The 57264-nt window shown below is 64.4% G+C and carries 52 protein-coding genes (1 of these 52 only partly in view); 20 read left to right on the forward strand and 32 right to left on the reverse strand.

Annotated features, from left to right (window positions below; genetic code table 11):
- Positions 1-144: 144 nt before the first annotated feature.
- Together NKJ04_RS29265 and NKJ04_RS29270 are read right to left on the reverse strand one after the other, a co-directional pair.
- Positions 145-1086: an LLM class flavin-dependent oxidoreductase gene (locus NKJ04_RS29265; RefSeq protein WP_127414918.1), complete on the reverse strand. Its 942-nt coding sequence runs from the start codon at positions 1084-1086 to the stop codon at positions 145-147.
- A 111-nt stretch (positions 1087-1197) separates the two neighbouring features.
- Positions 1198-1353, reverse strand: coding sequence for a hypothetical protein (locus NKJ04_RS29270; protein ID WP_023811179.1), 156 nt, complete (start codon positions 1351-1353; stop codon positions 1198-1200).
- Between the two features lie 291 nt (positions 1354-1644).
- On the opposite strand from NKJ04_RS29270, the gene NKJ04_RS29275 reads away from it, so the two are divergent.
- The gene (locus NKJ04_RS29275) at positions 1645-2412 is read left to right on the forward strand and encodes an SDR family NAD(P)-dependent oxidoreductase (RefSeq protein WP_023811180.1); all 768 of its coding nucleotides are present in this window, start codon (positions 1645-1647) and stop codon (positions 2410-2412) included.
- Positions 2413-2619: 207 nt separating this feature from the next.
- Here the strand turns inward: NKJ04_RS29275 and NKJ04_RS29280 are convergent, their stop codons facing one another.
- The 7 genes from NKJ04_RS29280 to NKJ04_RS29310 form a co-directional block, all read right to left on the reverse strand.
- Positions 2620-3564 (reverse strand): ABC transporter permease, encoded by a 945-nt coding sequence (locus tag NKJ04_RS29280; protein WP_128304109.1) that lies wholly within the window; start codon positions 3562-3564, stop codon positions 2620-2622.
- Entirely contained in the window at positions 3561-4616 is a 1056-nt protein-coding gene (locus NKJ04_RS29285) for an ABC transporter permease (protein ID WP_023811182.1), read from the reverse strand. Before NKJ04_RS29285 ends, NKJ04_RS29280 begins: the two co-directional genes overlap by 4 nt.
- 224 nt (positions 4617-4840) lie before the next feature.
- Positions 4841-6352, reverse strand: a complete 1512-nt coding sequence (locus NKJ04_RS29290; protein WP_502895943.1) for an ABC transporter ATP-binding protein — start codon at positions 6350-6352, stop codon at positions 4841-4843.
- Positions 6353-6524: 172 nt separating this feature from the next.
- Positions 6525-7556 (reverse strand): BMP family protein, encoded by a 1032-nt coding sequence (locus tag NKJ04_RS29295; RefSeq protein ID WP_352678892.1) that lies wholly within the window; start codon positions 7554-7556, stop codon positions 6525-6527.
- A gap of 154 nt (positions 7557-7710) precedes the next feature.
- A complete protein-coding gene (gene pcaF, locus NKJ04_RS29300; protein ID WP_352678986.1) occupies positions 7711-8916 on the reverse strand; it encodes a 3-oxoadipyl-CoA thiolase in 1206 nt (401 codons plus the stop codon).
- Position 8917: 1 nt separating this feature from the next.
- A complete protein-coding gene (locus tag NKJ04_RS29305) occupies positions 8918-9715 on the reverse strand; it encodes a CoA-transferase subunit beta (RefSeq protein WP_352678895.1) in 798 nt (265 codons plus the stop codon).
- A complete protein-coding gene (locus NKJ04_RS29310; protein ID WP_023811186.1) occupies positions 9712-10569 on the reverse strand; it encodes a CoA transferase subunit A in 858 nt (285 codons plus the stop codon). The genes NKJ04_RS29305 and NKJ04_RS29310 overlap by 4 nt, the downstream gene beginning before the upstream one ends.
- A 120-nt stretch (positions 10570-10689) precedes the next feature.
- Here NKJ04_RS29310 and NKJ04_RS29315 point away from each other — a divergent pair, with 120 nt between their 5' ends.
- Positions 10690-11460 carry an IclR family transcriptional regulator domain-containing protein gene (locus tag NKJ04_RS29315; protein ID WP_352678898.1) on the forward strand — a complete coding sequence of 257 codons (771 nt, stop codon included), beginning with the start codon at positions 10690-10692 and terminating at the stop codon, positions 11458-11460.
- Between the two features lie 246 nt (positions 11461-11706).
- Here NKJ04_RS29315 and NKJ04_RS29320 read toward each other — a convergent pair whose 3' ends face one another.
- From NKJ04_RS29320 to NKJ04_RS29335, 4 genes are read right to left on the reverse strand one after another with little or no spacing between them, the layout of a single operon-like run.
- Positions 11707-13008, reverse strand: coding sequence for an NAD(P)/FAD-dependent oxidoreductase (locus NKJ04_RS29320; protein ID WP_352678901.1), 1302 nt, complete (start codon positions 13006-13008; stop codon positions 11707-11709).
- 2 nt (positions 13009-13010) lie between these two features.
- Positions 13011-14390, reverse strand: a complete 1380-nt coding sequence (locus NKJ04_RS29325) for a glutamine synthetase family protein (protein ID WP_352678903.1) — start codon at positions 14388-14390, stop codon at positions 13011-13013.
- A gap of 5 nt (positions 14391-14395) precedes the next feature.
- Entirely contained in the window at positions 14396-15679 is a 1284-nt protein-coding gene (locus NKJ04_RS29330; RefSeq protein WP_352678906.1) for a glycosyltransferase, read from the reverse strand.
- Between the two features lie 10 nt (positions 15680-15689).
- On the reverse strand, positions 15690-16628 hold the full coding sequence (locus NKJ04_RS29335) for a GntR family transcriptional regulator (protein WP_352678909.1): 939 nt from the start codon (positions 16626-16628) through the stop codon (positions 15690-15692).
- 238 nt (positions 16629-16866) lie between these two features.
- Here NKJ04_RS29335 and NKJ04_RS29340 point away from each other — a divergent pair, with 238 nt between their 5' ends.
- The 9 genes from NKJ04_RS29340 to NKJ04_RS29380 all read left to right on the forward strand — a co-directional run bounded on the left by NKJ04_RS29340 (position 16867) and on the right by NKJ04_RS29380 (position 25069).
- The gene (locus tag NKJ04_RS29340; protein ID WP_023811192.1) at positions 16867-17931 is read left to right on the forward strand and encodes a polyamine ABC transporter substrate-binding protein; all 1065 of its coding nucleotides are present in this window, start codon (positions 16867-16869) and stop codon (positions 17929-17931) included.
- Positions 17932-18249: 318 nt separating this feature from the next.
- Entirely contained in the window at positions 18250-19092 is an 843-nt protein-coding gene (locus NKJ04_RS29345) for an ABC transporter permease (protein WP_352678989.1), read from the forward strand.
- Positions 19085-19879 carry an ABC transporter permease gene (locus NKJ04_RS29350; RefSeq protein WP_352678911.1) on the forward strand — a complete coding sequence of 265 codons (795 nt, stop codon included), beginning with the start codon at positions 19085-19087 and terminating at the stop codon, positions 19877-19879. Before NKJ04_RS29345 ends, NKJ04_RS29350 begins: the two co-directional genes overlap by 8 nt.
- Entirely contained in the window at positions 19876-20949 is a 1074-nt protein-coding gene (locus tag NKJ04_RS29355; RefSeq protein ID WP_352678914.1) for an ABC transporter ATP-binding protein, read from the forward strand. The genes NKJ04_RS29350 and NKJ04_RS29355 overlap by 4 nt, the downstream gene beginning before the upstream one ends.
- Positions 20950-20961: 12 nt before the next feature.
- The gene (locus NKJ04_RS29360) at positions 20962-22236 is read left to right on the forward strand and encodes a glycosyltransferase (protein ID WP_023811196.1); all 1275 of its coding nucleotides are present in this window, start codon (positions 20962-20964) and stop codon (positions 22234-22236) included.
- Between the two features lie 232 nt (positions 22237-22468).
- A complete protein-coding gene (locus tag NKJ04_RS29365) occupies positions 22469-22819 on the forward strand; it encodes a cupin domain-containing protein (protein ID WP_352678917.1) in 351 nt (116 codons plus the stop codon).
- Positions 22820-22836: 17 nt separating this feature from the next.
- Entirely contained in the window at positions 22837-23178 is a 342-nt protein-coding gene (locus NKJ04_RS29370) for a cupin domain-containing protein (RefSeq protein WP_352678919.1), read from the forward strand.
- 17 nt (positions 23179-23195) lie between these two features.
- Entirely contained in the window at positions 23196-23540 is a 345-nt protein-coding gene (locus NKJ04_RS29375; RefSeq protein ID WP_352555550.1) for a cupin domain-containing protein, read from the forward strand.
- 20 nt (positions 23541-23560) lie between these two features.
- Positions 23561-25069 carry an aldehyde dehydrogenase family protein gene (locus NKJ04_RS29380; RefSeq protein ID WP_352678921.1) on the forward strand — a complete coding sequence of 503 codons (1509 nt, stop codon included), beginning with the start codon at positions 23561-23563 and terminating at the stop codon, positions 25067-25069.
- Between the two features lie 120 nt (positions 25070-25189).
- Here NKJ04_RS29380 and NKJ04_RS29385 read toward each other — a convergent pair whose 3' ends face one another.
- The 6 genes from NKJ04_RS29385 to NKJ04_RS29410 form a co-directional block, all read right to left on the reverse strand.
- Positions 25190-25960, reverse strand: a complete 771-nt coding sequence (locus tag NKJ04_RS29385; protein ID WP_023811201.1) for a hypothetical protein — start codon at positions 25958-25960, stop codon at positions 25190-25192.
- Between the two features lie 303 nt (positions 25961-26263).
- Positions 26264-27025 (reverse strand): SDR family NAD(P)-dependent oxidoreductase, encoded by a 762-nt coding sequence (locus tag NKJ04_RS29390; RefSeq protein ID WP_023811202.1) that lies wholly within the window; start codon positions 27023-27025, stop codon positions 26264-26266.
- A 10-nt stretch (positions 27026-27035) separates the two neighbouring features.
- Positions 27036-27848 (reverse strand): ABC transporter permease, encoded by an 813-nt coding sequence (locus NKJ04_RS29395; protein ID WP_023811203.1) that lies wholly within the window; start codon positions 27846-27848, stop codon positions 27036-27038.
- Positions 27848-28711, reverse strand: coding sequence for an ABC transporter permease (locus NKJ04_RS29400; protein WP_352678924.1), 864 nt, complete (start codon positions 28709-28711; stop codon positions 27848-27850). Before NKJ04_RS29400 ends, NKJ04_RS29395 begins: the two co-directional genes overlap by 1 nt.
- 68 nt (positions 28712-28779) lie before the next feature.
- Positions 28780-29943 (reverse strand): ABC transporter substrate-binding protein, encoded by a 1164-nt coding sequence (locus tag NKJ04_RS29405; RefSeq protein WP_352678927.1) that lies wholly within the window; start codon positions 29941-29943, stop codon positions 28780-28782.
- Entirely contained in the window at positions 29924-31060 is a 1137-nt protein-coding gene (locus NKJ04_RS29410; protein WP_352678929.1) for an ABC transporter ATP-binding protein, read from the reverse strand. The genes NKJ04_RS29405 and NKJ04_RS29410 overlap by 20 nt, the downstream gene beginning before the upstream one ends.
- 114 nt (positions 31061-31174) lie before the next feature.
- On the opposite strand from NKJ04_RS29410, the gene NKJ04_RS29415 reads away from it, so the two are divergent.
- On the forward strand, positions 31175-31990 hold the full coding sequence (locus NKJ04_RS29415) for a response regulator transcription factor (RefSeq protein ID WP_352678932.1): 816 nt from the start codon (positions 31175-31177) through the stop codon (positions 31988-31990).
- Here NKJ04_RS29415 and NKJ04_RS29420 read toward each other — a convergent pair.
- The 9 genes from NKJ04_RS29420 to NKJ04_RS29460 form a co-directional block, all read right to left on the reverse strand.
- Complete coding sequence (locus NKJ04_RS29420) at positions 31987-34053, reverse strand: 3-hydroxyacyl-CoA dehydrogenase NAD-binding domain-containing protein (protein ID WP_352678934.1); 2067 nt, start codon at positions 34051-34053, stop codon at positions 31987-31989. The two genes, NKJ04_RS29415 and NKJ04_RS29420, sit on opposite strands and share 4 nt — an antisense overlap.
- A 336-nt stretch (positions 34054-34389) precedes the next feature.
- Positions 34390-35337, reverse strand: a complete 948-nt coding sequence (locus NKJ04_RS29425; RefSeq protein WP_352678936.1) for an ABC transporter permease — start codon at positions 35335-35337, stop codon at positions 34390-34392.
- Positions 35338-35340: 3 nt separating this feature from the next.
- Entirely contained in the window at positions 35341-36321 is a 981-nt protein-coding gene (locus NKJ04_RS29430; protein WP_023811209.1) for an ABC transporter permease, read from the reverse strand.
- A 1-nt stretch (position 36322) separates the two neighbouring features.
- Positions 36323-37792, reverse strand: a complete 1470-nt coding sequence (locus NKJ04_RS29435) for a sugar ABC transporter ATP-binding protein (protein ID WP_352612962.1) — start codon at positions 37790-37792, stop codon at positions 36323-36325.
- A 49-nt stretch (positions 37793-37841) separates the two neighbouring features.
- Positions 37842-38855 carry an ABC transporter substrate-binding protein gene (locus tag NKJ04_RS29440; RefSeq protein ID WP_023811211.1) on the reverse strand — a complete coding sequence of 338 codons (1014 nt, stop codon included), beginning with the start codon at positions 38853-38855 and terminating at the stop codon, positions 37842-37844.
- A gap of 90 nt (positions 38856-38945) precedes the next feature.
- Positions 38946-39836 carry an SMP-30/gluconolactonase/LRE family protein gene (locus tag NKJ04_RS29445; RefSeq protein WP_352678939.1) on the reverse strand — a complete coding sequence of 297 codons (891 nt, stop codon included), beginning with the start codon at positions 39834-39836 and terminating at the stop codon, positions 38946-38948.
- Between the two features lie 194 nt (positions 39837-40030).
- Complete coding sequence (locus NKJ04_RS29450) at positions 40031-40942, reverse strand: YihY/virulence factor BrkB family protein (protein ID WP_352678941.1); 912 nt, start codon at positions 40940-40942, stop codon at positions 40031-40033.
- A 171-nt stretch (positions 40943-41113) separates the two neighbouring features.
- Positions 41114-41836, reverse strand: coding sequence for a response regulator (locus NKJ04_RS29455; RefSeq protein WP_352678943.1), 723 nt, complete (start codon positions 41834-41836; stop codon positions 41114-41116).
- Positions 41836-43116, reverse strand: coding sequence for a sensor histidine kinase (locus tag NKJ04_RS29460; RefSeq protein WP_352678945.1), 1281 nt, complete (start codon positions 43114-43116; stop codon positions 41836-41838). The genes NKJ04_RS29455 and NKJ04_RS29460 overlap by 1 nt, the downstream gene beginning before the upstream one ends.
- A 373-nt stretch (positions 43117-43489) precedes the next feature.
- Between NKJ04_RS29460 and NKJ04_RS29465 the strand changes: the two genes are divergently transcribed.
- The 8 genes from NKJ04_RS29465 (at position 43490) to NKJ04_RS29500 (ending at position 52920) form a co-directional block, all read left to right on the forward strand.
- Positions 43490-45907: a glucan 1,4-alpha-glucosidase gene (locus NKJ04_RS29465; RefSeq protein WP_352678948.1), complete on the forward strand. Its 2418-nt coding sequence runs from the start codon at positions 43490-43492 to the stop codon at positions 45905-45907.
- A gap of 49 nt (positions 45908-45956) precedes the next feature.
- The gene (gene gnd, locus NKJ04_RS29470) at positions 45957-46970 is read left to right on the forward strand and encodes a phosphogluconate dehydrogenase (NAD(+)-dependent, decarboxylating) (protein WP_352678951.1); all 1014 of its coding nucleotides are present in this window, start codon (positions 45957-45959) and stop codon (positions 46968-46970) included.
- Positions 46971-46992: 22 nt separating this feature from the next.
- Positions 46993-48369, forward strand: a complete 1377-nt coding sequence (gene zwf / locus NKJ04_RS29475; RefSeq protein WP_352678954.1) for a glucose-6-phosphate dehydrogenase — start codon at positions 46993-46995, stop codon at positions 48367-48369.
- Between the two features lie 12 nt (positions 48370-48381).
- On the forward strand, positions 48382-49101 hold the full coding sequence (locus NKJ04_RS29480) for an ROK family protein (protein ID WP_352612972.1): 720 nt from the start codon (positions 48382-48384) through the stop codon (positions 49099-49101).
- 215 nt (positions 49102-49316) lie between these two features.
- Positions 49317-49778 carry a Ros/MucR family transcriptional regulator gene (locus tag NKJ04_RS29485; RefSeq protein WP_023811220.1) on the forward strand — a complete coding sequence of 154 codons (462 nt, stop codon included), beginning with the start codon at positions 49317-49319 and terminating at the stop codon, positions 49776-49778.
- 282 nt (positions 49779-50060) lie between these two features.
- Positions 50061-51161: an aminotransferase class I/II-fold pyridoxal phosphate-dependent enzyme gene (locus NKJ04_RS29490; protein ID WP_352678957.1), complete on the forward strand. Its 1101-nt coding sequence runs from the start codon at positions 50061-50063 to the stop codon at positions 51159-51161.
- A gap of 163 nt (positions 51162-51324) precedes the next feature.
- Complete coding sequence (locus tag NKJ04_RS29495) at positions 51325-52563, forward strand: MFS transporter (RefSeq protein WP_352678960.1); 1239 nt, start codon at positions 51325-51327, stop codon at positions 52561-52563.
- A 48-nt stretch (positions 52564-52611) separates the two neighbouring features.
- Positions 52612-52920 (forward strand): NIPSNAP family protein, encoded by a 309-nt coding sequence (locus NKJ04_RS29500; RefSeq protein ID WP_352678963.1) that lies wholly within the window; start codon positions 52612-52614, stop codon positions 52918-52920.
- A gap of 98 nt (positions 52921-53018) precedes the next feature.
- Here NKJ04_RS29500 and NKJ04_RS29505 read toward each other — a convergent pair whose 3' ends face one another.
- The 4 genes in view from NKJ04_RS29505 to NKJ04_RS29520 are tightly spaced (at most 37 nt apart) and all read right to left on the reverse strand, a layout consistent with a single transcriptional unit that may run on beyond the window.
- Complete coding sequence (locus NKJ04_RS29505) at positions 53019-53735, reverse strand: glutamine amidotransferase (RefSeq protein ID WP_352678966.1); 717 nt, start codon at positions 53733-53735, stop codon at positions 53019-53021.
- Between the two features lie 15 nt (positions 53736-53750).
- Positions 53751-54230: a tellurite resistance TerB family protein gene (locus tag NKJ04_RS29510; protein ID WP_127296572.1), complete on the reverse strand. Its 480-nt coding sequence runs from the start codon at positions 54228-54230 to the stop codon at positions 53751-53753.
- 37 nt (positions 54231-54267) lie between these two features.
- The gene (locus NKJ04_RS29515) at positions 54268-55869 is read right to left on the reverse strand and encodes a heme biosynthesis protein HemY (RefSeq protein WP_352678969.1); all 1602 of its coding nucleotides are present in this window, start codon (positions 55867-55869) and stop codon (positions 54268-54270) included.
- A 10-nt stretch (positions 55870-55879) separates the two neighbouring features.
- On the reverse strand, positions 55880-57264 hold the 3' portion of the coding sequence (locus NKJ04_RS29520; RefSeq protein WP_352678972.1) for a COG4223 family protein. Its footprint extends 112 nt past the window's final position; 1385 of the gene's 1497 nt are visible here — the last part of the coding sequence; its start codon lies off the right edge, out of view; it ends in the stop codon at positions 55880-55882.

Below are 57264 nucleotides of genomic sequence, written 5' to 3' on the forward strand. Positions count from 1 at the left end.
CGCGCTCGCTGATTCCAGCGCTGTCATTGAAGGCTTGTCGCGATTGTCGGGCATGGCGAGTTAGGGCGCCAAGATCAATGCCGGCAGGCCAGAGGGGGGTGTGAAGGATCTCGGCGTTACCGGAATAGCTTTGTAGGCCAGAACTCAGCCCGTTGCGCGCGTCTCCAATCCTGCACGAGACGCATATGCCCCAGGCTGGAATGCCTCGTGTTCGCGACGCGCCAGCGAATTGCGCAGCAGGGCGATGGTTTCCCGGCCGAGCGTTGCGATCTCACGCGGCGTGTCGACGCCGACAATCATGAATTCATCGATCCCAAGGGCTGCATAGGCAAGCAGTGACAGGGCGGCCTGGGCTGGCGGCCCGGCAACATCGACTGCCTTGTGGCCGGAGGCGGAAGCACCTTGGTGAATCCCGACCGGAAGCGCGAAGCGCAGCTTGCCGGCCCGGCCATGTTCGGCGGCGGAGCGGCGCACCCGCTCCATCAATTGCCGGATCTCATCGATCGAGCCCGGCGCCAATTCAAAGACATCGGCATGCCGGCCGGCAACTTTGAGTGCCGTTCCGGACTGCCCGCCCATGCGGATGACCAGGTCGGCGCCGTGCGGTCCCTTGCGCGGCACGTAGCCGCCCTTGATGCTGTAGAACGTTCCTTCGTGGTCGAAGGGCCGGTCGTTCGACCACAGCCGCTTCAGCAGCACCAGATATTCGTCTATGCGCTGCCAGATGACGGTGTGCCCGACCGGCCGTGTTTCGGCGTCGGCGTCGCTCAGCGGCTCGCTGATCATCCTCAGCGCCAGGCGTCCGCCGCTTTTCCTGTCGATCGACGCCAGTTGGCGGGCTGCCACGGTCGGTTCGACCACGCCTGCCCAATGGGTGAGCACGACTTCCAGCGACGAGGTGCGATCGAGCACTTGGGCCGCAAGATCCATGTTGGTCAGCAGCCCGGCCGAATCGTCGACGACGATCTTGCGGAAGCCGCCATCCTCGATCAGCCCGAGCTTGGTCGCGGTCTCGGCAAAGTCGTAGAAAAAGGGAACCGCGGCATCGGCGGTCTTGCCGGGAATATGCGTGAACTCGATCGGCATTGCCATGTCCTCCGTGGTGTCGGGCGCGCGAAAGCACGCCGAGGATTCGGTTCATTCAACTCCGATTGCCTGAAAGCGGTGGGGGCAGCTAACCCCGGTCGATCTGACGACTCAGGGAATAAGGCCCAGAACAACGGCCCCGGTGAACACGAACGCAAGGGCAAAGACCAGATAGGCGAAAGCCCCGGCATAGGCCGGGCGAAAGGCCTGGGCATTGGCCGACCGCTGAGCGCTGCGATCCGTCTGGGCGTTCTGGATATAGGACATATCGACCTCCGTCTCGGCGGTTAATCTATAAAACTGGTAGACTTTGTCGATTGCTATTTTTGGGCTAAAGACAGAATAATTTTCTCCTATGATGCCGGAAGTTGGTAGGCACTTGCTTAGAGGGAGCGCTCGGGCGACCGATCCATATGGCGCGTCCGTTTTTTGCTTCTGCGTCCGAATGGGCCTATGGGCTTGCCCTCGCTGCGCTCAATTCGTGGATTGGCCGCCCGGCGCGGGCGCGGTAGCATCGCCCAACCAGCAAAGCGAAATCGTCAGACAGGGGGCAGAAGAATGGGCACAAGACTGGCCGGCAAGGTCGCCATCATTTCGGGAGGAGCGACGGGAATGGGTGGAGCGGCTTCGGAGCTGTTCGCTGCCGAAGGCGCCAAGGTGGCGATCATCGACCGCAACGGCGAGGCGGCCGCCGCCACGGCGGCGGCGATACGCGCGCGGGGACAGATAGCCGAGCATTTCATCGCCGACGTCTCCGACGAAGCCCAGGTCGAAACGGCGGTGAAGGGTGCTATCGAAAAGCTCGGGCCGGTCACCGTGCTGTTCAACCACGCCGGCACCATCGTGATAAAACCTTTCCTGGAGACCACGGTGCAGGAATGGGACTGGCTGCATGCCGTCAATGTGCGCTCGATGTTCCTGATGACGCGCGCCGTTTTGCCCGGCATGATTGCGGCCGGCGGCGGCTCGATCGTCTGTACTTCGTCGATCTCGGCGGTGGCGGCGACTCCCAACGAAGTGCTCTATGACACCACCAAGGGCGCTTGCCACATGTTCGCCCGCGCCATCGCCGTCGAGTTCCGCGACCGCAACATCCGCTGCAATGCGGTCTGCCCCGGCTTCATCCGCACGCCGCACGGCCTGCGCGAGGTCGCCGACCTCGGCAGGCTCGGCGTCGACGTCTCCGACGCGGCGCTGGCCGCGCAGCAGGGCCGCATCGGCGAACCGGAAGAGGTGGCGAGGGCAGCGCTCTACCTGGCCAGCGACGAGTCGAGCTTCGTCAACGGCACGCATCTGTTTGTGGATAACGGCTTTACCGCGATGTGAGACGCTCAAAGAAGGCGCGAACTTGGCAGGATGCGGGTTCCTCGCCCCCACGAATGGGGGAGAGGTGGCTCGGCGAAGCCGAGACGGAGAGGGGGAATGGCTCGACCTTGCCTTGCTTCGGCGACAACTCGCCAGCGTCGCAGGCCTCTCTCCGACCGCTTCGCGGCCACCTCTCCCCGCTTTGCGGGGCGAGGAACCCAAGCTTTGCTACCGCTCTTCCCGCCGAAACGGCTTGAGCAGCGCCGACGGTGCCACCGCGTTGCGCGACATCACCGCCATGGCGACGATGGTGAAGATGAACGGCAGCATCAGGAACGCCTCGTAGGGGATATGTCCGAGCCCGCTGGCCTGCATGCGCAGCTGCAGCGCATCGACGAAGGCGAACAGCAGTGCCGCACCCGCCGAGCGCCACGGATCCCAGCGGCCGAACACGACCAGCGCGATCGCCACCCAGCCGCGCCCCGACACCACGCCGAAGGTGAAAGCGTTGAACTGCGCCATCGACAGGAAGGCGCCGGCCAGCCCCATCAGCGCCCCGCCGAGGATGACTGCCTGGAAGCGCGTGGCGGTGACACTGACCCCCGCCGAATCCGCGGCGCGCGGGTTTTCGCCGACCATGCGCACCGACAGGCCCCATGGCGTGCGGTAGAGCACGAAGGCGGCGAGCGGAATGGCGAGGATCGCCATGTAGACCAGCGCGAACTGGTTGAACACCGCCGTCCCGAGCACCGGGATGTCAGACAGGAGAGGGATCGGCAGCGTCTGAAAACCCTTGATGCTGGGCGGCACTGATTGCTGGCCGAAGATCAGCCGGTAGAGGAAATAGGCTAGGCCCGACGAGAACAGCGTCACGCCGATGCCGCAGACGTGCTGGCTGAGGCCGAGCGCCACGGTGAACAGCGCATGCAGCGCGCCCATCAGCATGCCGGTGAGCACCGCCGCCAGCACGCCAAGCCACAGGCTGCCGGTGAGGCTGGCGGCGGTGAAGCCCGTCATCGCCGACAACAGCATGATGCCTTCGATGCCGAGATTGAGCACGCCGGCCCGCTCGGAAAACATTTCGCCGAGCGTCGCGAAAGCCAGCGGCGTGGCAATGCGGATGATCGCGGCCAGGAAGCCGACCTGGAATATTTGTTCGAACACCGCGCTCATCGGGCAACTCCGACGCGACGGATGCGATAGGCGGTGAACAGCAGCGCCACAAGCATGGCAAGCAATGCGGTGCCCTGGATGACGTCGCTGAGGAAGGCCGGCACGCCGGTCGCCCGCGACATCGCCTCGGCGCCGGTCATCACGGCGGCAAGGAAGATCGCCGCCGGCACGACGCCGAGCGGATTGAGCCGCGCCAGCATCGCAACGACGATGCCGGAATAACCGTAGCCCGGCGAGATGTCGCTCATCACCTGGAAATGCACGCCGCCGACCTCGCCGACGCCGGCCAATCCGGCCAGCGCGCCGGACAGCAGCGCCGTCGAGATCAGCACCCGCTCGACGTGGATGCCGCCATATCTGGCGGCTTCCGGGTTTTCGCCGGTGACCCTGATCCTGAAGCCGAGCGTCGTGCGCACGATCAGGAACCAGATCAGCGGCGCCGCGATCAGTGCCGCGACGACGCCGAGATGCAGCCGCGTGCCTTCGAGCAGCACCGGGAAATTGGCCGAATCCTCGATCGGCGGCGAGATCGGATAGCCGCTGAAACTGTCCTTCCACGGCCCCTCGATCAGCGCCATCAAGGCGTAATAGATGACCGAGTTGAGCAACAGCGAACTGACGACATCATCGACCTTGAATTTTACTCTGAGCGTCGCCGGCACCAACGCGACTGCGGCTCCCGCTGCGGCGCCCGCCACCGCCATCAAGACCATGGCGAGCGGCCCCGGCATTGGAATGGCGCCGACAAAGCAGCTGGCCACGGCACCGGCCAGCAATTGCCCTTCGGCGCCGATGTTCCAGAATTTTGCTCGGAAGGCGACCGCGACCGCCAGTCCGGTGAAGATCATGGGTGTTGCACGCACCATCGTTTCGGTGATCGCATAGCTGTCGCCCAGCGACGCCGTGAACATCACGCCATAAGCTTCGAGCACGCCGGCGCCGGCCAGCGCAATCAGGCCGCTGCACAAGATGAGCGTTGCTCCGATCGCCAGCAATGGCAGAGCGAGGTTGAACCAGGCAGGAGTGCTTGTCCGGGCTTCCAGGCGGAACATTAGGCGGCACCCTCTGTTCTGTCTGTCGAACAAGAATTCTGACGAAGAGGGACCCCCACCCCTAGCCCCTCCCCACAAGGGGGAGGGGAACTCTCGCAGGCACTGACCACGACAAAACAGCAGAAGTCCGGGCTCAGAAGCTGTGTGAACGGCGAGCGGCAGCATCCCCCTCCCCCTTGTGGGGAGGGGTTAGGGGTGGGGGTCAGCGCCGCCGGAAGGTCCATCTAGGCTCTTCCCTCCGCCCCGGTCATCATCAGGCCGAGCCGTGCGATCGTTGCATCGGCGCTGTCGAGCGTGCCGACGATGCGGCCCTCATACATCACCGCGATGCGGTCGCAGAGCACCAGCAGTTCTTCGAGATCCTCGCCAATGACGACGATGCCGCAGCCCTTGGCGCGCATGTCGAGGAATTTTTCGTGGATGAAGCGGGCGGCTCCGATGTCGAGGCCGCGCGTCGGCTGCGAGACAACAAGCACCTTCGGATCGAAGGCAAGCTCGCGTGCCAACAACGCCTTCTGCAGATTGCCGCCGGACAGCGCCCCGGCGCGGGTCATCGGCCCGGGGCACCTGATATCATAGGCCTTGATCTGCGCCTCAGTGAAGGCGCGGATCGCATCGGGCTTGAGCAGGCCCCTGCTGCTGAACGCTGTGGTGCCGATGCGCGGCAGCACCATCGAATCGGCCAGCGGCAGATTGGTCACCAGTCCGGTCGTCATGCGGTCTTCCGGGATACGGCCAAGTCCGAGCGCCTGCACCTCGCGCGGCGAGAACCGCGAGACCTTTTGGCCGGCAATCGTCATCCGGCCGGCATCGGGCGCCCGCACGCCGGAGATCACCTCCGCCAGCGCCCGCTGGCCATTGCCCGACACCCCGGCAATGCCGAGGATTTCGCCGGCACGGACGGCAAGCGATACGTCGCGCAGCGCCGTGCCCGAATGATGCGAGGTTGAGATACCGTCGAGCGTCAGCACATCAGCACCCGGCGCCGATGGTCCCCGCGCCGGCGGCACGATCTCATGGCCGCACATCAGTGTTGCCATCTCCGAGGATGTCGTGTTGGCCGGGTCATCGACGCGGCCGGCAACGCGGCCATGCCGCAGCACCGTGCAGCGATGCGTCAGCGCCCGCACCTCGTTGAGCTTGTGCGAGATGAAGATGATGCCGAGACCTTGCGCCGCCATAGAACGCAACGCCGAAAACAGCCCGTCGACCTCGCTTGGCGCCAGCACCGCCGTCGGCTCGTCGAGGATCAGCAGCCTGGCGCCACGAAACAGCGCCTTGACGATTTCGAGCCGCTGCTGCTCGCCGACCGACAGCGCCGAGACCGGCAGGTCCGGGTCAAGCACCAGCCCATGCTGGCGGCCGATCTCGGCCAGCCGCGCCAGCCCGCCGGCGCGGTCGATCCGTCCTGTCTTGCCGGGAATGCCGATGAGCAGGTTTTCCAGCACCGTCAGCCGCGGCGCGAGGTGAAAATGCTGGTGCACCATGCCGATGCCGGCGGCCAGCGCATCGGCGGAACTGGTGATCCGCACCGTCTGGCCCTGGATGAGAATCTCGCCGGCGTCGGGCGCATAGGCGCCGAACAGCACATTCATCAGCGTCGTCTTGCCGGCGCCGTTTTCGCCCAGTAGCCCGAGGATCTCGCCGGGCGCGACGCTGAGATCGACGGCCTCGTTCGCCTTGACGGCGCCAAAGCTCTTGGTGATGCCGCGCATTTCGATGAGTGGGGCGGACAAGGATGCTCCTGCGGAGAGAGGCTCTGCTTCACCCTCCCCCTTGTGGGGAGGGTCGGCTCGCAGTCGGAGCGAAGCGGAGATTGCGAGACGGGGTGGGGATGCGCCCTACGAGGACCCCCACCCCGCTCCGCTTCGCGGATCGACCCTCCCCACAAGGGGGAGGGTAAAGAAATCAATCCGAAACCGGCGTATTCTCGTCCACATCCACCCGGAAATTGCCTTCCAGAATCTCCGCCTTCTTCTTTTCGACCAGCTCCTTGACGTCCGCCGGCAGCGTCTTGTCGAACTTGTGGTAGGGCGCCAAATGCGAGCCGCCCTTGGCCATGCGCGAGAAATCGCCATAGTCCTGCGCGGTGAAGATGCCGGCCCTGACCAGTTTGATCGCCTGCTCGACCGTCGGATACATGTCCCAGACCGGACCGGTGATGACCGTGTCGGGGCCGAGACTCGACTGGTCGGACATGTTGGAGATGGCGAGGATCTTCTTGTCCACCGCGGCTTCGATGACACCGAAGCGCTCGGCGTAGATGACGTCGACGCCGGCGTCGATCTGCGCGACCGCCGCTTCCTTGGCCTTGGGCGGATCGAAGAACGAGCCGATGAAGGCGACCTTCTTCTTGATGTTGGGATTGACCTCCCTGGCGCCGGCGAAGAAGGCGTTGACCAGCCGGTTCACCTCCGGAATGCCCATCGCCGCGACGGCGCCGATCGTACCCGACTTCGACATCTTGCCAGCGATCATGCCCGAGAGATAGGCGGGCTCGTGGATCCAGTTGTCGAACACCCCGAAATTGGGTTCCGCCGGGCCGGCGCCGGAGCCGAACAGCCAGGCGGTCTTCGGGAACTGCTTGGCGGTGCGGCGCGATTCGCGCTCGGCGGCGAAGGCGTCGCCCAGCACCAGTTGGTAGCCGCCTTGCGCATATTCGCGCATGACGCGGCTGAAATCGGCGGTCTGCACCTTCTCCGACCATTTGTATTCGATGCCGAGTTCCTTCTCGGCCTTCTGCAGGGCGACATGGATCTGGTTGTCCCATGGCTCCTCGATCGGCGTGGCGAAGATCGCCGCCACCTTCAGCTTCTTGTCCGCCGCGAAGGCGGCGCCCGGCAGCATCGTTGCCGCCAAACTAAGCGCGCCCAGCTCCAGCACATTGCGTCGCGAAAGCCCTTCGCGTTTTATCTGCGATTTATTGTTCCGGTTTTCCATTGCATTCCCCTCTGTTCGACAGCCGTGTCGAGCCGGCTGTTCGTGAAAATGTCAGACGGGGAAGTATGGAACGACGCCAGACTTTTGTCCACGTGGTCAAATTTGAACCGCGCACCGGATTCTTGATCTTAGCCGGCCAAGCAAGGGCCGCCGATCAAACCCGTTCCAGCGCGATCGCGATGCCCTGGCCGACACCGATGCACATCGTGGCAAGCGCATAGCGGCCGCCGCGCTCACGAAGCTCCAGCGCCGCCGTGCCGGAGATGCGGGCGCCCGACATGCCCAGGGGATGGCCGAGCGCGATGGCGCCGCCATTCGGGTTGACGTGCGGTGCATCCTCGGCAATGCCGAGCTGGCGCAGCACGGCGATGCCTTGCGAGGCAAAGGCTTCGTTGAGCTCGATGACATCGAACTGTTTTGGTGTCAGGCCAAGCCGCGCGCAGAGTTTTTGCGTCGCCGGCACCGGGCCGATGCCCATGATGCGTGGCGCAATACCGGCGGCAGCGCCGCCGAGGATGCGGGCGATCGGCGTCAGGCCATACTTTTTCACGGCTGCCTCGGAGGCAACGATCAGGGCCGCCGCCCCGTCATTGACGCCGGAGGCATTGCCGGCCGTCACCGTGCCGCCCTGGCGGAACGGTGTCGGCAGCCTGGCCAGCGCATCGACCGTCGTGCCAGCACGGGGATGTTCATCCTTCGAGACGACAACCGCATCGCCCTTGCGCTGCGGGATCGTCACTGGCGTGATCTCCTTGGCCAGCCGGCCATTGGCTTGCGCGGCGACCGCCTTGTCCTGGCTGCGCACGGCAAAGGCATCCTGGTCCGCGCGGGAGATGGCGAACTCTTCCGCGACGTTCTCGCCAGTTTCCGGCATCGAATCGACGCCATACTGCTTCTTCATCAGCGGGTTGACGAACCTCCAGCCGATGGTGGTGTCGTAAATCTCGGCATTGCGCGAAAACGCCGTGTCGGCCTTGGGCATGACGAAGGGTGCCCGGCTCATCGATTCGACGCCGCCCGCGATCATCAACTCCGCTTCGCCAGCCTTGACAGCTCTGGCTGCGATGGTCAGCGCATCCATGCCGGAGCCGCACAGGCGGTTGACGGTGGAGCCCGGTACCTCCTTCGGCAAGCCGGCCAGCAGCAGCGCCATGCGCGCCACGTTGCGGTTGTCCTCGCCAGCCTGGTTGGCGCAGCCATAGACGACGTCGTCGACCGCCAGCCAGTCGATGCCGGGATTGCGCTCGACCAATGCTCTTAGGGGTATCGCGCCGAGATCGTCGGCACGCACGGAAGACAGCGAGCCGCCGAAGCGGCCGATCGGCGTGCGGATGTAGTCGCAGATATAGGCCTCGGCCATGTCATGCAGCCTTTGTTTTTCCGGTTCGCTCATGCGCCGCCTTGGTGCGGGCTTGCAGGTCGCGCAATGTCTTGAGTTCGAGTTCGCTTGGCGCCGGCGTTTCGTCAAGCGCCTCGCCGAACTTAACCACCCAGCCACAGCTTTCCTGCACCTGCTGGCGCGTGACGCCCGGATGCAGCGACACGACCGTGAATTCCTTGCTCACCGGGTCCGGCTTCCAGATGGCGAGGTCGGTGATCAGCAAGGTCGGGCCCGCAGTGTCGATACCAAGCCGCTTGCGATGATCGCCGCCCTCGCCATGGCCGAAGGAAGTGAAGAAGTCGATCTTCTCGACCATACCGCGCTTGCTCTGCGCCATGGTGATGTAGATCTCCTTCGACGACGTCGCGATTTCCGGCGCGCCGCCGCCGCCGGGCAGCCTGGTCTTTGGGTGAAAATAATCGCCGATGACCGTGGTGTTGATGTTGCCAAACTTGTCGAGCTGCGCCGCACCGAGGAAGCCGATCGAGATGCGCCCACCCTGCAGCCAGTAGCGGAACATCTCCGGCACCGCGACGGTGGTGACGGCGGTTTCGCACAATTCGCCATCGCCGATTGACAGTGGCAGCACGTCGGGCGCGGTGCCGATCGTGCCGCTCTCGTAAATCAAGGTGATGTCGGGCGCATGCGTCAGCCGCGCCACATTGCAAGCGGCGGATGGCGCGCCGATGCCGACGAAACAGACATCGTCATTGCGCAGCGCGCGGCTGGCGGCGATCGTCATCATCTCGTTGGGGGTGAAGCCCTGATTGTCGCTCATGCCGCTTTCCTCAGATGCTCGACCCGGGCCTCGAAATCGCCGGCACTCTTCTCGATGACGTTGGCCCGCATCCACGCCTGGAATTTCTCGCGGTCGGCGGCGATTTCGTCCCATTCGAGATAGGCGGCATTGTCGCGCGCATAATAGCCATGCGCGTAGGACGGATGCGAGCCTCCGGGCACGACCGATATCGCGGCAATCGTCCAGCGCGGCAGCACGGTCAGGTTGGGGTGCAGATCGTCGAAATTGTCGACCACTTCCTCGACCGTCACCACAGCGCGTTTGGCCGCCAGCACCGCTTCCTTCTGGATGCCGATGATGCCTTCGACCAGCACATTGCCTTTCTTGTCGGCCTTCTGCGCATGGATGAAGGTGACGTCAGGCCGGATCGAAGGAACAGCGGCCAGCACCTCGCCGGTGAACGGACAGGTGACAGACTTGATGTTCGGGTTGACCGCCGCGAGGCCAGCACCGCGATAGCCGCGAAACACCGCGCAGGGCAGGCCGGCAGCACCCGCTTCATAGGCGTTGGCCATGCCGGCATGGCTGTGCTCCTCGATTTCAAGTGAGCGCGGGAAACCGTTCTCGATGGCATCGCGGGCGCGGCGCAGCAGGCCGACGCCGGGATTGCCGACATAGGAGAAGACGATCTTCTTCGCCATGCCCATGCCGATCATCTGGTCGTAGATCAGGTCCGGCGTCATGCGGATCAAGGTCAGGTCGCGAAAACCCTGGCGGATCGCCTCATGCGCCGCTGCCGTCGGGATCAGATGGGTGAAGCCCTCGAAGGCAGCCGTGTCACCATCTTTCAAATTCTCGGCCACGGCCTGTTTGAGCGGCAGGAACTTGACCATCGCATCGGCTCCAGGCTGAGAAAGTTCGTATTGCGAACATATGTTTTATATGCGATACTTTCTATGCTGAGCAGAGGCGTGGAGTCAATCCTGACGCCGATGTCGTTCTGCGGAGACAAGATGGACGAAGAGGCTGTTTCCCGTGATCATGTCGGCTCGCTTGAACGCGGCCTTGCCGTCATGGAGATCCTGGCCCGCCATCCCTCGGGCATGACGTTGACTGAAATGGCCGAGGAAGCGGGCCTGACCCGCGCCGGCGCCCGCCGCTTCCTGCTGACACTCACCGCCGCCGGCTATGCAACACAAGCCGGCCGCGTGTTCTCGCTGTCGCCGCGCCTGCTGACGGTTGCCCGCACCTGGCTCGGCGGCGCCTCGCTATGGGCCTTCGCCGCCCCCATCATGCGCGCGGTCGCCGCACAACTGAACGAGGCCTGCTCTGCGGCCATCCTGTCGGGTGAGGATGTCGTCTATGTCGCCCGCATTCCCGGCCGCCGCATCCTCAGCGTGTCGCTCGATGTCGGCACCAGGCTGCCGGCCTATTGCACCTCTATGGGGCGCATCCTGCTGGCCGGGCTGACATCAGGGGAATTGGACGCATTCCTCGGCCAGGCGACCATCGAGAGACGGACGCCGAAGACGATCACCAACAGGCGTTTGTTAGCCAACGCCATCGCCAAGGCGAAGGCTGACGGCTTTGCCATCGTCGATGAGGAACTAGAACTCGGCCTGCGCTCGGTCGCCGTACCGATCCGCGACCGAGCGGAGCGCACGGTCGCGGCCATCAACGTCTCGACCCAGTCGGCACGATTTTCGGTCGCGGAGATGGAGCGGGAGATACTGCCGGCGCTACTGGAGGCCAGGCAGCGGATTGAGGATTTCTTTGTGGTTTAAGAAGCTTCATCCAACCTTCGACGTCGGCGGGACAGCACCCCCCTCTGGCCTGCCGGCCATCTCCCCCGCAAGGAGGGAGATCAGCTGTTATCGCTGTTATCGCGGCTTTCGCCAATCTACACCGTTATAGGGTGATCGCAGCGCTGAACCTGCCAATCTCCCCCCTTGCGGGGGAGATGTCCGGCAGGACAGAGGGGGGTGTGAAGGATCGCTACGGTACTATTTGTGCCGTTCAGCAACGCCCCCTCAATGCTTGATGCGATCCCGCATCGCATACCAAAGCATGCCCAGCACATAGAGCGGACCGCGCAGCGCCGTGCCGCCCGGGAACGGCATCGGGGTCAGCGTCGAGAACAGATCGAGCCGCGAGACATCGCCGGTGATCGCTTCGGCCAGCAGCTTGCCGGACAGCGTCGACAGGATGACGCCCTTGCCGGAATAGCCATGCGCGAAATAGACCTCGCCATAGTGCCCGACGTGCGGCAGCCGCGATGTCGTCACCGACACAAGCCCGCCCCAGGCATGATCGATGCGGCAGCCCTTGAGCTGCGGAAAGGTCTTTTCCATATGCGGCCGCACGAAGCCGGCGATATCGGCCGGCGGTGAAGGCGTGTAGCGCTCGCCGCCGCCGAACAGCAGGCGTCCATCCGCCGACATCCGGTAGTAGTTGACGACGAAGCGGGTATCGGAGACCGCGACATTGGCCGGGATGACGTTGCGCTTGCCCTCAAGCGGCTCGGTGGCGACGATGTAGTTGCCGACCGGCATGATGCGGCTGTTGACGCGCGGCTCCAGCCCGTTGAGCAGAGCGTCACCCGCCAGCACGACATGTCTGGCCCGAACCGATCCCTTTGCGGTCGAGACCCGGATCGAAGGCTCACGCTCCAGCCGCACGGCGACCGAATTCTCGTGGATGGTGACGCCGGCAGCAACCGCTGCGCGGGCAAGGCCGAGCGTATAGTTCAGCGGATGCATGTGGCCGCCGAGCGGCTCATACATCGCGCCATGGTAGGGTGTATCGACCTTGGCTCGGGCTTTAGCCGCCGATAGGATTTCCGCATGCGGGAACTTCATCACCGTGGCCAGGCACTCGGCCTCTTCCTCGAGATCCCTAAGGTCGGAGCCGTTGACCGCGCCGACCAGATGGCCGGTCAGCCTGAGATCGCAGTCGATGGCATGCCGCTCGATAATATCGAGCACCAGCCCGCGCGCCTCGAAGGCAAGATCGAACAGCACCTTTGCCCGCTCGGACCCGTAGAGTTTGACCAACCCCTTGGCGCCCTTGCGCAGGCCGGGGATCATCTGGCCGCCATTGCGTCCCGAAGCCCCCCAGCCAATCTTGCCGCCTTCGAGCAGCACCACCTTCAGCCCGCGCTCGGCGGCGTGAAGGGCGGCGGACAACCCTGTGCAGCCGCCGCCGACCACCACCAGGTCGGCATCGACATCGCCGGCGAGCGCCGGATGGTCCGGCGCCGGATTGGCGGTGGCGACATAATAGGATTTGGCGATATCGAGGCCCGAATTGAAGCCCGTTGAACTGGAAGCCATGGTCACACCTTCAGCAGAAGGTGGTCGCGTTCCCAGCTCGTCACCACGCCCTGGAACAGGTCGAGCTCGACGCTCTTGACGCGCAGATAGGTCTGGAAGAAATCCCCGCCGAGCAGTTCCCGCACCGGCTCACATGCCTCGAAACGATCGAGCGCCTCCTCCATCGTTTTCGGCAGCGTGCTCTTGATCTTGTAGGCATTGCCCGACGCTTCGGCCGACCGCGCCAGTTTCTGTTCGACGCCGAGATAGCCGGCGAGAAGCGAGCCGGCGATCGCCAGGTAAGGATTGGAATCAGCACCCGGCAACCGGTTCTCCACCCGCCGCGCGGAGCGGCCGCCGGCCGGCACGCGCAGGCCGCAGGAACGGTTGTCATGCGACCATTCGATGTTGGCCGGCGCGCTGTGGTTGGGTCTTATGCGGCGGAACGAGTTCACGTTCGGTGCGAACAGCGGCATGATTTCCGGGACATATTTCTGCAGGCCGCCGATGAAATGGCCGAACATCTCGGTGTCGGCATCGTCGCTGCCTGCAAACAGCGTCCTGCCAGCCTCGTCGATGACCGACATGTGCAGATGCATCGAGCTTCCCGCCTGTGCGGCAATCGGCTTGGCCATGAAGGTGGCGTGCATGCCGCTTTGCTGCGCAGCCTGGCGCGTCAGCCGCTTGAACAGCAGCACCTTGTCGGCCAGCGGCAGCGCATCGCCATGCAGGAAGTTGATCTCCAGCTGTGCCGTGCCCGATTCATGGATCAGCGTGTCGAGTGGCAGTCCGGCCGCCGCCGCATAGTCATAGACGCGCCGGATCACCGGCTCGAACTCCTCGAGCGCGGCCATGTCATAGGGATGCTGCACACCCTCGGCACGGCCATTGGCGCCGATCGGCGCGGTCAGCGGCTGGTCGGGATCGGGATTGGGCGCGGTCAGATAGAATTCCAACTCCGGCGCCACCACCGCCCGCCAGCCGCGCTTGGCGTAGAGATCGAGCACGGTGCGCAGCACATGGCGCGGCGAGGCCATCCAGGGCCGGTCGTCCATATGGAAGGCATCGGCAAAGACATAGGCCTTGCCGGCGCTGGCACCGGGTGCCAGGCACAGCGTCGATACATCAGGCACCATGCGCATGTCGGGGTCCGAATAGGCAAAGCCCTCGTCGACCGAACCGGAATAGCGGCCGTCGATGCTGACCAGGAAAGCGCTGCTCGGCAGGTAGAGCGCGCGGTCTTCAAGCGCCTGGAGGAATTTGGCCGTAGGCAGCGCTTTGCCGCGCAGCACGCCGTTCATGTCGGGCACCAGGCATTCGACCTCGTTTATGCCGTGCCGGGCCAGCCAGATCTTGGGGTCGTTACCGCCAAGGAGCGAGATATTCGTATCGTTGTCAGGCATTTCGTTCATGTCCGTATCAGAGAGAGTATGGCTTGCGCGGCCGCATCCGTTCCAGGTTTCAGCGCCATTTGGGCTGCATTGTCCTTGAGGCGGGTGCGCATGGCATCGTCGGCCAGCAGGCCGAGAATGGCTCTCTCCAACACTCCTTCGGTCCAGGCGTCACGGCCGATATGGTCTCCGACGCCGGTCTCTCCGGCGCGCCGCGCATTGTCGTGCCCATCCCAGCAATAGGGCATGATCAGCGACGGCACGCCGAAGCGCAGCGCCTCGCAAAAGCTGTTGTTGCCGCCATGATGAATGAACAGATCCGACTTCGCCACGACCGAGGGCTGCGGAAACCAGGCGTCGAGATAGACATTGTCGGGCACCGCGCGATAGGCGTCGCGCAGGCCGCCGGCATTGACGATGAAGCGGGCCGGCAGCCTGTCGAACACCGCCAGCATGCGCTCGATCAGCCCGACATCCATGGCGCCGAGGCTGCCGAAGCTGACATAGACCAGCGGCCCGCCATTGCGCGGAAAAACCGGCACCTCGAACGGCCCTTCCGAACGCACACAGCCTTCGAGATAGACGAAGCGGGCCGGGTCGAGCGGCTCGGCGCGCTCGCGGCGCACGATCGTCGGGGTCAGCAGCAAATTGAGGTCGGGCGACGTCTCCAGGAACAGGCCCTTCGGCAGCGGCGCCAGGCCGGCATCCATCCGAAAGCGGTTGAAGCGGTCATGCGCCGGTGCCGAGGCCGTGAGATAGCGGGCCTCGAACGCCGCGCGTTGCGGGTCGTCGGCGCCAAGTCCCGACAGATAGGGTGGCACATTGGCATCCGGAAGCTCGGTCTCGGCGCAGGAGACGACGCGCACCCAGGGGCAGCCGGCGGCGGCGATCGCCGGGAACATGATGACATTGTCGAGCACCACCGCGTCCGGCTTCAGCCGCGCCAGCAATTGGCGCAGCGGCGTCTCGGCATTGACCGCGGTGTCGACGATGGCCTGCCAGGTTGGCGCGACATAGGTTTCCAGCTGGTCGATCGGGCTCAGCCGGAAATGCGGCAGGTGCCGGCGCACGAAAGCCTGCCAGTAGCTCTGGCGTTCGCTGTCGCTCAGCGGCTCTTCTGTCGGCAACTGGTATTCCTGGAAACCATAGTCGGCAAAGACGCCGGAAAAGCCGGCATGGCAGATGAAGACGGGCCGGGCGCCTCTCGCGCGCAACGCCTGCGCGATGCCGACGCAATTCAACGCCGCGCCGAAGCTTGCTTCGGGGAACAGCGCGATGGTCGGGCTGGCTTTACGCGTCAATTAATCCTCGTCAATCCGGCCGGCTGATCATGCCGAACAGGGCAGGCGCCCCGCGACTGGCCGCTTGCGGTCGCTGGTTGCGGGAGAGCCGCAGGTGGACGCGCAGCAGATCGGCAGCCACCTCATACTGCAGGCTTTCAAGATGGTCGAGTATAACAAGGTGTTCGCGCAGCGATTGCCGCAACCGGAAGACGTTGACGCCGGCATAGATGCCCGGCAGCCGGCGCAGCCTGAGGTGATCGGCGAGTGCGTCGGCCACGAAGCGGTTGGCGCAGCCTTCGGCGAGCATGCCATGAAAATCGATGTCCAGCCGCTGGAACTCGCGTGTGTCGAAGGCGGCGTCCGGCAGCGCCACCAGCGCTTCCATGCCCTGGCGCAACGTCGCCGCCCGCGCGCCATCCAGCCGGAAACCCGGCGTCAGGATGGCCGCGGGCTCCAGCAGCAGACGGAATTCATAACTGTCGCCTTGCGCCTCCGGATCGTCTGGCGTGCGTCGAAACAGCCAGGACTGGCCGGGCGCACGGTCCAACAAATTCTCTTCGGTCAGTTTGTTGAGCGCTTTTAGTACCGTCTTTCGGTCGGAACTGTAGCGCCGCATCAACCCCGCAACGGTCACTGTCTGGTCCAGCCGCCGCGCCGACCGGTCGCGCAGGATCGCCTCGGCCAGCTCGTCCTCCTCGGCAGCGGGCAATTCCGTGGCGACCGAAGCCTGCGCGGTGAGGTCGATGGCCAGATGATACCCGGAATCCGCCTCCCAGCGTACGACGCCTCGCTCCGCAAGCAGGCCGAGCGCTGCCCGCACCGGTGTGCGGGAAACATTGCACAGCGAGGCGATCTGCTGCTCCGGCAAGCGTGCGCCGGGCCCAAAGCCGCGCTGCCGCGCCACATCCAGGATGCGCTGCGCCAGATCGAGATGGTTGGTGCGAGGTCGTCTGGCTACGGCTTGCATGACTGGTCCAGTGGAAAACGACATGACCGCATTGATTTGACCGATCGCCCCCACGGACGCAATCGGCCAGATTCCTCGGTCGCTTGACAAATTATGGATTGACGTACTTTTTTCTGCAATAGTACTGTCAGGACAATCGGCGAGAAAAAGACCGAGGGAACAGGATCGAGGCAGCGGCAAGTCGCAGGCGTTGGTCCGGCGAATGAAATTCGACGATCAACCGGAATGGGAGTCTGTCATGACCGCTACCAGCCTGCGGCGCCGTGCGCTGAAAACATCTTCGCTCGCACTTGGCCTGGCCTTGGCGCTGTCCGCGCCGGCGATGGCTGCTGATCTCGTCATTTCCAACTGGGATGGCTACATGGCGCCCGACGCGATGGCCGCCTTCAAGACCGCGACCGGCGTTTCGGGTGAAGTGGTGGTGCACGCCACCAATGAAGAGATCATGGGCAAGCTGATCGCCGCCGGCGGCAAGGGCTATGACGTGGTCTTTGTCTCCTCGCCCTTCGCCGAGGTGCTGAACAAGCTCGGCCTGACCGAACCGATCGACCACACCAAGATACCGAACCTCGCCAACCTCTATCCGGAAGCAACCAAGCTGCCTCACGATGCCGGCAATGCATTCTCGGTGCCCTACACCTGGGGCACCACCGGCCTCTGCTATCGCTCGGACCTGATGAAGGTCGCACCAACCAGTTGGAGCGACCTGCTCGCGCCCTCCGACGAATTGAAGGGCAAGACCACCATGCTGGCGACCGACCGTTGGCTGCTGGCCGCCGGCCAGCTCGACAAGGGCTATTCGGTCAACGAAACCGACCCGGCCAAGATGGCTGAGGTCAAGGATCTGCTGATCTCGGCCAAGAAGACCCTGCTCGCCTATGACGACACCACCTTCTATTCCAAGCTGGTGTCCGGCGAGGCGCTGATGGTGCAGGCCTGGGACGGCTGGTGCAATTACGGCATCGCCGAAAAACCCGAGATCAAATACGTCATTCCCAAGGAAGGTTCGGACCTCTGGGTCGACACGATGGTGGTGATGAAGGCCTCCGCCAACAAGGACGCCGCCTTCCAGTTCATCAACTTCATGCTCGACGCCAAGAACCACGCCTGGGCAGCGCAGAACATCGACTACAAGGTGCCGAACAAGCCGGCCATGGAAAGCCTGCCTGCCGATTTCCTGGCCAAATTCCCCAACATGGCGATGCCGGTGGCCGACCTCGTCAAGTTCGAGCAATTGCGTGACGTCGGCGACGCCCAGCGCGACTATTCGAAGATCGTCAGCGAGATCAAGGCGGCGCAGTAGGGACTGTTCCAGCAGCATCTTGGAATCAAGCTTGCGTTCCGTGTCGCCCCCCTCTGGCCTGCCGGCCATCTCCCCCTCAAGGGGGGAGATTGGCTGTGGCATTGCTTTCGCCAATCTTCGATTTTTCAAAGTAAGCGAAAGGTTGGAACTGCCGATCTCCTCCCTTGAAGGGGGTAAGAAGTGGTCCGCGCAACGGACGGAAAGCCAATTGCTTGGCTTTCCGAACGACGAACGCCCGAAGCGAAAGCGAAAGGCCGGGTCCGGCAGGGCAGAGGGGGGCATTTCGTGAAGCACCTACCCTCTCGCTCCTCCTTGCTGATGGCCCCGGCGCTGGTCTGGCTGACCGCACTGATGGTGGTGCCGTGCGCGCTGGTGCTGGCGCTCGCCTTCTTCCGGCGCGGCATCTATGGCGGCATCGACTACACCTTCACGCTGGAGAATTTCGGGTTGGTTTTCGACCCGCTCTATGCCGGCATCTTCCTCAATTCGGCGCGCATCGCCGGCACCGCCACCCTGATCGCGGTGGTGATCGGCTATGCCGCCGCCTACGCCATCGCAGCCGCCCCGCGCCGGTGGCAGCCGGTGTTTCTGTTCTTCGCCGTGCTGCCGTTCTGGTCCAACTACCTGATCCGCACCTACGCCTGGATCGTGCTGCTCAACCGCGAAGGCCTGATCACGCAGTTGTTGCGCTGGTTCGGTTACACCGGCGAGCCGCCATCGATGCTCTATACGGAAGGCGCGGTTATCGCCGGTCTGGTCTACAACTATCTCCCCTTCGTCATCCTTGCCTGTTACGCGCCGCTGTCGCGCCTCAACCCGGAACTGGCCGAAGCCTCGCGTGACCTCGGCGCCTCCGCCGCCACCACATTCCGGCGTGTCATCCTGCCGCTGACCAGGCCGGGCATCGCCGCCGGCGCGGTGTTCGTTTTCGTGCTGTCGATCGGCAATTTCGTCACGCCCGCGCTGCTTGGCGGCGGCCGTTTCCAGATGATCGGCAACCTCGTCTACGACCAGTTCCTGACCGCCAACGACTGGCCGTTCGGCGCCGCGCTCGCGATGGCGCTGATCGCCATCATGCTTCTGGTGCTGATGGCGCAGGCGCTCGCCGCCAATCGCGCCTCGGGCCACGCCGCGCAAGCCGGCGGAGACACCGATGGCTGAGCGCTCTCCCGCCACGCGGCGCACGCTCTGGGTCGTGCTCAGCCTCGTCTTCGCTTTCCTTTACATCCCGATCGCCGTGCTGGTGGCGCTGTCCTTCAACGAAGGCGGGCTGCCGACGGCGTGGTCGGGCTTTTCGCTGAAATGGTACGCCTCGCTGGCCGGCAATTCGGCGATCCTCTCCGCCGCGCTCAACACGCTGATCGTCGCGCTGGTCTCGACGACAATCGCGACCTTGCTCGGTACCTTGCTGGCGATTGGCATCGAGATGCGCCGGCAATACGGCAAGGGGCTCGAAGCGTTGATCTTCGCGCCGATGATCATTCCCGACATCGTGCTGGCGATCGCGCTGCTGTCGTTCTTCTCGATGCTCGATCTGACCATGGGCCTGCACACGATCATCCTCGCCCATGTCGTCTTCAATCTCGCCTTCGTCTGCTCGGTGGTGCGCGCAAGGCTGAAGAGCTTCGACTGGTCGATCGTCGAGGCCTCGGCCGATCTCGGCGCCTCCGCGCTCACCACCTTCCGGCGGGTGACATTGCCGGTTATCGCGCCGGCGGTGATCGCAGGCGCGCTGCTCGCCTTCACGCTTTCGGTCGACGAGTTCATCATCGCCTTCTTCACCGCCGGCGCCGGGCGCGCCTCGACGACGCTGCCGATGCAGATCTACGCGATGATCCGCTTCGGCATCACGCCGGAGATCAATGCGCTGGCGACCATCGTCATGGCGGTCTCGATCACCGCGCTGACCCTGTCGCAGCGGCTCAACCGTGGGATCATAGGCCAATGAGCGAACCCCGCACGCTTCTGGCCATCGATCATGTGTCGAAAAATTTCGGCCGGATAACCGCCGTCGATGGCATCTCGCTCGACATCCGCGAGAATGAGTTCTTCGCGCTGCTCGGCCCGTCGGGCTGCGGCAAGACCACGCTGCTGCGCATGCTGGCCGGCTTCGAGACGCCCAATGACGGGCGCATCCTGCTCGACGGCCGCGACATTGCCAAAACCCCGCCCAACAGGCGGCCGGTCAATCTGATGTTCCAGTCCTACGCGCTGTTTCCGCATATGAGCGTCAGGGCCAACGTCTCCTACGGCCTCGAAATGGAGCGCTTGCCGGCCGCCGAAATCCGCTCCCGCGTCGACGCCATCCTGGCGACGACCGAGCTTGTCCCCTTCGCCGACCGTAAGCCGGAGCAATTGTCGGGTGGCCAGAAGCAGCGCGTCGCGCTGGCCCGCGCACTGGTCAAGCGGCCCCGGCTGCTGCTGCTCGACGAGCCGCTTGGCGCGCTCGACAAGAAACTGCGCGGCGCCATGCAGCTGGAATTGAAGCGCCTGCAGCATGAGGTCGGCATCACCTTCGTCATCGTCACCCACGACCAGGAAGAATCGCTTGTGATGGCCGACCGCATGGCGGTGCTCAAGGACGGCAAGCTGCTGCAATGCGACACGCCGCACGCGATCTATGAGCATCCGGCCGACCGTTTCGTCGCCGACTTCATCGGCGTGATGAATTTTGTGCCGGGCAAGGCCGCCACCGATGGGGTTGTCGCCGCGAATGGCGCGCCAATATCCGGCAAGGTTCCAGCAACGCTCTCGCCCGGCGCATCCGCTGTCGCTTCGGTGCGGCCGGAGCGCATCCGGCTGTTCCCAGAAGCTCAGACCGCCAACCGCACCACCGGCACGGTCGAGGCGCTGGCCTATCAGGGGCTCGACCTGCAGTTGCATGTCCGCACGGGCCTGTCGCCAAAGCCGTTCCTGGTGCGCGTCACCGCTGATGCCGCAGACCGCCGGCCGGTCGCATCGGGCGATCAGGTCGAACTCGGCTGGGACGCCGCCGATGTCAGAGTTTTCGCAGAATAAAGGAGAGGCCTGATGGCGCAGAAGACGATCGCGTTTTTTCCAGAAGCAGCTTATGGCCCGGCGCTCAATTCCGTCGGCATCGCCCAGGCGGTCGAGGCGCGCGGCCATAAAGCGGTGTTCCTGTCAGATCCCGGCTTCGTCGACGTCTACAAGGGCTACGGCTTCGAGGCCCATCCGGTGAACCTGTCCGAGCCGATGCCGCCCGAGCAGATGGCGAAATTCTGGGAGGATTTCATCAACGGCCACATCCCGAACTTCCGCAAATCGCCCTACGACCAGGTCGACAACTACGTCAAGGATTGCTGGACGGCGATCGTCGACAGCGCAAAATGGGCGCAGAAGGATCTGCCGCGCGTTCTCTCAGCTATCAAGCCGGATGTGATCTGCGTCGACAACGTCATCCTGTTCCCGGCGATCAAGCAGTTCGGCAAACCCTGGGTGCGCGTCATCTCCTGCTCGGAAAACGAGATCGACGACGAGGACATCCCGCCGCATCTCTCCGGCTGCGGCGAGAACGACCATGCCGGTCACCAGCGCTACCGCGATCATTTCAACGCGGTGATCAAGCCGATCCATGACGACTTCAACGCCTTCCTCGCCGCCAACAACGAGGCGCCTTATCCGATCGGCCAGTTCTTCGAGGCGTCGCCCTATTTGAACCTGCTGCTCTATCCCGAAGCGGCAAAGTTCAAGCGCCGCCATCCGCTCGACCCGGCAAAGTTCCAGTATCTGGAAGGCTGCGTGCGGCAGGAGAAACCCTACACGGTGCCGACATTCGCCAAAAACAATGACGGGCCGCTGCTCTATGTCTCCTTCGGCAGCCTCGGCGCCGGCGATGTCGAGCTGTTGAAGCGCATCATCGCGACGCTGGGCATGACGCGCTACCGGGCGCTGGTCAATGTCGGCGGCTACAAGGACCAGTACACGGACGTGCCCGGCAATGTCATCGTCGAGAGCTGGTTCCCGCAGCCTTCGGTCATCCCGCAGGTCGATGCTGTCATTCACCATGGCGGCAACAACTCGTTCACCGAGTGCCTCTATTTCGGCAAGCCGGCGATCATCATGCCCTATGTCTGGGACGGCCACGACAACGCCACCCGCGTCGAGGAAACCGGCCACGGCTTCGGCATGCCGCGCTACGATTGGACCGATGCCGAGCTGGCTGCCAGGGTCGAAACCTGCCTGTCCGATCCCAAGATGAAGGCCAAGCTGGCAAAGACCTCGGCACAGATGCAGGGGCAGAATGGGCCGGAGAAAGCGGCGGGTTTGTTGGAGGCGCTGCTGTGATTGAAGTCGTTGATACGCCGAGCCTGAGCACCCCCCTCTGGCCTGCCGGCCATCTCCCCCGCAAGGGGGGAGATTGGCAGCTTCGCCACAGGGTCTCACTCTGCAATCCCGGTGATTGGCGAAAGTCGAGACGACATCCGATCTCCACCTCTGCGGGGGAGATGGCCGGCAGGCCAGAGGGGGGTGCCCTGGCGCAGCATATGAATAGCAACCATCGCGCAGGAGCCTCCGCATGACCTCCTCCGCACCACACCTCCACCACGCCTCCACCCGAACCGATCTCGTCGACTGGGGCGCCCAACCCGACGCATTGTCAGGCACTTCGCACTCGACCGGCAGGCTCGTGCACAAGGGCCCGAACAACCAGCCGGAATCCGGTATTTGGGTGTGCACGCCGGGGCGCTGGCGCCTCAATATCCCGCGCGATGAATTGTGCCATTTCGTCGCCGGCCGCGCGACCTACCGGTCAGATGTCGGTGAGCTGATAGAAATCTCCGCCGGAACTGTGGTCATGTTCCCGGCTGGCTGGACAGGCGAATGCACCGTGCATGAAATCATGCGCAACGTCTACATGCTGGCCTGACCACGGAGCTTGACGACATGCCGACACCGCACTGGCCGAAGGCCTCGAGCGTGGAACTGGAGGACTGGGGCGCGGGCAGCAACACGCTCGCCGGTTCGCCGCGCGCCTCGGGCAGGGTCCTGTCCCGGAACCCGGACGGATCGAGCGAATGCGGCCTCTGGTCGTGCACGCCTGGCACGCGAAAGGTCGCCTTTGCCGCCGACGAGTTCTGCCACTTCCTGTCAGGGGACGGCAGCTACGTCCATGACGACGGCGAAGATATCCCGGTCGGGGCCGGCACGCTTGTGTTCTTCCCCGCCGGCTGGAACGGCATCTCCATCATCACGCAAACGCTGACCAAGGCCTTCATGTGCCGATGAGCTTCAAGGAAATCGATATGACAACGCCCATCATGAAATCCCCGCTCGCCATTACCGACCTCGTCGACTGGGGTGTCATCCCAACAATGATCGAGGGTGAGTCCCACACCTCGGGCAAGCTGCTGCACAAGGGGCCGGAGGGCCGCTCCGAATGCGGGCTTTGGGTCTGCACACCAGGCAAATGGCATTGCCATGTCACCCGCGACGAGTTCTGCCACTTCCTCGAAGGGCGCTGCACCTACGTGCATGAATCCGGCGAGGTGATCGAGATCGAGCCGGACACCGCAGCCTTCTTTCCGCAGGACTGGAAAGGCGTCTGCACCGTCCATGAGACGATCAAGAAAGTCTACATGATCCGCTGAGCGGATCCGAGAGGATGTCCATGGATTTCTCAGCTGACCGGCCGGCTTTCTTCGTCAACCCGGATTACCGGCCGATGGCCGGCACAAACAAACCGGTGATCGATCCGGCGACGCTGGAAACCGTCGGGGCGATCGCTGCGGCCACCGACGGCGAGATCGATGCCGCGCTCACGGCGGCGACCAGGGCGCAGGCCGCCTGGAAAAAGTTCGACGCCAAGAGCCGCGCCAAGCACCTGCATGCCGTCGCCAACGCCATCGAGGCGGCGGACTTCACCCGCTGCGCCGAGCTGATGGTGCGCGAAATGGGCAAGCCCTACCCCGAAGCGATCGGCGAGATCGCCAACTGCGCGCCGATCTTCCGCTACTACGCCGAGATGGCGCGCGACGATGCCGGCAAGATCGCCGGCACGACACAGGCCGGTTCGTTCCAGTATGCGCGCTACGAGCCCTATGGCGTCTCCGTCCACATCATGCCCTACAATTTTCCGATCCTGCTGATGTGCTGGACGGTCGCCGCATCACTCGCCGCCGGCAATGCCTGCATCATCAAGCCGGCCGAGGCGACGACGCTGTCGACGCTGGACTACATGACCGTGTTCCGCTCGCTGCCGGAGGGGCTGGTCTCCTGCCTGCCTGGTGGAGCGACCACGGCGCAAGCGCTGATCGCCTCCGAACGCACCCACGCGGTTGCCTTCACCGGCTCGGTCGCCGCCGGGAAGGCGGTGGCGGTGGCCTGCGCCGAACGCATGAAGCCTTGCGTCATCGAGGCCGGCGGCAGCGATCCGCTTATCATCAGCCAACACGCGCCGCTCGATGTAGCGGCGGCCGGCAGTGTCACCGCGGCCTTCCACCTTACCGGCCAGGTCTGCACCTCGGCCGAGCGCTTCTTCGTGGTCGATGCCGTTCATGATCGTTTCGTCGCGCTGTTCGCCGAAAAGACGCGTGCCCTGCGTGTCGGCAATGGCATGGACAAGACCGAGATCGGCCCGATGGTCAGCGAAGCCGCGCGGGCCAAGGTTATGCGTCTTGTCGACGATGCCATTGCCCACGGCGCCGAGGCGATCACCGGCGGACGCATCCCGCCTGCGCACAACACCGGCTGGTTCTACGAGCCGACGATCCTGACCGGCGTCACCCCGGACATGGCCATCGTGCGCGAGGAATGCTTTGGACCGGTCGCCGCCATCTGCCGGGTCAGGGATTTCGATGAGGCGATCCGGCTTGCCAATGACAGCCCGTTCGGGCTCGGCGCCTCTGTCTTCACCACCGATCTGGCCGAGGCGCATGAGGCAGCCGAAAGGCTCGAGGCCGGAATGGTCTGGGTCAACAACCCGCTGATCGACAATGACGCTCTGCCCTTCGGCGGCTGGAAGGCCTCGGGCCTTGGCCGCGAGCTTGGCCGCCAGGGGCTGGATGCCTTCCGCCGCTCCAAAATGGTGATCATCGACCACAAACCGACAATCCAGGAATGGTGGTATCCCTATCCCGACAGCTGGTTCCGCGCGACCGGCGGCCGCAAGCACGTCTGAGTGTTTCGAACCTCGCCAGCTCCGGATGCCAGTCCATGGCCGGGAAAAAGAAAGATGCCGCCGGGCGAAGTCCGGCGGCATCTTTCTTCGATTGGCTACTGCCGTTTCAACGGCAAGTCGTTACGGCGTCGTTTCTGCTTCCATCGCGGCAGCCGTCTGGTCGATCTTGCCGGCAAGGACCCCTTGGGCCCAGGCCGTGACGTCGTCGTCGACCGGCTTGTTGGCCATGTCCGTCAGCGCCGCGTCGAGCGATGCATCATCGGTGCCGACCTCTGCCGCGGCAGCCGCCTCATTGGCGGCGGTGACCTCTGCCTCCTGGGCAGTGATTTCGGCCTGCAGATCCGTTATCTTCCCAGGCAAGGCCGCCTGATCCTCGGGCGTCATGGCGGCAATCTGCTCGGGCGTCAGCGACGTCAGCGCGGTCAACTGAGAATTCAGCGCATCCAGCTTCTCCTGGGCCGCCTCAGCGGCGGCCTCGGCGACCTTGGCTTTCGCGGACTGCGTCACGAAAGCCTGGATGGCGGCGAACTTCTTGCTCTTCGAGTTCATATAGGCGTTGATGTTGCGCTGAAGCGAGTTCAGCCGGCCGAGCTTGGCGTGGATGTTCTTCTCCTTGGGAACCGACGAGACCTTTGTGGTCTTGTCGACCGTGGTGTCGTCCGTTTTGGCCTTTGCCACCTGCCCCCGAGCCGAGGAAGACTTGCCGTGCGAAGCGCCGCTCTTGCCATTGCTATTGCCGCCGTTACCGCCGGCATTTCCCCCGCCGTTGCCGTTGCCGCCGGCATTGCCACCGCCATTGCCGCCGCCGTGGCCGTTGCCGCCGGCTATCGCCGGAGATGCCAGAAGCGCCAATGCGGCAAGCGCCGCGAACAGAGTTTTTCGGTTTGTCATGGTAATCTCCTCGGGGAATCGCCGCCCTTCGCCCAACCGCTAGGCGACCGTCGTATGAGGAATTACTAATTGTACAGAGTAAACTTTAGACAAATGTTGTCTCAATACGCGATCTGACAACCCGCCGGCACCATAACCATTTGATATTAAACACAAATCAACGCTCTTGATCGGCCATGGCACTGAAGTCCCATGCCGGCCGGACCATAGTCCTATCAGCCGACCAGCGGCACCAGGAAGGTCGTAGAGCAGTGTATTGGAAAGGCGCTGAAATAAAGGAGGTTGGTGACGAAAGCACAAGTCTCAGCCGATACTTTCACCGCCGTCGATCACCAGCGCCTGGCCGGTCATGAAGGATGAGCGGTCGGAGACGAGGAACAGGATCGCTTCCGCGATCTCATCGGCGCTGGCCCAGCGTCCCATCGGAATCTTGGTGCGGACATAGGTTTCGATCGCCTGGCGTCCGCCCATCTGGGCGATGAACGGTTCGTTGAACGGCGTGTCGACCCAGCCCGGACAGAGCGCGTTGACGCGGACATTGTGCCGGGCATAGTCGAGCGACATCTGCCGCGTCATTGCCACCACCGCGTGTTTGGAGGTGGCGTAGGCGATCATCTCGCGGTCGTAGAACACACCCGAATTGGAGGCGGTGTTCAGGATGACGCCGTTGCCTCGTGCGATCATCGACGGCATGACCATCCTGGCCGCCAGGAACTGCGCCCGCACATTGACCCGCCATGACGCGTCCATGCCGCCGACCTCGACCTCGGTCAGCGTTCCCCCGACCTGGATGCCGGCGTGATTGTGCAGGATGTCGATGCGCCCGTGCCTCTCGATCGTGCCGGCAATGAGCTTTTCCAGCGCCCCATCGTCCGCGACATCGGTCGCGATCGCCTCGGCCTGCCCGCCCATTGCCCGCATCTCCGAAGCCGTTGCTTCGCCAGCGGCCTGATCCCTGTCGGCGATGACGACCACCGCGCCTTCCCTGCCCATGATCATGGCGCCGGCGCGCCCGATGCCGGAGCCGGCGCCTGTCACCACGGCGATGCGGTCTTTGAGGATCATGATGCGACTTTCAGTTCGACGGCTTGCGCTGGCGCAATTGCCATTGGGCAAGCACCACGAGCAGCACGGAGGCGACGAGCACGATCGTCGCGATGGCATTGATCTCCGGCGTCACGCCGCGCCGGATCGACGCGAAGACATAGATCGGCAGCGTCGTCTGCGCCCCGGCGACGAAGAAGGCGATGATGAAATCGTCGAAGGAAAACGTGAAGGCGAGCAGGAAGCCGGCAACGATGGCCGGCATGATCTGCGGCAGCACGATCGAGCGGAACGTCGTCAACGGCGTGGCGTAGAGATCGCTCGACGCCTCGACCAGATTGCGGTCGAGGCTGCCGAGCCGCGTGCCGACGATCATCGTCACCAGCGCCATGGAGAACAGGCCGTGCGCTGCGATGATCGAGCCGTAACCGAGCGCGAGGCGCGGCGGCTGGTCGTCGGGCCAGATCGAGGCGAGGAACGGATTGACGACCGTGAACAGCTGGACGAGCGCGACCAGCGTCGAAATGCCGATGACGACGCCCGGAACGACGATCGCGGCGCCCAGAAGCGCATCGAAGACCGCGCGTGTTCTGATGCCGACACGCGCCAGGCCGAGTGCCGCCGCAGTGCCGCACAACGCCGCCAGCAAGGCGCTGGTGGTAGCGATGAACAGGCTGTTCTTCAGCGCTTCGACCAGGAACGGGTTCGCCAGCGCCGTACCGTACCACTGAACCGAAAAGCCGGTGAACTCGCTGGCATGGCGGCCGGCATTGAAGGAGAACAGCACGACCAGGGCGATCGGCAGATAGAGGAAAGCGAAGACGGCAATGACGAAGGTGCGCATCAGATCAAATCCACCCGGCGAGCGCCCGAAACCCGGGTCGAAATGCGGTTGGCGGCAATCAGCACCACCACCGAGACCAGCACCAGCGTGATCGCGATGGCCGATCCGAACGGCCAGTTGCGCGATTGCAGGAACAGGTCGACCAGTGCGTTGCCGATGAAGAACACCTTGCCGCCGCCAAGCAGCGTCGGGATCAGATATTCGCCCAGCAGCAGGATCATGACCAGCGAGAAGCCGGTCATCACGCCCGGCAGCGACAGTTTCAGGGTCACGCCGAGGAAGGTCGAGAGCGGCGTGGCGCCAAGATCGGCGGAGGCCTCCAGCAGCCGGCGGTCGAGCCGCTCGAGGCTGACATAGATCGGCAGGATCATCAGCGGCAGATAGCCGTAGACGATGCCGAGCAGCACTGCGCCCGGCGTATTGATCAGCCTGACATCCTCGAACCCGATATAAGCAAGCAATGCCGGGATGCCGCGCCCGCCTAGCACATACATCCAGGCATAGGTCCGCATCAGAAGGCTGGTCCAGAACGGGATAACGACCAGCGCTAGCAGGATCAGTCGCCAGCGCTGCGGCGCCTGCAAGGCAAGGTAATAGGCGACCGGATAGGCGACGAGCAGACAGGCGAGCGCTCCCACCGGCGCCAGCAGCATCGTGTTCCAGAAGGCGGTCGCCCGCGCCGGAAGATTGGCATATTGCGCGAACGTGAAAGCCGCCTGATAGCCGCCTTCCGGCGCCCGCTCGCCGACGCTGAACACGGCGATGGCGATGAACGGCAGCACCAGAAACACCACCAGCCACGCGGTCGCCGGACCGAGCAGCATGGCGGTCAGAAAATTCCTGCGAAGACGGCTGCCGTGCATGGAGGATCGCCCCGGTGCCGGCGGGTATGAACCCGCCGGTCAAGTTTGTCTGTGTTAGGCTTGGGGCCTCAGGCCGACTTGAAGCGCGCCATCAATTCGGCACGACCGGGATCGGTCAGCGTTGCCGCCGCGCCGAATTCCAGCGGCGTCAACAGGTCGGCCGCCGGATAGAGGATCGGATTGTCGAGCACTTCCTTGGGCAGCAGCTTGTTGACCCGCGCATCGGTCGACGGCGCACCATTGGCCAGGTGCTCCTTCACCGCCGCCTGCGGATTCATCAGATAGTTGAGCAGGGCATAGCCGGCCGGCTTGTTCGGCGCATCCTTCGGAATGGCGTAGAAGTCGGTCCAGATCTCGCCGCCTTCCTTGCCCAGCACATAGGCGATCTCGGGAATGTCGCGATGCAGCTGCGCGCCGTCATTCGTCCAGCACATCGTCATCCAGGCGTCGCCGGCGCGCATGCCCGGCTGGTAGTCGGAGGAGACCGCAAACAGATGCGGCTTGACCTTCAGCAGCAGTTCCTCCGCCTTGGCCAGTTCGTCCTGCTTGAGCGAGTTGAACGAGTAGCCGTAATATTTCAGCGCATTGCCGATCGTGGTCAGCTGGTAGTCATGCACCATGGTGCGGCTGTCGCCTTCCGCCATGGCAGTGTCCCAGAACTCCTTCCAGCTGGTCATCGGCTTGGTCAGCTTCTTGGTGTTGACGGCAAAGCCGGTGGTGCCCCAGTTCTTCGGCACCGCATAGGTCACCCCTTCGATCGTGCCTTCCCCGGTAAAGCGCGGATCCTCCTGCGAGCCATCGAAATTCGGCAGCTTCGTCATCTCCAGCGGCTCGATGATGCCGAGTTTCTTGTAAGTCGAGATCGTGTAGTTGGTCGGCACGAACAGGCTCCAGCCCGAGGCGCCGGCCTGCAATTTGGCCAGCATCTCCTCGTTGGAGCCGAAGACATTGACCTCGACGGCGACGCCGGTGTCCTTCTTGAAATTCTCGAAGGTCGCCGGGTCATGATAGTTCGGCCAGGTGGCGATCGACATGCGGTCGCCAAGGCTCTCGGCGGCAAAGGCCGGTGTCGGCATGATGCCGATCTCGCGCGCCATCACCGCCGTCGCAATCCCAAGGCCGGTGAGGCCAAGAAAGTCGCGGCGGCCGATCGAGCCGCGCTTGAGGCGCATCAGCTGGTCGACGAAGTTTTCAGGGCTTATCGGCAGTCCGTCACGATATGATTTCGACATGTTTATCTACCCTCTGGTTGGCCCCGTTGTTCTTGGTCTCCGCAAACGCCAGCGGCGTTCCGGAGGCAAAGCCGATGGCGACGGGTTCACCCGGCTTGAAGAGATTGCCGTGGCCGATCAGGTGATCGGCCTTGGCCAGCAGCGTTCCGATGCCCTGGACCTCGATCGCGTATTCCGCCGTCGAGCCCAGGAAGATCCGGTTGCGGACGACGCCTTTGAATGGGCCGCCTGTCTGAGCGCCGAGACTGAGCGATTCAGGACGCAGGCTGACCGAAACGGCCTCGCCTTGCTGCAGGGCGGTTCGTTTGCGCGCTGCAATGACGGTGCCGTCTGCAAGCGCCACCTCCACCAGATCGCCCGAATGTCCGGCGACGGTACCGCTCAAGAGATTGGTCTTGCCGACGAAATCGGCGACGAACAAATCGGCCGGTTCGTCATAGATCTCGCTTGGCTGTCCGAGCTGGACGATGCGGCCGCCATTCATGACGCAGACGAAATCGCTCATCGACAGCGCTTCCTCCTGGTCGTGCGTGACCAGCACGAAGGTGATGCCGATCTCGCGCTGCAGGTTCTGCAGCTCGATCTGCATATCGGTGCGCAGCTTCTTGTCGAGCGCCGCCAGCGGCTCGTCGAGCAAGAGCACCGCCGGTTTGTTGACCAGGGCGCGGGCAAGCGCCACACGCTGCTGCTGGCCGCCCGACAGTTCGTGGATCTTGCGGCGGCCATAGCCGGCGAGCCGCACCATTTCCAGCGCTTCGCCCGCTCTTGAGGCGATCTCGCGCGACGACAGCCGCGGCCGTGCCTGACGCAGCCCGTAGGCGACGTTGTCCTCGACATCGAGATGCGGAAACAGCGCGTATTGCTGGAACACCATGTTGACCGGCCGCCGGTAGGCCGGCGTGCCGGCCATGTCCTGGCCGCGAATGAACACCTGGCCTTCGCTCGGCTGTTCGAAGCCGCCGATCATGCGCAGGCAGGTGGTCTTGCCGCAGCCGGACGGCCCGAGCAACGCGACAAAGGCGGAGGGCGGGACAGCGAGATCGATGCCGCTGACCGCGGTCACCGCGCCATAGCGCTTGGTGACGCCGCGAAACTCGATGTCGGGCACTGCGGTCAAGGCTGATGGCTCCAGCAACAGGGCAATATCGGGACGCTACCAGAGCCAATGGCGGCTAGTATATACCTCTGAGGTGGTATATCTGATCTATTTTCTCGTTTAAGGGGGTATAGATTGTCCCGCAGCGACGAATACAGCCAGCTCGCCACACTCGTCGCGGCGACGCGGGAGACCAGCGGCGACCTGTTCGGCAATGCGCTGGTCGATTGGCTGCGGCTCCATGTCAGCTTCGACCACTGCGTGGTGTTCGGCTATCGCGGCGCGGCGCGCCCGCCGCTGCTGTTCGAAACCTTCTCGCCGGCCGAAAGCCACGTCTTCGTCGCGCTCTATCAGGAGGGGCCGTATCTGCTCGACCCGTTCCACCACGCTGCGGTCGAGCGCAAGGAAGGGTTCTGGCGCATGCGCGAACTGGCGCCGGACCGTTTCTATGCCAGCGAGTATTTCCGCTCCTACTACAGCCAGACCAGGCTGGCCGAGGAGGTCGGCTTCTTCGTGCCGTTGCCGGGCAAGGATGCGCTGGTGCTGTCGCTGATGCGGCTGCGCGCCTCAGGCCCGTTCGGCACCGCCGATGCCAGATTGCTTCGCGACATGGCGCCGGCGGTGATCAGCTTCGCCAGGCTGCGCTGGCCCGCCCTTCCGGCCGACGAACCGGCAGAGGCGCAGCAGGACGAGACGACCACTCCGGTCAACGAGTTCGACCGCGCCCACATCTGGCAGAGCCTGTCGCTGACGCCGCGCGAAAAACATGTCGTCGACCTGGTGCTGCAGGGGCATTCGACGGAATCGATCGCCAGGGCCATGCGCATCGTGCCGGGAACCGTGAAGGTCCATCGCCGCAACATCTACCGCAAGCTCAAGATCAAGTCGCAGGCCGGCCTGTTCGCACGTTTCGTCGAGATCATCGACGCGCGGATCCGGCAGGCCCCCTAACCGCTGGCTTCCCACGATCCGGTCTCGGCCATCCGCTTCAGCAACGGCGCTGGCTTGAACACATCCTTGCCCGTCCGCTGATGCCAGTACTCGAGCCGCTCGATAATCTTGCCCGGGCCTTCAAGGCCAGCCCAGAACAGCGGTCCGCCCTTGCCGATGGGAAAGCCGTAGCCATTGACCCAGACGACATCGATATCGGACACACGGGCCGCTATGCCTTCCTCCAGGATCTTGGCGCCCTCGTTGATCAGGGGGTAAAGCGTGCGCTCGATGATTTCTTCCGCACTGATCGCACGCGGCGCGATGCCCCTCTCGGCGGCCTTGTCGCGGATCAGCACCTCGACCTCCGGATCCGGGGCCGGGGTACGCGAACCGTTCTCGTAGAGATAGAACCCCCAGCCGGTCTTCTGGCCGAAACGCCCTTGTTCGCACAGCGTATCGGCGATGACGGCCGTCTGACCGCGCGCCTTGCGGTTGCGCCAGCCGATGTCGAGGCCGGCGAGATCACCCATCTGGAACGGACCCATCGGCCAGCCGAAATCGGTGAATGCCTGGTCGATCTGGCTGGGTGTCGCGCCTTCCAGCAGCAGCGCCTCGGATTCGGCGCCACGCGCGGCCAGCATTCGATTGCCGACGAAGCCGTGGCAGACGCCGACGACGACCGCCACCTTGCCGATCCGCCGCGCCAGATCGACGACGGTGGCCAGCGCATCGGGCGCGGTCACCTCGGCACGCACGATCTCCAAGAGCTTCATGACATTGGCCGGCGAGAAGAAATGCAGACCGAGCACATCCTGCGGCCGCGAGGTCGAGGCGGCGATTTCGTTGATGTCGAGATAGGAGGTGTTGGTGGCGAGGATCGCGCCCGGTTTGGCCACGGCATCGAGCTTGCCGAACACCTCCTTCTTGACCGCCATGTCTTCGAACACCGCCTCGACGATCAGGTCGCAATCGGCGAGATCGGCATAGTCGGTGGAGCCCTTGAACAGGGCGAGGCGCTCGCGCTTGGCATCTGCCGTCAGCGAGCCGCGCGTGACGGACACCGAGTAGTTCTTGTCGATGGTCGCCAGCCCGCGCTGCAGCGCCTCATGGCTGGTTTCCAGCATGGTGACGGGGTAGCCGCCATTGGCGAAGGCCATGGCGATGCCGCCGCCCATCGTGCCGGCACCGATGACGCCGACGCGGGCGATCCGGCGCTTGACGGTGTCCTTGCCCGCAAGCTTTGCCGCCTCACGTTCGGCGAAGAACAAATGCCGCTGCGCTCGCGACTGGTCGCTGGCGACCAGTTTGACGAACAGCGCACGCTCCGCCGCCAGCGCCGCGTCGAAGGGCAGTGTGACGGCATTGCGCACCGACAGCGCACAGGCGATCGGCGCCTCGAGCCCGCGCGCTTTCCTGGCAAGATCCGCAGCCTCGGCGTCGAAAGCCGCGAGGTCGGTCTCCTTAAGCCCCTCATTACGATCGCGCACCGACGTGAAGGGACCACCCTTGCGGGCTATTTCCCTGGCAAAGTTCACGGCATGGGTGGCCAGATCGCCTTCAAAGACGGCGTCGACGAGACCGGCGGCATGCGCCTCGGTCGCACCGACCGGTGAACCGGAAACGACCATCTTCAAGGCCTTCAGCGCGCCGACCAGGCGCGGCAACCGCACCGTGCCGCCACCGCCCGGCAGCAGGCCGAGCTTGACCTCCGGCAGGCCGAGCTTGGCGCCGGCATCGGCGACGCGGAAATGGCAGCCGAGCGCCAGCTCCAGCCCGCCGCCGAGCGCGGTGCCGTGGATGGCGGCGACCGTCGGCTTGGCGATGGTCTCCAGCGTCGCCACGATGGCGCGCAGCTCGGGCTGCTGCATCGGCTTGCCGAATTCGGTGATGTCGGCGCCGGCGACAAAGGTCCGGCCGGCGCATGCAATGACGATGGCGGCAACCGAAGCATCATCCCGCAGCTCAACCAGCGCCTGCATCAGCGGTTCGCGGACATGAAAGCTCAGCGCGTTGACCGGCGGGTTGTCGATAGTGACGACGGCGACGTCGCCGTCGCGGCTGACCTTCACAAAATCGGACACGCAAACCTCCGGACAATGGTGAACGGCCTGCAGCCGCGCGATTGGATTTACAGCGCTATGACGTGGATGGAAACCAGAGGGAGGCCTGGCACAATGATTAGCGGCTCGAGGTGCCCGGCCGCCATCATCGCCGAAGTAGAGATCCTTCACACCCCCCTCTGCCCTGCCGGGCATCTCCCCCGCAAGGGGGGAGATTGGACGTCACGACGGCCTTCGTCAATTTTCAACGCTGGAGGGCGGGCGAAACGGCGAAGCTGCCGATCTCCCTCCTTGCGGGGGAGATGGCCGGCAGGCCAGAGGGGGGTGCTGTCCCGCCAGCGTCGGCGTCTGCTCCCGCTACCGCGGCGCCTTCTGCCCGCCCGCCGCCGTGATCACCCCGACAATGATCAGCCCCGTGAGCAGCAATCGCACCCCGGCACTCACCCCAAACGTGTTGAGCATGGTCAAAAGCAGCACCAGGAACAGCGCCGCGCCCCACACGCCGGGCACGTTGGCCTTGCCGCCGGCGACCGACGTGCCGCCGATGACCACGACGGCGATCGAGGCCAGCAGATATTCATTGCCGATATCGACATTGGCGCCGCGGAAATAGCCGGCGAGCAGCGCGCCGTCGATGCCGCCGAGCGCGCCCGACAGCGTGTAGGTGAGGAAGCGGATGCGGCCGACATTGACGCCGGCGAGCCACGCGGCGCGAATGTTCTGACCGATCGCCAGCACCGAGCGGCCATAGATCATACGCTGCAGCGCGATGGCCGCACCGATGGTGAACAGCACGGTGAGGATCGCCAGCACCGGAACGCCCAGTATCTGCCAGTTGGCGAAATCGGCGAAGCCCGGCGGCGGCTTGATCTGCAAGCCGCGTCCGTAGCTGATGTCGATCGACTGGATGATGAAGCTGGCCGACAAAGTGGCGATGATCGGCGGGATGCGCAGCGCCCAGATCAGCAGATAGTTGACAGCGCCGACCGTAGCGCCGCAGGCAAGCGCCGCCAGCAGCCCGACGGCGATCATGGAATCGTTGCCGTCCATCACCTTCATCGCGACGGCACTGGCAAGGCCGATATTGGCCGGCAGCGACAGGTCGACATTGCCCGGGCCGAGCGTGATGACGAACATCTGGCCGACGCCGACAATGACGGTGAACACCGCCAGCGACAGGGCCGCCGTCACCATGCCGCCGGCGCCATAACCGCCGGTGAAGGCGATCGTCGCCAGCCACACCAGAAGCGCGCCAATGAACGACCAGATCCAGGGTTTGGCGAGCAGCGATTTCACCGATGTCATCGCTCACCTCTCCTTGCGGCTGATCAGCACCCGCGCCGCCAGCACGATGATCAGGATGGCGCCGTTGGCGGCCACCTGCCAGTCGGGCGGGATGTGCATGAAGGTGAGCAATGGCGATGCGGCCAGCGCCAGCGTCAGCGCGCCGATCACAGCACCTATCGGCGATACCCGGCCGCCGACGAATTCGCCGCCGCCGAGGATGACGCCGGCGATCGCCAGCAGCGTGTAGCCATTGCCGATATTGGCATCGGCCGAGGTGGTGATGCCGATCAGCGCCATGCCGGACAGCACGCCGAACAGACCCGCGAGCGCAAACAGCACGATCTTGGTCTTGAGCAGCGACCAGCCGGCGCGCCCGAGTGCCGCCGGATTGCCGCCGGACCCGCGCAGGATCACGCCGTAGGAGGTGCGCATCAGGCCAAAATGAACGATGAGGCCGATCAGCAGCGCGGCGATGATCGGGAACGGCACGAAAGGCGGCTTGAACGCCATCAGCCCGAGCAGCCAGTCCGGCGCCTTGCCGCCGGGTTTGGGCAAAACGAGAATGGCGAGGCCCTGCCAGACGAAGCTCATGCCGAGCGTCACCACGATGGAAGGCAAATTGCGCAGATGGATCAGCGCGCCGAGCAGCGCATAGACACCGATCGATCCGAGCAGGATGGCGGCACCGATGAGCGGCGCGTCCTTCAGCCAGGTCGCCGTGACGCAGCCGACGAAGCCGACGAAGGTGCCGATCGACAGGTCGAGCTCGTTGCCGGCAATGACGAACATCTGCGCGATCGTCGCCAGGGCGATCGGGATTGCCAGGTTCAGCATCAGGCTGAAGCCGAAATAGCTGATGGCGCGCGGGTTGAGCCAGGCGATGGCGAGCAGCACCAGCGCCAGCGACAGCGCCGGCAGCAGCCCGCGCAGCAGGCGCGCGCGGGCAAGCGCGCCACGTTCGGCGGATGTCCTGGCGGCGGTGTCGAGGCTGGCGGCCGTCATCTCAGGCCGCATCGCCGAAGGAGGACTGGATGATCTTCTCTTCGGTCAACTCGTCGCGGCGCAGATTGGCGACGATGCGGCCGTTCTTGAAGACATAGATGTGGTCGCAATTGTCGAGCTCTTCGGTTTCCGTGGTGTACCAGAGGAAGGTGCGGCCTCGGGCGGCCTCTTCGCGCACGAGGTCGTAGACCTCCAGCTTGGTGCCGATGTCGACGCCGCGCATCGGGTCGTCCATCAGCACGATCTGCGCGTCCGAGCCGAGCGCACGCGCAAACAGCGCCTTCTGCTGGTTGCCGCCCGACAGTGAAAAGATGTTGTTGTTCATATCCGGCGTGCGGATGCCGATCTTCTTTTGCCAGAATGCAGCAAGCTCCGCCTCGCGCTGCGGCGAGATCAACAGCCCGCTGCGCAGCCGCGCCAGCGAGCGGATGCCGATATTCTCAGCAATCGACCATTGCGGGAAAATGCCGTCCGACTGACGGTCGCCGGCGACCAGCGCCACAGGTGCCGTCACCTCGATGCCGGTTCGGGCCCGCGACGCCGCAGCGAAGATCGCCAGCAGCAGGTCAGTCTGGCCGTGGCCAGCCAGCCCGGCAAGGCCGATGATCTCCCCGGCACAGGCGACAAGGTCGGTGCCGTCCTTCTGCGCAGCGGGCCGCGCCCGAACCCGCAGCGGACTGGCGGCGGGCTTGGCAGCCGCGATTTGCGCCGCAATCTTCTGGCGCGCTTCCGCGCCGCCCATCGCCGTCACCAGCCGGTCGCGGTCGAAGGCGCTGGCGGCGTCGGCGACAACCACCTTGCCGTCGCGCATCACCACGATGCGGTCGGCGTTGCGCAGCACCTCGCCCAGCACATGCGAGATCAGGATGCAGCTTTTGCCGCCGGCGACGAAGCGGCGCACGAAGGCCAGCAATTGGCCCGCCGTATGCGCGTCGAGCGACGAGGTCGGCTCGTCGAGGATGACGAGGTCGAGCCGGTCCTGAGTGGCGGTGAAGGCGCGCGCCACCTCGACCATCTGGCGCCGGCCGATCGACAGGTCGCCGACGATGTCCGACGCCGAAATGCTGTGACCCGGAAAGATCTCGTCGAGCTTGGCGGCGATCAGCTCGGCGGCCTTGCGCCGCCAGCCAAACCCGCGCAGCGAAGCATGGTTGATGCGCGTGTTCTCGGCGACACTGAGATTGGGGCACAGCGACAATTCCTGGAAAACGCAGCGTATGCCGAGTTGCTGCGCCCGTGCCACCGAGTAATTGTCCTCGGTGTCGCCATGCACGCCGATCTGCCCGCTGTCGGGCACCAGCGTGCCCGCCACCATATGCATCAGCGTCGATTTGCCGGCGCCATTGTGGCCGACGAGACCGACGCACTCGCCGGGACCGACGTGAAAATCGACGCCGCCCAGTGCGCGAACGGCGCCGAAATGCTTTTCGGCGCCGTTCAGTCTGATGATGTCAGCGTTCCCTTCAGGCATGCTCAACGATACTCGCTTGGCTAGACGAACGGCAACGCTGCCGTGACATTCACTTGATGTTGGCTTTGATAGCCGCGATCGCGTCTTCCTGCGTGTATTCGTGGCTGGCGACGCCGCCCTTGGGGATCTTCGGCAGCTCGGCCTCGAAATCGTCCTGTGTGAAGGCCAGGTACGGCACCAGCAGATCGTGCGGAATGTCGGTGCGGCCGTCGAGCACCTGCTGCGCCACCCAGAAGGCCAGGGACGACACGCCGGGCGCGATCGAGGCCGACCAGGTCTGGTAGCCGTCCTTGTCCTTCTGTTCCTTCCACCACTGCAGCTCGTCCTGGCGGTTGCCCATGATGATGGTCGGACGCGGCTTGCCGGCGGCGGCGAAGGCCTGGGCCGCACCGTAACCGTCACCGCCCTGGTCGACGACGCCGACGATGTCGGGCAGCGACGGCAGGATGGTCGCCACCGCCTTTTGCGCCGTCGTCTGGTCCCAGTCGCCGGTCACCGAACCCACGATCTTGAACTCGGGATGGGCGGCGACGCCTTCGAGGATGCCGGCATGGATGGCATCGTCGATCGAGGTCCCGGCAAGCCCACGGATTTCCAGAAGATTGCCGCCCTTGGGCTGGAACTTGGCCATCTGCTCGATTTCCTGCTTGCCCATGTCCTTGAAGTCGACGACGACGCGGTAGGCGCAAGGTTCGGTCACGGTGCCGTCGAAGGAGACGACGACGATGCCGGCATCGCAAGCCTGTTTGATGGCGCCGTTGAGCGCATCCGGCGAGGCGGCGTTGATGACGATCGCGTCATAGCCCTGCAGGATCAGGTTCTGCACCTGTGCTGCCTGCGTCGGCACCTCCTTGTCGGCGGTGGTGAAGATGTCGGCCGCGCCGACGATCTTGTCGGCGACCGCCTTCTTGGTGACGATGCCATAGCTGTCGAGCATCGCCTGCCGCCAGGAATTGCCGGCATAATTGTTGGAAAAAGCGATCTTCTTGCCACTGGTGTCGGCCAGCGCCGTGCCCGAGGCGAGCATTGCCGCCAGAGCGCCCAGAACGAACAGTTTCTTCATGTCGTTATCCTCCCAGATGTGTTGACTGCTGCATTCCCACCGGCTTTGACCCCGGCCTCAACTCTGATTTGAGCACGGATTGTCGCGAGCTCAAAACAGTCTCAATCCCGGCACGCGCACCCTGAGCCGGTACAGCGACGTCGACGCGGTGATGTAGAGGCTTTGCAAATCGTCGTCGCCGAAGGTGAAATTCGCGCAATCTTCCGGCGTCCGGATGACGCCAAGAATGGCGCCCGACGCGTCGAAAATGTGGATGCCGCCGGGTCCGGTGCAGTAAAGGTTGCCGCGGCTGTCGATCTTCATGCCGTCGGGCGCTCCCGGCCCCTCGCCCTCGGCCACCGCCCACACCGCGCCGCCATTGAGGTCGCCATTGGCTTCGACGCCGAACACCCTGATGTGCCCGCGTTCGGTGTCGTTGATGAACAGCCGCGACTCGTCGAGCGAAAAGCAAAGCCCGTTCGGCTGCCCGAAATCGTCGGCCAGCAATGTCAGCCCGGCGCCGTCGCCATCGATGCGGTAGACGCCCTGGAACGGCAAGTCCTGAGGGCGTGGCACGCCATAGAATTCCCTCCGGCCATAGCCCGGATCGGTGAAGTAGATCGATCCGCCGGTGGCAACGACGATGTCGTTCGGGCTGTTGAGCTGCTTGCCCTGATGATGCGTGGCAAGCACGGTCACGCTGCCGCTGGGCTCGGAGCGGGTCACGCGGCTCGTCGCATGCTCGCAGGTGACCAGCCGCCCCTGGCGGTCCAGCGTGTTGCCATTGGCCTTGTGGCTCGGCGCGCGGAACAGCTCGATGTCGCCTTCGGCATTGCGGCGATACATCCGGCTTTCCGGAATGTCGGAGAAGACCAGCCATTTCTCATAGGGGTGCCAGACCGGCCCTTCGAGGAAGCCGAAGCCGCTCGCCAGCGTTTCGATCGCCGCATCGCCGACGACGTCGTCGAAGCCGGAATGGCGCGCACGCGCCGACACCGACATCATCGACTCCCGGCGCGAACAGCCGTGCTACTCCGCATGGTGACGAATGGCATGAGCGCTTCCCGATACAGTCTTCTTGTTGGAGTAGAGCGTAGGCGCGGTCCCGACGAGCCGATACGGGTCAAAGCGCAGGGCTGACTGTGCGTTTGCACAGTCGGCCCTGCCTATCGAGCATAGAATAGGGCGACGCCAGATCAGGGCCGGCGAACACGCCGCAAAAGCGCGGTCAAGGTTGCGCTCGCGCAAGCCACCGCCACAAGCACGACCACGCCGGCAGCGTTGGATTTTTGCCCTGCGCGAAATGGGTCTTGCTGCGTGGGTTGAGGGCTGTGAACCAAGGTGTTCAGATCGGACCGGCTGCCGTGCCGAACGGAATAGGCGCGCGTGAACTCGGCACCGAGGAGGAAAATTTCCGACGAGTAGTAAACCCAGAGCAATATGACGAGGAGGCCGCCGGCGGCGCCATACGAAGACGCAATCGCGCTGGTGCCGATGTACCAGCCGATAAGCGATTTTCCCAATGTGAACAGGGCCGCGGTCCCGACAGCGCCAATTGCCACATCGCGCCATTCCAAAGTTCGATCGGGTAAAACCTTGTAAATGGCGGCAAACATCACGGAGATAAGCGCAAACGAAACGACGCCATTGATCCCGCTGAGTATGATCGTTCCGAACGGCAGATGGGCGTTGATGAAAGCGCCCAGTGCCGAAATCGCAGCGCTTGCGATGAGAGAGACCAGCAATAGGAACCCGAGCGCGGCCACCAACCCCAGACTGGCGGCCCGTGCCCGCACCAGACGCGACAGGGAATTGCCTTGCGGTTCGATCTTCCAGATTGTGTTCAACGACTGCTGCATCTCGCCGAAGACGCCAGACGCGGCCACCAGCAAGGTGACCAGCCCTATGATTGCGGCCCAGGTGCCGTACAGCCTGCCGGATGCACTTTCCAACGCAGTCTTCAGGAGATCGGCGCTTTCCGGTCCCATCAGCCCTGATATCTGCGCGGACAAGGCCAATTGTGCGGCATCGTGGCCGAAGACGAGACCAGCAATCGCAACCACGATCAGCAAGATCGGCGCCAGCGAGGTGGCGGCATAAAAGGCCATCGCCGCACCATGGCTAAGAGCGTTGTCGTCGATGAAGCCGACTATGCTTTCACGCACCAGGTGCCATGAATCTGCAAATGAGGGTCGCACTTCGAGTCCGCAGGCATTGAGTTGGCGTTCACTAGCAATGCACCGGACCTTCCGATGTTCCGGTTCGTGGCCGCCGCTGTTTCAGTGCTCGGCCAGCCAGACATCGAGCCGGTCCTGTTCGCGGCGCAGTGCGTCGATGTTGATCAGGCCGCGCGCCATGGCGAGATAGATCGCCCGCGTCCGCGAGTTGAACACGGAAGCATCGCCGGCGCCGTCCTCCGCCGGCACGATGCCGAGCTTGTCGTAGACATGCTTGATACGGCTCTGTGCGCCACGAATCGACAGGCCGCGGCGTGCCGCGATGGCGCGGTCGGTCAGGCCGAGCGCGATGTCGATCAGGCTCTCATATTCGCCGTCGGTGATGCCCTCGAACTTGTCCTGCACGCGGTGCTGGATGCCGCGTATCTCGCGGTCGATGATGCAGTGGCCTTCGCGGAAAACCCCGCGCAGGGCGGACCGCATGCCCTCCTCCGTCGCCGATTTGAGCACATAGCCGTAGACCGAGCCCGGCGGCACGATGCGCGCCACGCCGCGCACATAGGCTTCGTCGGCGAAATTCGACCAGAACAGGATGTGCGTGCCGGCGCGACGGTTCCAGATCGCCTTGGCAACTTCGATTCCCGTCGCCTTCGGCATCTGCAGATCGAGCACGACATGCAGCGGCTCGCGTTCGGCCGCCAGGTTGATGGCGTCCTCGCCGTCGCTCGCTTCGATCACCTCGACGTCGCCGGGCCACAACTGCTCCACCGTTCGGCGCGCGAAGCTGCGGTGCAGTCCGTCATTCTCGGCGATCATCACAAGCATCACATGGCCTCCGATACGGCGAGCTCGCCAGGCACCGCTGCAGCCGCCGCCAAGTCTCGCGACGGCTGGCGGTCGATCTCGACGACGACACGGGTGCCGCCGTTCTTGCGGCCAGCCTGGCCGATGCGCAGCCGCGCCCCGATAAGGGCTGCCCGCGTGTGCATATGGCCGATGCCGCCATACGCGGCCGGGTCGACAGTGCCGCAGCCCTGGCCGTCATCCGTCACGATCACCCGCAGCACGCTCGCGGTCGACGCCAGCAGCACGTCGATGCGGTGCGGCGCAGCATGGCGAACGGCATTGTTGATCGCTTCCTGCACGATCCGGTAGAGCGCGGTCCGCACTGGCTCCGCCAAGCTGTCGGCGCCGCCGTCGCTGGTGTCGGCGATGCGCACGGCGATCGGCGGCTTGGCCCTGGCGACGCTGCGGTTGAGATGCGCCTCGACCGCGTCGCGCAGGCCGAACAGTTCGAGCACGCTCGGCCGCATATCGTCGACGATGTGGCGTAGTTCCGTCAGGCAGCCGGCGACCTCCTTTTCGAGATCGGCAAGCTGTGCCGCCCGCGCCACGCCCTGGCCGCGAAGCGCCGAAAGCTGGCGCGCGATGCGGGCGAGATCGGCAAGCGTCTGGTCATGCAGGTCCATGGCCATGCGCCGGCGTTCGCGCTCCATGCCTTCGGTCAATTGCGAGGCGCCGACGCGCAGCAGCTCGACGCGGTTGCGCGCCTCGCTCTCGGCCAGCATGGCGCGGCGCGCCTCCTCAGTCTGGATCAGCGCGAAGATGTAGGGCGCGATCAGGTCGGCGCATTGCTGGGCGACCGCGACATCGGCAAGCGTGTAGCAGTCGACCTCGTGCCGGCTGATGTTGAGCGCGCCGATGATGCCGCCCCGCGCCCTGAGCGGCACGACGATGCGGCTGCGCAGCCTGGCGGCGAAGATCGGGCCGTCGATAGCGGTGGCGAAATGGAACCGCTCGTCGCTCAACGCGTCGTCGGCGAGCAGATAGGGGACTTCGCCCCACAGCACCGAGCGGATCGGGCTGACTTCGGTCGGCAGCGGATGCTGGGCAAGCTCGCTCCAGCTGGTGTGGAAGCCGGCTTCGTAACAGGCGTGCCGGCGGCAGTCATGCGACAGCACCGCCAGATCCATGTGGTCGTGCGGAATGAGCGAGCCGATCTCGATGGCGGTCGCGCGGAACGCCGTGCCCGGATCGATATGGCCGGCAAGCGCCCGCGATATCGCCAGCAGCCGGTCGATCAGGACCAGGGACACTTCCGCCATTGTTTTCACGATCCTCCCGTGCCGCGAAATAGTGGACGCATGCCGCCGCCGCTGTCAACGACGGCGCCGTTGGCCATAACTGACGACAGCTCGGCGGTGTCGGCAGCCTTGTGGCGGTATAGGAATTTTTTCTTGACTGCGTGCCCTCAGCTATGGTACATTTTTGTCCATGGTGCTGATTTGCGCCAGTGACCCGCCGCACAGGCGGGTTTTCGTTTGATGCTTCGTCAGCTACGCGCGGGCGAAGGCTCCGAAGAAACCCGTCAGCCCGAGTTCGTTGCCCTGCCGTTGGCCCGCCCGATCAACTTGCGGTGCAATGATTGTAAAGGGTTCGCGTCCTGGTCTAGGGAGGAGGCCAGGAGACCGAAACAGAATGCCAGTGACGCAAAACGTTGCTCCGGGCGCCCCGGGAATCCCGGCGCGCTGGACATCGAGCGCCAAGAGTGGCGTCGGAACGTCGCTTTCGCCGGCCGGCCGGATCTGGTTCACGATCAGCCACGGCATCCTCAACGAAATCTACTATCCGCGCGTCGACAGCGCCTGCACCCGCGACCTCGGCTTGATCGTCACCGGCCCCGGCGGCTATTTCTCGGAAGAGAAACGCGATGCCGTGCATACGATCGAACCGTTCGAGGACGGCGTGCCCGCCTACCGGCTGGTCAACACGGCGAATGACGGCGCCTGGCGGATCGAAAAGCGCATCCTCGCCGACCCGGCGCGCCCGGCGCTGCTGCAGGAAATCACCTTCACGGCGCTGAAAGGGGTGCCCGGTGACTACCGCGTCTACGCGCTTCTGGCGCCGCATCTGGTCAATGCCGGCATGGGCAACACCGCCTGGGTCGGCGAGCACGAGGGAAAGCCCGTGCTGTTCGCCTCGGGACGCGGCTCTTGCCTGGCTCTGGCCTCGTCGCTGCCCTGGCGAACCGGTTCGGCCGGCTATGTCGGCTTTTCCGACGGTTGGCAGCAACTCCACAACACCGGAGAACTCGATCGGGCTTGCCAGCGGGCCGAGGACGGCAATGTCGCGCTGACGGGCGAGATCGGCTTTTCCGCCACCGAGACCAAGGCCTTGCTGGCGCTGGGGTTTGGAGCGACGCCGGACGAGGCGGCGGAACATGCTTTCGCCAGCCTGAAGCAGGGTTCTGAACCCGCGGCGAAATCCTACCTCCAGAACTGGCGCAATTGGCAAAAGGGCTTGCTGCCGCTGGACCGGCACGCGGTGCCCGGGATCAACTTCTATCGCATCTCGACGGCGGTACTGGCGACGCACCGGTCGATCGCCACACCGGGCGCCGCGGTCGCCAGCCTGTCGATCCCGTGGGGCTTCAACAAGGGTGACGACGACCTCGGCGGCTACCATCTGGTCTGGCCGCGCGATCTGGTCGAGACGGCGGGCGGCTTTCTTGCTGCCGGCGATGCTGCCTCGGCTCTGCAAATCCTCGATTACCTCAGCTCCATCCAGCAGCCGGACGGCCATTGGCCGCAGAACGCCTGGCTCGACGGATCGGCCTATTGGCCCGGCATCCAGATGGACGAATGCGCCTTTCCGCTGCTGCTGGCCGATGCTTTGCGCCGCGCCGGCCATTTGCCGCGCGCCAGGCTCATGACCTTCCTGCCGATGATCGAGCGCGCCGCCGGCTATGTCGTGCGCAACGGACCCGTCACCGCCGAGGACCGCTGGGAAGAGGATGCCGGCTACAGCCCGTTCACGCTGGCGGTCGAAATCGCCGCAATGCTTGCCGCGGCAGACCTGCTCGACGCCTGCGGCAAGACAGACGCCGCGACCTATCTGCGCGAGACATCAGACGTCTGGAACGATCAGGTCGAGCGCTGGACATACGTCACCGGCACGGCGACCTGCAGTCAAGTCGGCGTCGACGGTTACTATGTCCGCATCGCGTCGCCCGATAGCGCCGAGGCCGGTTCGCCGAAGGACGGCTATGTCCCGATCAAGAACCGGCCGCCCGGCGACACGGATCGGCCCGCCAAGGAGATCGTCAGCCCGGATGCGCTGGCACTTGTCCGCTTCGGTCTGCGGGCAGCCGACGATCCGCGCATGGCAGACACGGTCAAGGTCATCGACGCGCAATTGCGCTGCGATCTGCCGCAAGGGCCGCTCTGGTATCGCTACAATGGTGACGGCTACGGCGAGCACGAAGACGGCGCACCCTTCGATGGCACCGGCCAGGGTCGCCCCTGGCCGCTGCTGGCCGGCGAACGCGCCCACTATGAGCTGGCGGCTGGACACGAGGAAAAGGCAGCCAGCCTGCTGGCAGCGCTGGAAGGCTCGGCCGGATCGGGCGGCCTGTTGCCGGAGCAGGTCTGGGACGGCGCCGATCTGCCGGAACGCGAACTGCTGCACGGCCGCCCCTCGGGCAGCGCCATGCCGCTGGTCTGGGCGCATTCGGAGCATATCAAGCTGCTGCGCTCGCTGCGCGACGGCGCGGTCTTCGACATGCCGCCGCAAGGCGTCAAGCGCTATATCGAGGACAAGACCGTATCGCCGTTCAGAACCTGGCGGTTCAACAACAAGATCCGCACCATGCCGGAGGGCAAGACGCTGCGTGTCGAATTGTTGGACCCGGCTACAGTCCACTGGAGCACCGACAACTGGGCAACCGCCCATGACAGCCAGACGGTGGAGAACGCCTTCGGCATCCATCTTGCCGATCTGCCTGCGGCAAGCCTCTCCGAGGGAAGCACGCTGATCTTCACTTTTTTCTGGCCCGCAACCGGCGATTGGGAGAATGTCGACTTCTCCGTCATATCAGGCGAGCAGGGCAGCCAGTAGACCTTCCCTCGATAACCCCGCAAATCTCTTAGGAAACAGGGACGAAACCATGCAGATCGGAATGATGGGACTGGGCCGGATGGGCGCCAACATGGTCCGGCGCCTGATGCGCGACGGCCACGAATGCGTCGTCTACGACATCAACCCGGCCAGCGTCGCCGCCCTGGTGACCGACGGCGCGTCAGGGGCGGCCTCGATGGAAGAATTCGTCGGCAAGCTGGCCAAGCCGCGCTGTGTGTGGCTGATGCTGCCGGCGGCGATCACCGGCAGGATCATCGACCAGGTGGCGGCCCTGATGGAGCCCGGCGACATCGTCATCGACGGCGGCAATTCCTATTACCACGACGCCGTCGACCAGGCCGCGAAACTGGCCGGCAAGGGTATCCATCTTGTCGATGTCGGCACCAGTGGCGGCGTCTGGGGCCTGGAACGTGGCTACTGCCTGATGATCGGCGGCCCCGACGTGGCGGTGCAACACCTCGATTCGATCTTCGCCACGCTGGCACCGGGCGCCGATGCCGGCTCCAATCCGCCTGCGGATGCCGGGACTGCACCCTTCGGCTATCTGCATTGCGGACCGAGCGGTGCCGGCCACTTCGTCAAGATGGTGCACAACGGCATCGAATATGGCGTCATGGCCGCCTATGCCGAAGGCATGAACATCCTGAAGTCGGCCAATGCCGGCAAGCGGCAACGGACGGCGGACGCCGAGACCAGTCCGCTGGAAAACCCGCAATACTACCAGTTCGACATCGACCTTCCCCAGGTGGCCGAGGTCTGGCGGCATGGCAGCGTTATCGGCTCCTGGCTGCTCGACCTGACGGCCGGCGCCTTGAAAAGCGATCCGAGCCTGGTGAATTTCGGCGGCCGCGTCTCGGATTCCGGCGAAGGCCGCTGGACGCTGAAGGCGGCTATCGACACCGGCGTGCCGGCTCCGGTGCTGTCCTCGGCGCTGTTCGACCGCTTCTCCTCGCAGGGCGAATCCGAATTCGCCGACAAGCTGCTCTCCGCCATGCGCTATGCCTTTGGCGGCCATGTCGAGAAGCCGAAGGCCGGCAAGTGACGACACGGGGAAAGACACGCGCATGAGCCAGGAACGGTCCGACACGCTGGTGCTCTTCGGGGCCACCGGCGACCTCGCCCACAAGAAGATATTTCCAGCCCTTTACCAGATGGTCGCCAAGGGCACGCTCACCGAGCCGGTGATCGGCGTCGCCTTCGACGCCTGGGATCTCAAGCAGTTGCAGGCGCGCGCCCGCGACGGCATCGTCAATGCGCTCGGCAAGATCGACGAGAAAGCGTTCGCCAAATTCGCCTCGTTGCTGCGCTACGTCAGCGGCGACTACCGCGATGGAGCGACGTTCGAGAAACTGAAGAGCGCGCTCGGCACCGCACAGCGGCCGCTGCACTACATGGCGGTGCCGCCGACCATGTTCGAGACCGTCGTCCAGGGGCTGGAGCAATCAGGCACCGCGCATGGCGCACGGCTGATGGTGGAAAAGCCCTTCGGTCACGATCTGCAATCGGCGCGCTGGCTGAACCGCGTCCTGCATCTGGTGTTCGACGAACAGTCGATCTTCCGTATCGACCATTATCTGGGCAAGGAAGCGATCCAGAACCTGCTCTATTTCCGCTTCGCCAATTCCTTCCTCGAGCCGATCTGGAACCGCAACTACGTCGAAAGCGTGCAGATCACCATGGCCGAGGATTTCGGCGTCGAGGGACGTGGCCGTTTCTATGACGATGTCGGCTGCATCAGGGACGTCATCGAGAACCATCTGCTCAACATCCTGTTGCTGCTTGCCATGGAGCCGCCTGTCGGCCGTTCCGCCGACGATCTGATCGACGAGAAGGTGCAAGTGCTGCGCGCGATCAGGACGCTGACAAAAGACGATGTCGTGCGTGGCCAGTTCACCGGCTATCTCACCGAACCGGGCGTGGCGCCGAACTCGCCGGTCGAGACCTTCGCGGCGGTGCGTTTCTTCGTCGACACCTGGCGCTGGCAGGACGTGCCGTTTTTCATCCGCGCCGGCAAGAACATGCCGGTGCACGTCACCGAAGTGGTGGTGCGGCTGAAGCGGCCGCCGCTCGATGTCTTCGATCCGATCAAGCCCGCCGACCAGAACTACGTCCGCTTCCGCATCGACCCGCAGGTGGTGATCGCCATCGGAGCACAGCGCAAGGCGCCGGGCGACGACATGATCGGCGAGCAGGTGGAATTGACGGCGCTCGACGACAGCAAAAGCGACATGCCGCCCTACGAGCGGCTGATCGGTGATGCCATGAACGGCAACGGCCAGCTGTTCACCCGCCAGGACGCCAGCGAACTGGCCTGGCGCATCGTCGGCCCGGTGCTTGGCGACACCACGCCGCCGCACCTCTACGAGCCGCTCACATGGGGACCCGCGGACGTCATGGCCGGGTTCGGACCGCCCAATGGCTGGATCGATCCGGTGAAGTGAGAGGATCACACGATGGCCAAGAAAGTGAAGCAACCAGCATCGGGCACCGAGAAGCCGGACACTGAAAAAATCGTGCTCACGATCGACATCGGCGGCTCGCACGTCAAGATCCTCACCAGCGCCGGGGGCGAGGAGCGCCGCGCCGATTCGGGGCCGGGCCTGACGCCGCGGCAGATGATCGATACGGTCAACAAGCTCGCCGAAGGCCTGTCCTACGACGTCGTCTCGATGGGCTATCCCGGCCCGGTCAATCACAACAGGCCGCTCGCCGACCCCGCCAATCTCGGCACGGGCTGGGCTGGATTCGACTTTGCGGGCGCGTTCGGCAAACCGGTGAAAGTGGTCAATGACGCGCTGATGCAGGCCATCGGCAGCTACGAGGGCGGGCGTATGCTGTTCCTCGGGCTCGGCACCGGTCTCGGTGCGGCGATGATTGCCGACAACGTCGCCCAACCGATGGAACTCGCGCATTTGCCCTACAAGAAGGGCAGGAGTTTCGAGGATTATGTCGGCGAACGCGGCCTGGAAAAGCGCGGCAAGAAGAAATGGCGCAAATACGTCTTCGACGTCGTCGACCGGCTCCGTGCCGCCATGCAGCCGGATTATGTCGTGATTGGCGGCGGCAACGTCGACAAGCTCGATGAATTGCCCGCCGACTCCAGGCGCGGCGACAACACACGCGCCTTCGAAGGCGGGTTTCGTTTGTGGCGCGACAAGGCGCTGATAGTCTGATACTGTTATTGTTTAATATAGTTGTTCAAAATAACGTGTGATATGCCATCAAGTCGTTGCAATACGCAGATTTGCCGACTAGGAATTCCGCGCTACACCAACGCCATTCGTCCCGTGGACGCACGAAGGACGCCATAGCATTTTGATTTCGCGCATGATCCTTTCCGGAAGTCGAATCCGATTTTCAGGTCATTCGCTGTAGACGGAGAAATAGAGTGACCGACGATAGCAACAGTGCCCGTAAAGACATCGATCTGCTCGAGCTGACCGCTCACATCGTGTCCGCTTACGTCGAGAAGAACCGCTTGCCCGCCTCCGGCCTGGCCGACCTCATCGCCAGCGTCAGCGCCTCGATAAACGGGCTCGGCAAGCCTGCGGTCCCGGTGGCTGCCCCCTTGGTCCCGGCGGTCAACCCCAAGAAGTCGGTGACGCCCGATTTCATCATCTGCCTCGAAGACGGCAAGAAGTTCAAATCGCTGAAGCGTCACCTGGGCGTGCATTTCGGCCTGACGCCGGACGCCTATCGCGCCAAATGGGGCTTGCCGTCGGACTATCCGATGGTCGCTCCCAACTACGCGGCCTCGCGTTCGCTGCTGGCGAAATCGATCGGGCTCGGCCGCAAGGCGGCCCCCGTGAAGGCACCCGCCAAGGGCAGGAAGGCCAAGGCCTCGGCCTGAGGCATGTCGCCCAAAAGTGCGCAGCGGTTTTGCGACAACGACCTGCCTAAAGCAAAGACCTAATTCAGTCCTGAGCCAACAGTTAGGACGACTGGAACAGAAGCCTGCCGGCGAATCCGCCTTGGCAGGCTTCAGGTTTTTATGGCTGGATGGACGGACGGGTTCCTAAAGCAATTCCAGGAAAAGTGTGAAACGGTTTTCCGTCCGGAATTGCGTAAAAACAAGGAGTTAGAGCGGGTCGCCGTTTCCGTGAAACGGTGAACTGCTCTTGGGGAGTGAGCCATGAACTACACCAGGATGGTGATCGAGAAAGAGGCGCCGGAAGAATACGGCTACGACCGTATCCGCTACAATCTTTCGGAAAGTTCGATCGCCGACCAGAAGCTCTCCGACATCGGCCTGTCGCTGCCTGATCTCACGCTTTTCTATGGCGAGCATCGCGGCGACAAGCAGTTGCGTGCCCTGATCTCGGCGCAGGATGCCGGCATTTCACCGGATGATGTCCTGGTCACTGCCGGTGCCGCGGGCGCGCTGTTCATCATCTCGACCTCGCTCTTGTCGGCCAATGACCATCTCGTCGTCATCAGGCCCAACTACGCCACCAACATCGAAACCCCAAGGGCGATCGGCTGCGCCATCGGCTTTGTCGACCTGGCCTTCGAGGAAGGCTTTGCCATCGATGTCGAACGCGTCAAGGCGGCGATGCGGCCGGACACGAAGCTGATCAGCGTCACCTGCCCGCACAACCCGACCGGCACGATGATGAGCCGAGCCGAACTCGATGCCCTGGTGGCGCTTGCCGAAAGCAGCAATTGCCGTCTGCTGGTCGACGAGACCTATCGCGACCTTTCCTACGGCCGGCGGCTGCCGATTGCTGCCTCACTGAGCCCGAAGGCGATCAGCGTCTCGTCATTGTCCAAGGCCTTCGGCATTCCTGGTATCCGCATCGGTTGGCTGATCACCAGGGACGCTGAGCTTCAGGAAAAATTCCTCGCCGCCAAGGAGCAGATCGGCATCTGCGGCAGCGTTATCGACGAAGGCATCGCCCGCGGCATGCTCGAGCGCCGGGACGCTTTCCTGGCGACGCTGCTGCCCGAAATGGCGGGGCGCCGCGACATCGTCCAGGCCTGGATCGATCGCGAACCGCTGGTCGACTGGGTGCGGCCCGAAGGTGGCGTCGTAGGCTTCCCGCGCCTCAATGTCGAACCCGGCTTCGACCTCGACCGGTTCTATGTGAACCTGCTGGAAAACCATGGCACCTATGTCGGACCCGGCCACTGGTTCGAGATGGAGAAGCGCTTCTTCCGCGTCGGCTTTGGCTGGCCGACGGAAGCCGAATTGCGCGGCGGCCTTGATGCCATCTCCGCCGCGCTGCGGCAGTAACTTACGCGTGCCGGCGACGGAACGGGCTGAAAATTCCTTGATCCAGCACTGATTTTAACGCATATCGGCGGCGAACCGAGCTAAAAGTTCCGTCAGCCGGACCAGCGCCCAACGTGGAAGTGCCCCGCCAGCTGATGCCATTCGAACGGGGCCTCTTAAATCCATGACAGCCGAACAGATATCATCTGACCAGCGCTACGCCGCGTTCCGCCATCGCTCCTTCCTGAGCTATTGGGCGGCGCGTTTCCTCACCACATTCGCCACCATGATCGTGTCTGTCGCGGTCGGCTGGCAGATGTACGATTTGACCCGCGACCCGCTCGATCTCGGCCTTGTCGGCATCGTCCAGTTCCTGCCGTCGCTGCTTCTGGTGCTGGTCACCGGCGTCGTCGCTGATCGCTTCGGCCGCCGCCTGATCATGGCGCTGGCGGTCGTGGTGGAGGCGATGTGCGCGCTGGCGCTGCTGTTCCTGACGCTGCGCGGCATCAGCGGGCCGCTGCCGATCTTCTGCGTGCTGGCCATGTTCGGCGTCGCCCGCGCCTTTTTCGGTCCGGCCTCCGCCTCGCTGTTCGCCAATCTGGTGCCGCCTCAGGATTTCGCCAACGCCATCGCCTGGAATTCATCGGCCTGGCAGACGGCGACCATCGTCGGCCCGGTAGCCGGCGGCCTGCTCTACGGCGTGTCGCCGGAAGCGGCCTACGGAACCGCGGCCGTCCTGATGCTCGTGTCCGGGCTGCTGATCTTCACCATCCCGAAGCCGTCGCAGCGCACCGAGTCGGACAAGCCGACGATGCAGCACCTGCTCGGCGGGTTCAGCTACATCTGGAGCGAGAAGATCGTGCTCGGCGCCATCTCGCTCGATCTGTTCGCCGTGCTCCTGTCCGGCGCCTCGGCGCTGCTGCCGGTCTATGCGCGCGACATCCTCCAGCTCGGCCCCTGGGGTCTCGGCCTGCTGCGATCGGCGCCCAGCATCGGCGCCATTTGCGTCGCCATCTGGCTGGCCGGGCATCCGCTCCGCAACCACGCGGGCATGATCATGCTGGCCGCCGCCGCCTCGTTCGGCGCCTTCACCGTGCTGTTCGGCCTTTCCACCATCACCTGGCTGTCGATCGTGGCGCTGGTCTTCCTTGGCGCCACCGATATGTTCAGCGTCTACATCAGGGAGACCTTGATCCAGCTGTGGACGCCCGACGAGGTGCGCGGCCGCGTCAACGCCGTCAACCAGGTCTTTGTCGGAGCCTCCAACGAGGTCGGCGAATTCCGCGCCGGCACGATGGCCGCACTGATCGGCACGGTGCCGGCCGTGGTGATCGGCGGCATCGGCGCCATCGCCGTCGCGGGCCTGTGGATGGTGCTGTTCCCGCAACTGCGCAAGGTGCGCCACCTCAACGGACGCAACTGATCTTCTTATGGCTGACAGCCGACATGCCTCGCCTATACAGGAGCTCTCATGATCACTTGCTACCTGAAATACATCATTGACCCCTACAAGCTTGCCGAGTTCGAAGATTATGGCCGTCGCTGGATAGGCCTGGTCAATCGCCTCGGCGGAAACCATCACGGCTATTTCCTTCCGAGCGAGGGGGCTAACAATATCGCTTTTGCCATGTTCAGTTTTCCGAGCCTTGCCGACTACGAGGATTATCGCAAACGGATGGCTGCCGACCCTGAATGCCAGGAAGTGTTTGAAATGGAAAAACGCAATCGCAGCATTCTCAGCTACGAGCGCAGCTTCCTGCGGCCGGTGCTCGAACCTTAAAAGGCGTCGCGTCGAAACAGATTCACGCGCCGCGCTTTAGATCTTTGTTTTATGCATGTCGTCTTCCCAACACAGAGGTCACTTTTGGGCGACATGCATTAGCTATTGCTCGGCTTGCCGAAAATCATCCGCAGGAACTCGTCCAGCCAGCGCTTGAGATGCATATCCCAGATCAGCCGGCCGCCGAGATGGTCGCGGCCGGGCTGGGCGCCGGGCAATTCGAAGCGATGCGCGCCGCGCACCACCCAGCGCTGCATCATCACCCTGGTCAGTTCGCCATGGAACTGGATGCCCCAGGCATTGTCGCCGTAGCGGAAGGCCTGGTTGGGATAGGTTTCGGCGGTCGCCAGCAGCGTCGCGTCCCTGGGCAGCGAAAAACCCTCGCGGTGAAACTGGTAGACCATCTCCGGCCAGTGCATCAGTTGCTTGCCGGCTTCGGTCGCCTTCAGGGGATACCAGCCGACCTCGACCAGCCCTTCACCGTGACCCTCGACCTTACCGCCGAGACAGTTGACCAGCATCTGCGCGCCGAGACAGATGCCGAGACATGGCCGGTTCTCCCTCAGCGGTATTTCCAGCCAGCTGGTCTCGCGGCGAACGAACTCGTCCTCGTCATTGGCGCTCATCGGGCCGCCGAACACCACCGTGCCGGCGTGGTCGTCCAGTGTTTCGGGCAAGGCGTCGCCAAGCGGCGGCCGGCGGATATCGAGATCGAACCCTTCTTCCAGCAACATGTGTCCGACACGTCCCGGGCTCGAACTCTCCTGATGCAGCACGATCAGGATCTTTGGCTTCGAACTCGTTTGGCGCGGCATGGGAAGGCGAAGATCCTATTCGTCGCTCGATGTTCCGGTGGCGCCGGGCGCGTGCGCCGCTGCCTTGCGGCGCGCCTCGACGCGATCATGGCGTTCGACGCCGATCAGCTCGGCGACGCGCCAGACGGTGTTGTCCTCGAGCTCGTGCAACTCGCCGTCGGCATAGACGATTTCCCACATCAGGCCGATGAAGGCCTTGCGCGCATCGGCATCGAGATGGCGCTTCAAAACACTGGTGAAGGCATAGAGATCGATCGCCTCATTGTCGGCCCGCTCGCCGGCGGCGGCAAGCGCCTCGAGTTCGGCGCCGCTGATCGAATAGCTCTCCGCCAGCACCGCCTTGAACCGCTCCCACTCGACATCCTGGCGCACGCCATCGGCGTTCATCACATGGTAGAGCAGCGCCGAAGCCGCGATGCGCGGATCGTCCGTGCTGGCATGCGTGCCGGCACCGGCCGGCAAATCCCTGAGAAACGACAGAACGCGTTCAAACATAGATCCCATACCCCAACGGCCTGACGGCCTGCCCAACTCAAAACAACCGAAACCGGCGCGGCGATTTCTCCGCTTCCTCGTCCGGATCGACGCCGGGATCGTCCGGCAGCCGCGCAAGCTCCTCGGCCGGCTCGACGCCCTCCGCATCACTCGGCACCGCGGCGAAGGCCGCTGCCGTGATCGGCCTGACATGATCCTCGTGGCGCTCGGCATCCTTGCCCGCAAACGTGTCAGGACCGGCATCATCGATCACCTCGACCGGCCTTTTTTCGCTCGTCGGCTTTGCCAATGCTTCGATGACCGGCGCCGCGCTGGCGGGCACGTCATCATGGCTGTCGATCAACTGGCCAAGACGCTCCATCGGCGCGCGCCACTCGAAGGCGTCGAGCCGGCCGGTGATCGGCGACACCGGCGCCCAGCGTTCCGACACCACGCCGTCTGCGACCCAGGCCGGATCGCGCGGCGCCCGCACCGCCCTGGACAGCAGCTGCCGCACCTTGCCCTGATCGCCGGTCTCGGCCTCCTCGATGTCTGCGAGCAGCAGATAGGCGCCCTCGCGGCGGTCCATCCGGATCGCCGCCTCGGCCTCGCGGCGGGCGGTCGAATAATCCTGCGCGTCGAGCGCGGCGCGCGCCACCGTCATCGAGGACTCGGCGTGGTTCTTCTTCATTTCCTGCAGCTTCTTCGCCCGGTTGAGGCGGTCGAGCACGGCGTCGCCCGGCCTGGCATGGGTATAGAGCTCGGCAACCTCCGGATGCGGCTCCGCCTTCCACGCCGCCTCGAGGATCTTCGAGCCCTTGCGCACGTCGTTCTGCTTGAACAATGCGGCCGCGGCGGCAACGGCGGCGGGCGCGAAGTCGGGCCTGAGCTTGTTGGCCTCGATTGCCGCCGTCCTGGCGGCGGCGGGATCGATATCGGCAAGCGCCTGCGCCTTGGCGGTCAGCAGCACGGCGCGGCGGCGGTTGGCGGCATCGCGTTCGATCTGCCGTGTCGATTTCTGCGCGTCGACCAGTTTCAGGGCGCCGTCCCAGTCGCTGCGCGCGGTCAGCTCTTCCAGCGTCGATTCCGCTGCCCAGGCCAGCTGCGGCGCCATCACCGCGGCGCGGCCGGCATAATGCCTGGCAGCGTTGCGGTCGCCGAGCCGTTCGGCTTCCAGATAAAGCCCGCGCAAGCCCAGCAGCCGCATCTCGGGATCGTCGAGCATGCTCTCGAACTTCTGTCGCGCGCCTTCATGATCGCCTTCGAGCAGCGACGCCTGTGCTTCCAGCAGGTGGATTAGCGGCTCCTGGTCGGAACGGATCAGCTTGGCGGCTTCCTTGGTCTTCTTGCGGGCCAGCGCGCCATCGCCGGCGCCGGCGGCAATCATGCCGGTCGACAGCGCCTGATAGCCACGGTCGCGGCGGCGGACACGGAAATAGCGCGAGATGGTGTAGGGGCTGTTCCACAGCGACTTAAGCAGCCACCACAGGATCATCACCGCGGCGACCACGGCAACGACGGCCACCGCCGCCACCATTAGGCTGACCTGGTATTGATAGCCGTTGAAAGTGACGACCATGTCGCCCGGCCGGTCGGCCAGCCAGGCAAAGCCCAGCCCGAGCGCGAAAACGACGATGAGGAAGGCGAGCAGGCGGATCATTGTGTTGCCCTCATGCCTTCATCGCGCCCGAGATCAGCGCATCGACCTGGGTTTCGACCTCGATGCGTGCTTTCAGCTTGCCGGCAAAGTCCGCGCCAGCGGCCTTGGCGGCCTCGGGCAGCGTTTCATACTCGCTGAGTGCCTTGGCGTAGTCGCCCTGGTTGACCGCCGCCTCCATGCGCGCGACGGTTTCCGGTGCGCCGGCGCCTTCGACGGCACCGATCGGCCTGACCTTGACCAGCGATTCGGCGCTCGACATCAGATTCTGCAGGAAGCCGGCATTCTCATCGACGGGCGTCGCGGCAGTGACCATGGCATTGGCGGCGGCATCAGCCTGCGATGCGATCTCGGCGCGGGTCGGAACGCCCTTTTCAGCATAGGGGCGCAGTACCGCAAGCTGCGGCGCATCGGGCGAAATCGCAGCGAGGGTTTCGAGTTCGGCCGAAAACGGCCCGCCACGCTCAAGCGCCGCCTTCAAGGCCGACGCCGCGATGGCAAGCGCGATCTTCGGCTGTCCCGCCGCCGCCTCGACCTTGCCGGACAGCTGCGACACAGACTGCTCCAGCGCCGTCAGCCGGCCCTCCTGCGCCGTCGTAGCCTCGCCGGCCGACTTCACCAGCGCGTCGAGGCCTGCCAGTTTCTCGTTGAGCGGACCGAGATCGACCGGCGCCGAGCTGCCGGCCTTGCCGAGGGCGGCGACCGCCGTCTCGATCTGCGCGACCTTGTCGCCGAGTGCGGCGACCCCGGCTGCGTCGCCTGCTCCACCTTTCTCGACAGCCGATTTCAGCGCCGCCACATCGGCCTTGACCTGTTCCAGGCCGGAGGACAGGCCGACCATCTTGGCCGCTCCATCGCCGTTGCCGCCGGCGTCCTTCAAACCGGCGATTTCGGTCTTCAACGAGGCGATGTCGCCGTTGACGCTATCGAGCGAGATGCCGGCACCGGAACCCGGCGCGCCGAGCAGGCCGGCAAATTGCAGCCCGCCGGCGCCGACCAGCGCGATGACACCGCCGATGATGCCGGCGGCGATGCCGTTGAGGCCGCCGCGCTTTTCAGGGGGTGGCGCCATTTTCTCGTCCCGTGTCTCGGGTTTTGCCTTGTTGCCGTCGGTCTGCGTGCGCTTCGCCGATGCGTCCTCGAAAATGTAGTCATTGGCTTTGGTCTTGCCGGCCGGCGCATCGAACGATCCGGGCTCGTCGGACGATCCGGGATAGGGGATCTCGGCCTCGCTAGCGGGCTTTGTCGCCGCTGCCGGCGGCTGCTCCGGTTCGGCCCGGGCGTCGGTATGCTCCCAGGGCTCGAGATCGGTCTGGTCGGCGTGACCCGGCTCTTCGGGAACCTTAGGCTGCGAAGCATTCGCTGCTTCCTCGGCCTTCGCCTCGTCTGTCCGGGCCT

The sequence above is a fragment of the Mesorhizobium sp. M0618 genome (assembly GCF_040320765.1).
GTDB lineage: Bacteria > Pseudomonadota > Alphaproteobacteria > Rhizobiales > Rhizobiaceae > Mesorhizobium.

Coding starts and splice junctions, on each gene's coding strand:
- NKJ04_RS29265 (WP_127414918.1), bottom strand. CDS start 1,086: ATGCCGATCGAGTTCACGCATATTCCCGGCAAGACCGCCGATGCCGCG.
- NKJ04_RS29270 (WP_023811179.1), bottom strand. CDS start 1,353: ATGTCCTATATCCAGAACGCCCAGACGGATCGCAGCGCTCAGCGGTCG.
- NKJ04_RS29275 (WP_023811180.1), top strand. CDS start 1,645: ATGGGCACAAGACTGGCCGGCAAGGTCGCCATCATTTCGGGAGGAGCG.
- NKJ04_RS29280 (WP_128304109.1), bottom strand. CDS start 3,564: ATGAGCGCGGTGTTCGAACAAATATTCCAGGTCGGCTTCCTGGCCGCG.
- NKJ04_RS29285 (WP_023811182.1), bottom strand. CDS start 4,616: ATGTTCCGCCTGGAAGCCCGGACAAGCACTCCTGCCTGGTTCAACCTC.
- NKJ04_RS29295 (WP_352678892.1), bottom strand. CDS start 7,556: ATGGAAAACCGGAACAATAAATCGCAGATAAAACGCGAAGGGCTTTCG.
- pcaF (WP_352678986.1), bottom strand. CDS start 8,916: ATGGCCGAGGCCTATATCTGCGACTACATCCGCACGCCGATCGGCCGC.
- NKJ04_RS29305 (WP_352678895.1), bottom strand. CDS start 9,715: ATGAGCGACAATCAGGGCTTCACCCCCAACGAGATGATGACGATCGCC.
- NKJ04_RS29310 (WP_023811186.1), bottom strand. CDS start 10,569: ATGGTCAAGTTCCTGCCGCTCAAACAGGCCGTGGCCGAGAATTTGAAA.
- NKJ04_RS29315 (WP_352678898.1), top strand. CDS start 10,690: ATGGACGAAGAGGCTGTTTCCCGTGATCATGTCGGCTCGCTTGAACGC.
- NKJ04_RS29320 (WP_352678901.1), bottom strand. CDS start 13,008: ATGGCTTCCAGTTCAACGGGCTTCAATTCGGGCCTCGATATCGCCAAA.
- NKJ04_RS29325 (WP_352678903.1), bottom strand. CDS start 14,390: ATGCCTGACAACGATACGAATATCTCGCTCCTTGGCGGTAACGACCCC.
- NKJ04_RS29335 (WP_352678909.1), bottom strand. CDS start 16,628: ATGCAAGCCGTAGCCAGACGACCTCGCACCAACCATCTCGATCTGGCG.
- NKJ04_RS29340 (WP_023811192.1), top strand. CDS start 16,867: ATGACCGCTACCAGCCTGCGGCGCCGTGCGCTGAAAACATCTTCGCTC.
- NKJ04_RS29345 (WP_352678989.1), top strand. CDS start 18,250: ATGGCCCCGGCGCTGGTCTGGCTGACCGCACTGATGGTGGTGCCGTGC.
- NKJ04_RS29350 (WP_352678911.1), top strand. CDS start 19,085: ATGGCTGAGCGCTCTCCCGCCACGCGGCGCACGCTCTGGGTCGTGCTC.
- NKJ04_RS29355 (WP_352678914.1), top strand. CDS start 19,876: ATGAGCGAACCCCGCACGCTTCTGGCCATCGATCATGTGTCGAAAAAT.
- NKJ04_RS29360 (WP_023811196.1), top strand. CDS start 20,962: ATGGCGCAGAAGACGATCGCGTTTTTTCCAGAAGCAGCTTATGGCCCG.
- NKJ04_RS29365 (WP_352678917.1), top strand. CDS start 22,469: ATGACCTCCTCCGCACCACACCTCCACCACGCCTCCACCCGAACCGAT.
- NKJ04_RS29370 (WP_352678919.1), top strand. CDS start 22,837: ATGCCGACACCGCACTGGCCGAAGGCCTCGAGCGTGGAACTGGAGGAC.
- NKJ04_RS29375 (WP_352555550.1), top strand. CDS start 23,196: ATGACAACGCCCATCATGAAATCCCCGCTCGCCATTACCGACCTCGTC.
- NKJ04_RS29380 (WP_352678921.1), top strand. CDS start 23,561: ATGGATTTCTCAGCTGACCGGCCGGCTTTCTTCGTCAACCCGGATTAC.
- NKJ04_RS29385 (WP_023811201.1), bottom strand. CDS start 25,960: ATGACAAACCGAAAAACTCTGTTCGCGGCGCTTGCCGCATTGGCGCTT.
- NKJ04_RS29390 (WP_023811202.1), bottom strand. CDS start 27,025: ATGATCCTCAAAGACCGCATCGCCGTGGTGACAGGCGCCGGCTCCGGC.
- NKJ04_RS29395 (WP_023811203.1), bottom strand. CDS start 27,848: ATGCGCACCTTCGTCATTGCCGTCTTCGCTTTCCTCTATCTGCCGATC.
- NKJ04_RS29400 (WP_352678924.1), bottom strand. CDS start 28,711: ATGCACGGCAGCCGTCTTCGCAGGAATTTTCTGACCGCCATGCTGCTC.
- NKJ04_RS29405 (WP_352678927.1), bottom strand. CDS start 29,943: ATGTCGAAATCATATCGTGACGGACTGCCGATAAGCCCTGAAAACTTC.
- NKJ04_RS29425 (WP_352678936.1), bottom strand. CDS start 35,337: ATGACATCGGTGAAATCGCTGCTCGCCAAACCCTGGATCTGGTCGTTC.
- NKJ04_RS29430 (WP_023811209.1), bottom strand. CDS start 36,321: ATGACGGCCGCCAGCCTCGACACCGCCGCCAGGACATCCGCCGAACGT.
- NKJ04_RS29435 (WP_352612962.1), bottom strand. CDS start 37,792: ATGCCTGAAGGGAACGCTGACATCATCAGACTGAACGGCGCCGAAAAG.
- NKJ04_RS29440 (WP_023811211.1), bottom strand. CDS start 38,855: ATGAAGAAACTGTTCGTTCTGGGCGCTCTGGCGGCAATGCTCGCCTCG.
- NKJ04_RS29445 (WP_352678939.1), bottom strand. CDS start 39,836: ATGTCGGTGTCGGCGCGTGCGCGCCATTCCGGCTTCGACGACGTCGTC.
- NKJ04_RS29450 (WP_352678941.1), bottom strand. CDS start 40,942: ATGGCCTTTTATGCCGCCACCTCGCTGGCGCCGATCTTGCTGATCGTG.
- NKJ04_RS29455 (WP_352678943.1), bottom strand. CDS start 41,836: ATGCTTGTGATGATCGCCGAGAATGACGGACTGCACCGCAGCTTCGCG.
- NKJ04_RS29460 (WP_352678945.1), bottom strand. CDS start 43,116: ATGGCGGAAGTGTCCCTGGTCCTGATCGACCGGCTGCTGGCGATATCG.
- NKJ04_RS29465 (WP_352678948.1), top strand. CDS start 43,490: ATGCCAGTGACGCAAAACGTTGCTCCGGGCGCCCCGGGAATCCCGGCG.
- gnd (WP_352678951.1), top strand. CDS start 45,957: ATGCAGATCGGAATGATGGGACTGGGCCGGATGGGCGCCAACATGGTC.
- zwf (WP_352678954.1), top strand. CDS start 46,993: ATGAGCCAGGAACGGTCCGACACGCTGGTGCTCTTCGGGGCCACCGGC.
- NKJ04_RS29480 (WP_352612972.1), top strand. CDS start 48,382: ATGGCCAAGAAAGTGAAGCAACCAGCATCGGGCACCGAGAAGCCGGAC.
- NKJ04_RS29490 (WP_352678957.1), top strand. CDS start 50,061: ATGAACTACACCAGGATGGTGATCGAGAAAGAGGCGCCGGAAGAATAC.
- NKJ04_RS29495 (WP_352678960.1), top strand. CDS start 51,325: ATGACAGCCGAACAGATATCATCTGACCAGCGCTACGCCGCGTTCCGC.
- NKJ04_RS29500 (WP_352678963.1), top strand. CDS start 52,612: ATGATCACTTGCTACCTGAAATACATCATTGACCCCTACAAGCTTGCC.
- NKJ04_RS29505 (WP_352678966.1), bottom strand. CDS start 53,735: ATGCCGCGCCAAACGAGTTCGAAGCCAAAGATCCTGATCGTGCTGCAT.
- NKJ04_RS29510 (WP_127296572.1), bottom strand. CDS start 54,230: ATGTTTGAACGCGTTCTGTCGTTTCTCAGGGATTTGCCGGCCGGTGCC.
- NKJ04_RS29515 (WP_352678969.1), bottom strand. CDS start 55,869: ATGATCCGCCTGCTCGCCTTCCTCATCGTCGTTTTCGCGCTCGGGCTG.